The 57,671-nt window shown below is 37.6% G+C and carries 45 protein-coding genes and 1 riboswitch (2 of these 46 running past the window's edge); of the genes, 22 read left to right on the top strand and 23 right to left on the bottom strand.

Annotated features, from left to right (window positions below):
* The 5 genes from EDF66_RS10380 to EDF66_RS10360 form a co-directional block, all read right to left on the bottom strand.
* Window positions 1–138: the 5' portion of an aldose epimerase family protein gene (locus tag EDF66_RS10380; RefSeq protein WP_132842460.1), read on the bottom strand. The gene continues 1,005 nt to the left of window position 1, outside the view; only the first 138 of its 1,143 coding nucleotides appear in the window; its start codon is at window positions 136–138; its stop codon lies off the left edge, out of view.
* Between the two features lie 37 nt (window positions 139–175).
* Window positions 176–1,876, bottom strand: a complete 1,701-nt coding sequence (locus EDF66_RS10375) for a sodium:solute symporter family transporter (protein WP_132842459.1) — start codon at window positions 1,874–1,876, stop codon at window positions 176–178.
* Window positions 1,877–1,935: 59 nt separating this feature from the next.
* Window positions 1,936–3,438 (bottom strand): L-arabinose isomerase, encoded by a 1,503-nt coding sequence (gene araA / locus EDF66_RS10370; protein ID WP_132842457.1) that lies wholly within the window; start codon window positions 3,436–3,438, stop codon window positions 1,936–1,938.
* Window positions 3,439–3,514: 76 nt separating this feature from the next.
* A complete protein-coding gene (locus EDF66_RS10365; protein WP_132842456.1) occupies window positions 3,515–4,213 on the bottom strand; it encodes an L-ribulose-5-phosphate 4-epimerase in 699 nt (232 codons plus the stop codon).
* A gap of 72 nt (window positions 4,214–4,285) precedes the next feature.
* Window positions 4,286–5,959, bottom strand: a complete 1,674-nt coding sequence (locus tag EDF66_RS10360; protein WP_132842455.1) for a ribulokinase — start codon at window positions 5,957–5,959, stop codon at window positions 4,286–4,288.
* Between the two features lie 309 nt (window positions 5,960–6,268).
* On the opposite strand from EDF66_RS10360, the gene EDF66_RS10355 reads away from it, so the two are divergent.
* Window positions 6,269–6,973 carry an NUDIX hydrolase gene (locus tag EDF66_RS10355; RefSeq protein ID WP_132842453.1) on the top strand — a complete coding sequence of 235 codons (705 nt, stop codon included), beginning with the start codon at window positions 6,269–6,271 and terminating at the stop codon, window positions 6,971–6,973.
* 105 nt (window positions 6,974–7,078) lie between these two features.
* Complete coding sequence (locus EDF66_RS10350) at window positions 7,079–9,448, top strand: glycoside hydrolase family 127 protein (RefSeq protein ID WP_132842452.1); 2,370 nt, start codon at window positions 7,079–7,081, stop codon at window positions 9,446–9,448.
* A 255-nt stretch (window positions 9,449–9,703) separates the two neighbouring features.
* Here the strand turns inward: EDF66_RS10350 and EDF66_RS10345 are convergent, their stop codons facing one another.
* Complete coding sequence (locus EDF66_RS10345) at window positions 9,704–10,843, bottom strand: aldo/keto reductase (protein WP_132842451.1); 1,140 nt, start codon at window positions 10,841–10,843, stop codon at window positions 9,704–9,706.
* A 211-nt stretch (window positions 10,844–11,054) separates the two neighbouring features.
* The gene (locus tag EDF66_RS10340; protein WP_132842450.1) at window positions 11,055–12,035 is read right to left on the bottom strand and encodes an aldo/keto reductase; all 981 of its coding nucleotides are present in this window, start codon (window positions 12,033–12,035) and stop codon (window positions 11,055–11,057) included.
* Window positions 12,036–12,229: 194 nt separating this feature from the next.
* Here EDF66_RS10340 and EDF66_RS10335 point away from each other — a divergent pair, with 194 nt between their 5' ends.
* Entirely contained in the window at window positions 12,230–13,126 is an 897-nt protein-coding gene (locus EDF66_RS10335; protein WP_132842448.1) for a helix-turn-helix domain-containing protein, read from the top strand.
* 153 nt (window positions 13,127–13,279) lie between these two features.
* Here EDF66_RS10335 and EDF66_RS10330 read toward each other — a convergent pair whose 3' ends face one another.
* On the bottom strand, window positions 13,280–17,191 hold the full coding sequence (locus EDF66_RS10330) for a response regulator (RefSeq protein WP_132842447.1): 3,912 nt from the start codon (window positions 17,189–17,191) through the stop codon (window positions 13,280–13,282).
* 308 nt (window positions 17,192–17,499) lie between these two features.
* On the opposite strand from EDF66_RS10330, the gene EDF66_RS10325 reads away from it, so the two are divergent.
* The 3 genes from EDF66_RS10325 to EDF66_RS10315 all read left to right on the top strand — a co-directional run bounded on the left by EDF66_RS10325 (window position 17,500) and on the right by EDF66_RS10315 (window position 20,639).
* Window positions 17,500–18,069: a Crp/Fnr family transcriptional regulator gene (locus tag EDF66_RS10325; RefSeq protein WP_132842446.1), complete on the top strand. Its 570-nt coding sequence runs from the start codon at window positions 17,500–17,502 to the stop codon at window positions 18,067–18,069.
* 79 nt (window positions 18,070–18,148) lie between these two features.
* The gene (locus EDF66_RS10320; RefSeq protein ID WP_132842445.1) at window positions 18,149–19,426 is read left to right on the top strand and encodes an adenylosuccinate synthase; all 1,278 of its coding nucleotides are present in this window, start codon (window positions 18,149–18,151) and stop codon (window positions 19,424–19,426) included.
* A gap of 202 nt (window positions 19,427–19,628) precedes the next feature.
* Complete coding sequence (locus tag EDF66_RS10315; protein WP_132842444.1) at window positions 19,629–20,639, top strand: glycosyltransferase family 4 protein; 1,011 nt, start codon at window positions 19,629–19,631, stop codon at window positions 20,637–20,639.
* 68 nt (window positions 20,640–20,707) lie between these two features.
* On the opposite strand, the gene EDF66_RS10310 is transcribed toward EDF66_RS10315, so the two are convergent.
* Window positions 20,708–21,130 (bottom strand): organic hydroperoxide resistance protein, encoded by a 423-nt coding sequence (locus EDF66_RS10310; protein WP_132842442.1) that lies wholly within the window; start codon window positions 21,128–21,130, stop codon window positions 20,708–20,710.
* A gap of 1,382 nt (window positions 21,131–22,512) precedes the next feature.
* On the opposite strand from EDF66_RS10310, the gene EDF66_RS10305 reads away from it, so the two are divergent.
* The 4 genes from EDF66_RS10305 (at window position 22,513) to EDF66_RS10290 (ending at window position 30,817) form a co-directional block, all read left to right on the top strand.
* The gene (locus EDF66_RS10305) at window positions 22,513–25,971 is read left to right on the top strand and encodes a SusC/RagA family TonB-linked outer membrane protein (RefSeq protein WP_132842441.1); all 3,459 of its coding nucleotides are present in this window, start codon (window positions 22,513–22,515) and stop codon (window positions 25,969–25,971) included.
* A gap of 17 nt (window positions 25,972–25,988) precedes the next feature.
* On the top strand, window positions 25,989–27,797 hold the full coding sequence (locus EDF66_RS10300; protein ID WP_132842440.1) for a RagB/SusD family nutrient uptake outer membrane protein: 1,809 nt from the start codon (window positions 25,989–25,991) through the stop codon (window positions 27,795–27,797).
* A gap of 36 nt (window positions 27,798–27,833) precedes the next feature.
* On the top strand, window positions 27,834–29,270 hold the full coding sequence (locus tag EDF66_RS10295) for a DUF4623 domain-containing protein (protein WP_132842438.1): 1,437 nt from the start codon (window positions 27,834–27,836) through the stop codon (window positions 29,268–29,270).
* 86 nt (window positions 29,271–29,356) lie between these two features.
* Window positions 29,357–30,817 carry a glycoside hydrolase family 10 protein gene (locus EDF66_RS10290; RefSeq protein WP_243656028.1) on the top strand — a complete coding sequence of 487 codons (1,461 nt, stop codon included), beginning with the start codon at window positions 29,357–29,359 and terminating at the stop codon, window positions 30,815–30,817.
* A gap of 409 nt (window positions 30,818–31,226) precedes the next feature.
* On the opposite strand, the gene EDF66_RS10285 is transcribed toward EDF66_RS10290, so the two are convergent.
* Complete coding sequence (locus tag EDF66_RS10285; RefSeq protein ID WP_132842437.1) at window positions 31,227–31,862, bottom strand: DUF4136 domain-containing protein; 636 nt, start codon at window positions 31,860–31,862, stop codon at window positions 31,227–31,229.
* A gap of 464 nt (window positions 31,863–32,326) precedes the next feature.
* On the opposite strand from EDF66_RS10285, the gene EDF66_RS10280 reads away from it, so the two are divergent.
* Window positions 32,327–32,845: a ClbS/DfsB family four-helix bundle protein gene (locus EDF66_RS10280; RefSeq protein ID WP_132842436.1), complete on the top strand. Its 519-nt coding sequence runs from the start codon at window positions 32,327–32,329 to the stop codon at window positions 32,843–32,845.
* A 191-nt stretch (window positions 32,846–33,036) separates the two neighbouring features.
* Here the strand turns inward: EDF66_RS10280 and EDF66_RS10275 are convergent, their stop codons facing one another.
* From EDF66_RS10275 to EDF66_RS10260, 4 genes are all read right to left on the bottom strand, one after another.
* Window positions 33,037–33,954 (bottom strand): sugar phosphate isomerase/epimerase family protein, encoded by a 918-nt coding sequence (locus EDF66_RS10275; protein WP_132842435.1) that lies wholly within the window; start codon window positions 33,952–33,954, stop codon window positions 33,037–33,039.
* Between the two features lie 23 nt (window positions 33,955–33,977).
* Window positions 33,978–34,727 carry a DeoR/GlpR family DNA-binding transcription regulator gene (locus tag EDF66_RS10270; protein ID WP_132842433.1) on the bottom strand — a complete coding sequence of 250 codons (750 nt, stop codon included), beginning with the start codon at window positions 34,725–34,727 and terminating at the stop codon, window positions 33,978–33,980.
* A gap of 132 nt (window positions 34,728–34,859) precedes the next feature.
* Window positions 34,860–35,468 (bottom strand): HAD family hydrolase, encoded by a 609-nt coding sequence (locus EDF66_RS10265; protein WP_132842432.1) that lies wholly within the window; start codon window positions 35,466–35,468, stop codon window positions 34,860–34,862.
* Window positions 35,469–35,479: 11 nt separating this feature from the next.
* Window positions 35,480–35,875, bottom strand: a complete 396-nt coding sequence (locus EDF66_RS10260) for a VOC family protein (RefSeq protein ID WP_243656027.1) — start codon at window positions 35,873–35,875, stop codon at window positions 35,480–35,482.
* A gap of 105 nt (window positions 35,876–35,980) precedes the next feature.
* Between EDF66_RS10260 and EDF66_RS10255 the strand changes: the two genes are divergently transcribed.
* The 3 genes from EDF66_RS10255 (at window position 35,981) to EDF66_RS10245 (ending at window position 38,827) form a co-directional block, all read left to right on the top strand.
* Window positions 35,981–37,147 carry an MFS transporter gene (locus tag EDF66_RS10255; protein WP_132842431.1) on the top strand — a complete coding sequence of 389 codons (1,167 nt, stop codon included), beginning with the start codon at window positions 35,981–35,983 and terminating at the stop codon, window positions 37,145–37,147.
* A gap of 432 nt (window positions 37,148–37,579) precedes the next feature.
* Entirely contained in the window at window positions 37,580–38,146 is a 567-nt protein-coding gene (locus tag EDF66_RS10250) for a DUF1772 domain-containing protein (RefSeq protein WP_206368349.1), read from the top strand.
* A gap of 273 nt (window positions 38,147–38,419) precedes the next feature.
* Window positions 38,420–38,827: a hypothetical protein gene (locus EDF66_RS10245; protein ID WP_021188118.1), complete on the top strand. Its 408-nt coding sequence runs from the start codon at window positions 38,420–38,422 to the stop codon at window positions 38,825–38,827.
* 248 nt (window positions 38,828–39,075) lie between these two features.
* Here EDF66_RS10245 and EDF66_RS10240 read toward each other — a convergent pair whose 3' ends face one another.
* Window positions 39,076–39,909 (bottom strand): class I SAM-dependent methyltransferase, encoded by an 834-nt coding sequence (locus tag EDF66_RS10240; protein WP_132842430.1) that lies wholly within the window; start codon window positions 39,907–39,909, stop codon window positions 39,076–39,078.
* 290 nt (window positions 39,910–40,199) lie between these two features.
* On the opposite strand from EDF66_RS10240, the gene EDF66_RS10235 reads away from it, so the two are divergent.
* From EDF66_RS10235 to EDF66_RS10220, 4 genes are all read left to right on the top strand, one after another.
* A complete protein-coding gene (locus EDF66_RS10235; protein ID WP_132842428.1) occupies window positions 40,200–40,901 on the top strand; it encodes a hypothetical protein in 702 nt (233 codons plus the stop codon).
* Window positions 40,898–41,767, top strand: coding sequence for a hypothetical protein (locus EDF66_RS10230; RefSeq protein ID WP_165902416.1), 870 nt, complete (start codon window positions 40,898–40,900; stop codon window positions 41,765–41,767). Before EDF66_RS10235 ends, EDF66_RS10230 begins: the two co-directional genes overlap by 4 nt.
* 281 nt (window positions 41,768–42,048) lie before the next feature.
* A complete protein-coding gene (locus EDF66_RS10225) occupies window positions 42,049–43,650 on the top strand; it encodes a Na+/H+ antiporter (RefSeq protein WP_132842427.1) in 1,602 nt (533 codons plus the stop codon).
* Window positions 43,651–43,687: 37 nt separating this feature from the next.
* Window positions 43,688–44,218, top strand: coding sequence for a YdeI/OmpD-associated family protein (locus EDF66_RS10220; RefSeq protein WP_132842426.1), 531 nt, complete (start codon window positions 43,688–43,690; stop codon window positions 44,216–44,218).
* Window positions 44,219–44,240: 22 nt separating this feature from the next.
* On the opposite strand, the gene EDF66_RS10215 is transcribed toward EDF66_RS10220, so the two are convergent.
* The 3 genes from EDF66_RS10215 to EDF66_RS10205 all read right to left on the bottom strand — a co-directional run bounded on the left by EDF66_RS10215 (window position 44,241) and on the right by EDF66_RS10205 (window position 46,449).
* Window positions 44,241–44,579, bottom strand: coding sequence for a cupin domain-containing protein (locus EDF66_RS10215; RefSeq protein ID WP_132842425.1), 339 nt, complete (start codon window positions 44,577–44,579; stop codon window positions 44,241–44,243).
* 162 nt (window positions 44,580–44,741) lie between these two features.
* Entirely contained in the window at window positions 44,742–45,515 is a 774-nt protein-coding gene (locus EDF66_RS10210; protein ID WP_132842423.1) for a CPBP family intramembrane glutamic endopeptidase, read from the bottom strand.
* Window positions 45,516–45,588: 73 nt separating this feature from the next.
* Window positions 45,589–46,449, bottom strand: a complete 861-nt coding sequence (locus tag EDF66_RS10205; protein WP_132842422.1) for a LytTR family DNA-binding domain-containing protein — start codon at window positions 46,447–46,449, stop codon at window positions 45,589–45,591.
* A 281-nt stretch (window positions 46,450–46,730) separates the two neighbouring features.
* On the opposite strand from EDF66_RS10205, the gene EDF66_RS10200 reads away from it, so the two are divergent.
* Window positions 46,731–47,675 carry an alpha/beta fold hydrolase gene (locus tag EDF66_RS10200; RefSeq protein WP_132842421.1) on the top strand — a complete coding sequence of 315 codons (945 nt, stop codon included), beginning with the start codon at window positions 46,731–46,733 and terminating at the stop codon, window positions 47,673–47,675.
* 185 nt (window positions 47,676–47,860) lie between these two features.
* Here the strand turns inward: EDF66_RS10200 and EDF66_RS10195 are convergent, their stop codons facing one another.
* From EDF66_RS10195 to thiM, 5 genes are all read right to left on the bottom strand, one after another.
* Window positions 47,861–49,645 carry a DUF4091 domain-containing protein gene (locus tag EDF66_RS10195; RefSeq protein ID WP_132842419.1) on the bottom strand — a complete coding sequence of 595 codons (1,785 nt, stop codon included), beginning with the start codon at window positions 49,643–49,645 and terminating at the stop codon, window positions 47,861–47,863.
* A gap of 179 nt (window positions 49,646–49,824) precedes the next feature.
* The gene (gene tenA / locus EDF66_RS10190) at window positions 49,825–50,475 is read right to left on the bottom strand and encodes a thiaminase II (RefSeq protein WP_132842417.1); all 651 of its coding nucleotides are present in this window, start codon (window positions 50,473–50,475) and stop codon (window positions 49,825–49,827) included.
* A complete protein-coding gene (thiD, locus tag EDF66_RS10185; RefSeq protein ID WP_132842416.1) occupies window positions 50,462–51,295 on the bottom strand; it encodes a bifunctional hydroxymethylpyrimidine kinase/phosphomethylpyrimidine kinase in 834 nt (277 codons plus the stop codon). Before thiD ends, tenA begins: the two co-directional genes overlap by 14 nt.
* A complete protein-coding gene (thiE, locus tag EDF66_RS10180) occupies window positions 51,292–51,930 on the bottom strand; it encodes a thiamine phosphate synthase (protein WP_132842414.1) in 639 nt (212 codons plus the stop codon). The genes thiD and thiE overlap by 4 nt, the downstream gene beginning before the upstream one ends.
* On the bottom strand, window positions 51,930–52,724 hold the full coding sequence (gene thiM, locus EDF66_RS10175; RefSeq protein WP_207898580.1) for a hydroxyethylthiazole kinase: 795 nt from the start codon (window positions 52,722–52,724) through the stop codon (window positions 51,930–51,932). Before thiM ends, thiE begins: the two co-directional genes overlap by 1 nt.
* A gap of 62 nt (window positions 52,725–52,786) precedes the next feature.
* Window positions 52,787–52,880: riboswitch (TPP riboswitch) on the bottom strand.
* Between the two features lie 453 nt (window positions 52,881–53,333).
* On the opposite strand from thiM, the gene EDF66_RS10170 reads away from it, so the two are divergent.
* The 3 genes in view from EDF66_RS10170 to EDF66_RS10160 are tightly spaced (at most 19 nt apart) and all read left to right on the top strand, a layout consistent with a single transcriptional unit that may run on beyond the window.
* Complete coding sequence (locus EDF66_RS10170; RefSeq protein ID WP_132842410.1) at window positions 53,334–54,482, top strand: efflux RND transporter periplasmic adaptor subunit; 1,149 nt, start codon at window positions 53,334–53,336, stop codon at window positions 54,480–54,482.
* A gap of 19 nt (window positions 54,483–54,501) precedes the next feature.
* Window positions 54,502–57,657 carry an efflux RND transporter permease subunit gene (locus EDF66_RS10165; RefSeq protein WP_132842409.1) on the top strand — a complete coding sequence of 1,052 codons (3,156 nt, stop codon included), beginning with the start codon at window positions 54,502–54,504 and terminating at the stop codon, window positions 57,655–57,657.
* A protein-coding gene (locus tag EDF66_RS10160) for an efflux transporter outer membrane subunit (RefSeq protein WP_132842407.1) crosses the window boundary here: on the top strand, window positions 57,657–57,671 show its start. The gene runs 1,398 nt beyond the window's last position; 15 of the gene's 1,413 nt are visible here — the first part of the coding sequence; the start codon lies at window positions 57,657–57,659; its stop codon lies off the right edge, out of view. The genes EDF66_RS10165 and EDF66_RS10160 overlap by 1 nt, the downstream gene beginning before the upstream one ends.

Here is a 57,671-nt window from a genome sequence, read left to right as displayed (position 1 = left end):
TTTACTATCGATAACCGTATCAAAAGACTTATCCACAGAATCTGTCGTTTCATTCGTATGCTGTTTATTCGAGCTCTGTTGGCAACCACAAGCCAATACGGAGGTCAATAAAATACCATTTATAATTTTACTATTCATATTGTTATAATTTACAATTGATTAATCATTATTACATCTACCAAAAACGCACATATATAGCTGTTACTAATAAGAGTGTTACCACGATCAATACCAAAATCGAGGGCTCTACTTTGAACATCTTTTTGTCCAGAACAAATGCTTTTGGATTCTCTTTTGGACCCAATAAACTAACACCGATCATCATGGCCAAGGTAAAAGCAAAAGCTAGTCCCATACAGATCTGAAATGGAATTTCGTAGTTGCCGCTTTTATTGATGTAGGCTGTGTACAGCCAAGTTTCAGGACCAAATACCTTTGTTGCAAACTCATTGAAAAATATCGATAAACCAAATCCCGAAATCAATCCCGTGATTGCACCAGGACCTGTGGTACGTTTCCAGAACATTCCCAATAAGAACATTGCAAATACACCAGGACTAATAAAGCCCGTGTATTTTTGGATGAAAGTGAATCCTCCAGCACCACCAATTCCTAATGTATCATTCCAGGTAAATAGGACAGCCACAAGGATAGAAATGACGATCGTGATTTTACCTACCCATACCATTTTCGATTCCGAAGCACCTGCATTGATGTATTTTTTGTAGATATCCAACGTATAAATAGTCGCAATACTATTTGCTTTACCTGCTAAACCGGCAACGATAGCAGCCGTTAGTGCCGCAAGTGCTAAACCCTTCATGCCATTTGGCAGATGTCCGAGAATGGCAGAATAAGCATTATCAGCATGAAATACCCCTCCTGGAGCCATCTCTTCTTGCAATGCTCCATTTTTATAAAGTACATAAGCTGCTATACCAGGCAACATCACGATTAGCGGCATTAACAGTTTTAATAAGCCTGCAAATAAAATACCCATACGCGCAGTTTTTAGATCCGCTCCCAATGCACGTTGGGTGATGTATTGATTACAGCCCCAGTAATTCAAATTCACAATCCAGATACCTGCCAGGTACATGCCTATTCCGGGCAACATCAAATATTTATTGATCTCCTCTTGTGTCGCGCCGACTCCAGGTTTATCCACGATCATTTCAAAGTGCTTAGGCGAATCTTCCATTAGCTTGTTGAAACCAGCCAATACGTCCTTGCCTAGACCAAAGTGTTCACTCACCAATGTTAATGCAACATAAGTAGTAGCGATACCGCCGATAATCAAGACTACCACTTGGATGACATCGGTAAAACCGATGACACGCATACCACCTAGTGTAATAATCACAGCAAATACAGCCAGTGCCACCATGATCAAGTGAAAACTATCACCCCCACCGGCCATACTCGATATAGCGATTGCGCCGAGGTATAAGATCGACGTTAAGTTGACAAACACATATAAGAAAAGCCAGAAAACAGCCATAATCAGACTGGTCGTTTCATTGTATCGATTGTTTAAAAACTGTGGCATCGTAAAGATTTTATTCTTCAGATAAACAGGTATAAACCACACGGCCACAATAATTAATGCTACAGCAGCAATGAGTTCGTAAGCCGCAACGGCAATACCGACCTCAAATCCGTTACCACTCATGCCAATAAATTGTTCGGCAGATATATTGGATGCAATTAATGATGCCCCAATAGCCCACCAGGTCAATGAACCCTCTGCCAAGAAATAGTCTTTACTGCTATTATTGGCTGCTGTTTTTCTGCTGTAAATCCAGAAGCCATATCCGGCTACAATAATAAAGTAGACGACAAAGATGATGTAATCTACCGTTGCAAATTTATCCATAGTGTTGCGACTTGCTTATGATGAAGTCCCTCTGCAAAAAAACAGAAGGACAATTTCGTTTATTTCTTCATTAAAAAATAGAGTTCATTCCACTTCAATTGGTTTTCCAGATGCGTCAACGTCGTATTTTCATCAATAGCGACATACTCCAGTCCAGCAATACGGGCAAAATCTTCCAGATATTCAGGTGTTAAACTTAAACTGTAAGCAGTATGATGAGCACCACCAGCATAGATCCATGCACTACAAGCAGTTTTCATATCCGGAAGGGGTTTCCATAGAACCCGTGCCACCGGCAATTTAGGCAACTCCTCTTTCACATCAACACCCACCACTTTATTGACGATCAAGCGAAAACGAGTTCCTAAATCAATCAGTGAAGCATTCAAAGCAGGACCACTTAAGCCATCAAACACCAAACGCGCAGGATCGGCCTTACCGCCAATTCCCAACGGATGTACTTCTATTCGAGGCTTATCAGCTGCTAAAGCAGGATCAACTTCAAGCATATGCGAACCTAGTACCATTTCATTCGCAGGATCAAAATGATATGTGTAGTCTTCCATAAATGCTGTAGTACCCGGCAAACCAGCACCCATTACTTTACATGCACGCACTAAAGCTGGTGTTTTCCAATCACCTTCACCAGCAAATCCATATCCTTCTGCCATCAATCGCTGCACGGCTAATCCCGGTAGCTGTACAAGTCCATGCAAATCTTCAAAAGTATCAGTAAAACCTTTGTAGTTTCCCGATACTAAAAACTTCCTTAACCCAAGTTCAATACGGGCAGCTTCAACTAAACTTTGACGCTGCTCCCCACCTTCCACTACATTTGGCGCTAAATCGTAAGTCGCCTCGTAATCCGCTAATAGCATATTGATTTCAGATTCCGTTACCGCATCGACCACAGCAACAAGATCGCCAACGGCATAAGTATTCACTGAAAATCCAAATTCTACCTCTGCAGACACTTTATCACCATCAGTAACCGCCACGTAACGCATATTGTCACCAAAACGAACAAATTTTGCTCCTTGCCAGTCATGCCAAGCAGCTGCTGCACGTACCCACACATTTATGAGTCCAATGACCTCTTCATCCTGCCAGTGACCAGTTACTACTTTTCTACCAATATTCAAACGAGTCACAATATGACCAAATTCACGATCACCATGTGCACTTTGGTTTAGATTCATAAAATCCATGTCCATCGTACTCCAAGGGATATCACGGTTATACTGAGTATGCAAATGAAGTAAAGGTTTCTGTAAAGCCTGCAATCCTCTAATCCACATTTTGGCGGGTGAGAATGTATGCATCCATGTAATCACACCGATACAGTTTGCAGCAGCATTAGCAGCAGTTAAAGTACTGTATATTTCTTCACTATTTTTGACAATGGGTTTGTATACTACCTGTACAGGGATCTCTCTATGTGCCGAAAAGTATTGTGCCACTTCTTCAGCATGTACCGCCACTTGTTTTAGGGTCTCTTCACCATATAAATCCTGGCTCCCAGTAACGAACCAAACTTCCAATTTATTTAAATCGATATTCATAGTTAATAATTTTTGATTGGCTTTAGATCCAATCTCCTTTCAATTTTATTCGTTTATTTTTGATTATTAGGTATTTTTATTCTTGACCATAATACGCAGCACCACCATGCTTACGTTCATAATGTTTTTTGATCAATGCATCCTTTAGACGTGGAGCCTTCGGATTGATCTGCTCCGTAAGCAAAGCCATTTTTGCTACTGTTTCCAAAACAGCGCTGTTGTATACCGATTTATCTCCCGTTTTCCCCCATGTAAAAGGTGCATGGTTACCAACTAAAATCATCTCCACTTCCTTGTAATCGAGCTTATGTTCATTAAAATGATTGATTATCTGAAATCCTGTTTCGTATTCATAATTACCAGCTATCATATCATCTTCCATAGGTGCCGCACAAGGAATATCGGAAGTTAAGTGATCGGCGTGAGTCGTTCCAAAAATGGGAATATCACGCTGGCTCTGTGCCCAAGCAGTGGCATAAGTTGAATGCGTATGTGTAATACCACCCACACCTTCCCAATGCTTATAAAGTACAGCATGTGTTTTCGTATCTGATGATGGCCTCAGCTTACCTTCAACCACACGACCCTCAAAATCAACAACAACCATATGATCCGGTGTTAATTGATCATAAGGCACTCCACTGGGTTTAATGGCAAATACAGCCTTGTCACGATCCGCAACACTTACATTACCAAAAGTAAAAAGTACCAGTCCCAATTGAGGCAACTGCATATTACATTGATAAGCTTCTTCTTTTATAGATGTATATATCATTATTTTAAATTCAAAAAATTAAAAAATCATGAAGAGCGGTAACAATTAGTAAGGCGTTACGACACTTTTCGCTTAGTGTTTAGTTTCTTCGATAAATGTACCGAGCTTAAGGTAGTGCTGGTATCGTTTGGCATAGATGGCGACCATCTCAGCACGAGGTTCGTAAGTTTTTTCGAAACCCTGCCCCATCGCTTCCATAGCATCTTCAACCTTAGCATAAATACCAGCCGCAGTAGCCGCAAACATAGCCGCCCCTATAGCGCAAGTCTGTTCAGATTTATGAATACGGATAGGCATATTCATCACATCAGCCATGGTCTGCATGATATATGGAGATTTTTTTGCTACTCCACCCATACCAATTAATCCCTTGACTGGAATCCCTTGTTCTACAAAACGATCTGCTATACTTTTTGCTCCGAAACAAGTAGCTTCGACAATTGATCGAAAGATACGTACCGCATCTGTACCAAGATGAAGCCCCATTAAAGCGCCTTTTAAAGTTTGATCAGCATCAGGTGTACGACGGCCATTAAACCAATCTATTGCCAATTCAGAAGATGCTGTGACCGGTAATGCTTCAGCCTTTCGACTTAATTCAGGGATTAATTGTGTATCAATAAGGTTCGCGATTTTTGTTTTATCTGCGGCCGAAAAATCGTTTGATTGCGCAATTAAATTAGTAACTGGCCATGATAACACTTGTCTAAACCAAGCATAAGCATCACCAAAAGCCGACTGGCCAGCTTCCATACCCATCATACCCGGGATAATCGAACCATTGACCTGACCACAGATACCCTTTACCAATGTGTTGCCCACCTCATCTTGCGGAGCTACCAACATATCACAGGTAGAAGTTCCCATCACTTTACTTAAATAATACGGTTCGATCTGTCCACCTACAGCACCCATATGGCAATCAAAAGCACCAACACCAACAACTACATCAGTGGAAAGGCCCAGTCGGTCTGCCCATTCTTCCGAGAGCGTTCCAGCAGATTCGGCAGCAGTATACGTTTCGGTAAATAAACGATCAACCATACCATCTAAATACGGATCCAGTTCTGCAAAAAAATGATTCGGTGGAAGACCACCAAAATCAACAGCCCATAAAGATTTATGCCCTGCCGCACAAACACTACGTTTGATATCCTGAGCACTTTTTCCTCCTGTCAATAAGAACGGGATGTAGTCACAGTGCTCCACCCAGGTATATAGTGCCTTGCGAACATCCTGATCATCACGCAGTATATGAAGCAATTTTGCCCAAAACCATTCTGACGAATATATTCCACCAACATATTTTAAGTAATCCGTATCGTATTTTTGTGCATGCGCATTAATTTCCTTCGCTTCTTGAACTGCTGTATGGTCTTTCCAAAGCACAAACATCGCGTTGGGATTGTCTGCAAAACGATCGGACAAAGCGAGCGGTATTCCCTGTTTATCAACAGCTATCGGTGTAGAGCCAGTTGTATCGACAGAAATTGCTTTTACCGCTTTGACAATCTCATCATTATCGGCCTTTTGAAGGCATTCTCGTATCGTTGATTCCAGTCCCTCTATATAGTCTAACGGATGCTGACGAAACTGATTCGTCATCGGATCACAAAATTTACCGCTGCTCCATCTCGGGTAATAGAATACAGCGCTAGAAACTTCTTCGCCATTTGCCGCATCTACTAAAACCGATCGAACGGAATCACTCCCGTAATCTAAGCCGATCACATAAGCTTTATTCATTTATTGATTGATTTGGTTTATAATATTGATTTATAATGAATTACATATTAAAACACGTTCACGAATCCATCATGCGATTCAGCGTCTCTAGTAATTAATGTCAAATTAACATTTATTTTTTTAAATAATGAAATTTTAATTTTTTTTTTCGTTGATTTGTATTGCGATAGAAATAAAATATGACCTTTTTTATCACGCAATCGTATAAAAAAGACAGAAAATATATTATTTTCTTAAACATGTTAGATATTATAACAGATACGAGACATTTTGTATCTTTAATTAATTATAAAACGAGATTAATCAATTATGGATTTTTACAAGAACGAACCAAGCTTATTATTAGCTGTGGACTGTATTATTTTTGGCTTTAATGGCGAATCACTAGAAATTTTGCTGATAAAACGTGGGTTCGAGCCCGAACGAAATAAATGGAGCTTAATGGGAGGATTTGTTCAACCTGATGAAAATCCACAGCAGGCGGCTTCCCGTATCTTAAAAAAACTAACAGGTTTAGAAGATGTCTATATGGAAGACTGCGGTATCTTTGGAGATCCTGACCGTGAAAAATATGGCCGAGTTGTCAGCATCGCACATTTTGCATTGATTGATACCCACCAATATAAGCATATTATTAGTGAGGAGTTTGAAGCGCGCTGGTTTCCGCTCAAAGAACAACCGGAATTGATTTTCGACCACCCTCAGATGATCGAGAAAGCAAAACAAAAATTGCGCATGAAAGCTGCTCTCTACCCCATTCTGTTTGAGCTCTTGCCTGAAAAATTCACCATTCCACAAATTGTTGCACTTTACGAAGGTGTCTATGATACCGAACTGGATACCCGCAATTTTAGTCGTAAGCTCCTGTCTTCAGAACTGATCATTAAACTTAAGGAAAAAGACAAAGAAAATTCGAAAAAAGGAGCCTTCTACTTCCGTTTAAACAAAGATATTTATAAAGAAAAGATCATGTCATTTTTAAGCTACTTACCGAGTTGGTCCCTAAATGGTTAGTCAAATGCGCTCACGTACAAGAGCCATTTTTTTTGCCTAGCTCAATAAATGTATAAATAACATTTAATACTCTATTACAAAATCATTACCTCCACCTGAACTTTTATGAAGCTAAAACTAATCCTTTCCTATGCTACTTACGCGGTTATCTTTACGAGCACACTAGCTGCTCAAACGAAACCTCAAATAAGCTATTTTGAACTGAAAGATGTCCGTTTACTTCCGGGTGAATTCAAACATGCTGAGGATCTAGATTTAACATATTTATTAACACTTGATGCAGATCGTTTACTCGCTCCTTTTCTTCGCGAAGCAGGTTTACCACAAAAAAAAGAATCTTATACCAATTGGGAAAACACAGGATTAGATGGTCATATAGGTGGTCATTACCTTTCCGCTCTAGCACATATGTATGCTTCAACAGATGACATACAAATCAAAAAAAGATTGGATTATATGCTGTCCAATTTGAAAAACTGCCAAGATGCTAATGGTAATGGATACATCGGTGGTGTTCCCGGCGGAAAAACCATCTGGGAGGAAATCAAAAAGGGGAATATCCAAGCCGACGGATTCACGTTGAATGGTAAATGGGTACCTTTATATAATATTCATAAAACCTATGCCGGTTTACGAGATGTCTACCTCCTTACAGGCACTCCAGAAGCTAAGGACATGTTGATCAAAATGACTGATTGGGCTATTGCCCTTGTGCAACAATTGTCTGAGAAGGAGATTCAGGATGTGTTGCGCAGTGAACATGGGGGTCTTAATGAAATCTTTGCAGATGTTGCTGCCATCACACAAAACCCTGCCTATCTAACACTTGCGCGTCAGTTTAGCCATCATGATGTGTTAGATCCATTGATCAAACACCAGGATAAACTAACCGGTCAACATGCCAACACGCAAATCCCAAAAGTACTAGGTTTTAAAAGAATCGCTGATCTTGCGCAGGATGAAACATGGGAAGATGCTGTTCGCTATTTCTGGGAAAGTGTCGTGACGCAACGTTCTATCTCCTTTGGTGGTAATAGTGTTAGTGAACATTTTAATCCTACAGATGATTTCTCGAAGATGGTACACAGTATTGAAGGTCCTGAAACCTGTAATACTTATAATATGCTCCGTTTAACAAAAATGTTATATCAGACCGATCCGCAAGGTCGATATCTGGATTATTACGAAAGAAGTTTATATAACCATATCCTTTCCAGTCAACATCCTGAACATGGAGGTTTTGTCTATTTCACACAAATTCGTCCTGGCCATTACCGGGTCTATTCACAGCCCCATACCAGCATGTGGTGCTGCGTTGGATCGGGAATGGAAAATCATGCCAAATATGGAGAGATGATCTACGCGTACAAGGAGGCTGAGCTTTTTGTCAACCTCTTTATTCCTTCTCGTTTAAACTGGCAAGAACAAGGAGTCGAAATTGTTCAGGAAAATAATTTTCCTGAACAAGCAAATACCACATTATGTATTCATCCGAAAAACCACGCAGCGAACTTTACGTTGCATATCCGCAAACCAGCGTGGTTAAAGAAAGAAGCAGTGGTCAGGATCAATGGAAAAGTACAAAAGACCAATCCTAGAGAAACGGACTTCATCACCATCAAGCGGACATGGAAAAAAGCTGATCGCGTCGAAATTGAGCTCCCTATGGGTATCCATACAGAACAATTGCCTGATCACAGTAACTATTATAGCGTACTCTATGGTCCCATTGTCTTAGGGGCACGTACTGCGACTGAGCCATTACCGGATTTACTGGCCGACGACAGCCGTATGGGGCACGTGGCAAAAGGGGTGCAGATACCTTTACGTGATTTACCGATACTGAGCAGTGAAGCAAGTACCATCCCTAATTTAGTGAAGCCCATCGCATCAAAACCTTTACACTTTTCGTTATCCGGACTTCGACTAGGAAAAGAAGAACTAACCATGGAGCTAGAACCATTTTACAAGATTCACGATAGCCGCTATATCATCTATTGGCCGCAAGCGACGGAACAAGAGCTTGCTGGTACACAGGAAAAAATGCAACGCGATGAACAAGAGAGTCTCCGTTTAAACACCCTAACCATGGATAAAGTTGTCTGCGGGGAGCAACAACCGGAATCTGATCATTTTATTCAACAGCTGAATAGTCATGCAGGTGTATTTGACGATACCCGTTGGCGTGAAGCAGACGGCTGGTTCAGTTATATCTTAAAAAAGCAAGATGGCAAAAATGCAGACATCTATATCAAATATCTAACGGAAGAAGGTCCAAGAACGACAGAAATCATGGTAAACGATGTTATCGTTGGAAAATTAATGCCAGCAACAGCAACATCTGATATCAAAACAGCACGTTTCACATTGACACAGGGTCTAGAAGCAGAAAAACAATTAAACATAAAAATCAAAGGAGCAGACCAGAATAGAAGCCACAAAATTCTTGAAATTCGTATCCTCAAAAATCAATAAAAATTGAGACAATTATGTCTATAACTGGCAATACTTTACCTTGCATGATGATATCCTGAGACTCAATAACCAGTCTCAGGGTTCATATTTTCACTTCTCCTCATCTGCCTTCAAATCAATGATTTTTTCCGTAAGCAATTTCAATACGGAATCTATGGCAATTAGATTAAAATTCCATATCTCCTTTAAAAATAGAAAAGCTCCAAGAATTTCTTCTGGGAGCCTACCAATCAACCAATTATAATGATAACCATCTTACTTCTTTACTTGCTCAGCAGATAACCCTGTTAAGCGGTCGCCGACAATTGTAATCTCATTTAGCTTTGCCGTCAAACTAGTCAAATCTGAAGCGGAAAATGCATAAACTGCAGCCCAAAGATTCTCCTGCAAATGGGCTAATTTAGTTGTCCCTGGAATCGGTACGATAAAAGATTTCTGCGCTAAGAGCCATGACAGTGCCACCTGTGCAACGGTTAATCCACGGAGATCTCCAAATTCTTTAAGAGTGTCAATCAATTTCCAATTCGCAATTACATTTTCAGGTTGATACCGCGGCAATGAAGGCCTGTTATCATTATTAGGATCATATATTGAACGCTCATTTAAGTATCCCGTAATCATCCCACGACTTAGCGGACTATACGGGACAAAACCAATCCCCAATTCTTCACATAGCGGAATCACATCCTTTTCCGGTTCACGTGTAAATAAAGAATATTCACTCTGCAAAGCTGTTAGCGGTTGCACAGCATGGGCTTTTCTTATATTGTCCACATTCGCCTCACTCATTCCAAAATGCCTCACCTTGCCTGTTGCTATGAGATCTTTCACTGCACCAGCGACTTCTTCAATAGGGATATTAGGATCAACACGATGTTGGTACAATAAATCGATGTAATCTGTTTTTAAGCTTTTCAATGAATGTTCGACAACTGCTTTAATACGATCTGGATGACTATCGAGACCTTCAGACGGTTTACCATTTTTAAAACCAAATTTAGTAGCTATGATGATATCCTTACGAAACGGAGCCAATGCCTCCCCAACCAGTTCCTCATTGAACAGAGGACCATACGCTTCTGCTGTATCGTAAAAATTCAATCCCAATTCTGGAGAGCGTCTCAATAAGTCAATCATTGCCTTTCGATCGGGAATAAAACTCCGATGATAGCTCATACCCATGCAGCCTAATCCCAAAGCCGATACTTCAAGACGTTGCTTCCCTCTACCCAAAGTCCTTTTTTCTGATGAAAGATTCATTTTACTTTTGTCACTATGGTTTTCTTTTTCGGATGAACGATTACATCCTACAAGTCCTAAAGAAGAAGTTGCCAATAAGCTCGTTCCGATAAACGCTCCCTTTTTTAAGAAGTCTCTTCGATTATTCTGTTCCATATCATTTAAGTTTATTCTTTACTATTTAAAAAATCCCAAAAGTCGATTCAAGCTCTAAAGAATCCACGTTCTTGTACTTATTCAAAAATCGGCACAAATATGTAGCATTATAGGATACAAATTACTGTTTAACTTACCATTATTACAGATTACATGCTTTAAGGCTCCCATCAGACACTCAACATGTTCTAAGATTACATGAATCATCATCCTATTCTTCCGAGATCGCGAGCAATTCAGCAGATAGACGCTCACCTTGAATGGAGATCCTTGTCAGGGCAACCTCTATTTCGATCAGATCCTCGGCTGTCATCATGACGTTGGGCGCCTGAATATTATCATCAATGTAGTCGAGCTTATCCATTCCCGGGATAGGAACAATAAGACGGTTTTTACTAAGCAACCAAGCTAATGCGAGCTGCACCGTTGATATTCCTTTTTTTAGTGCCAATGCATTTAACATTTTGATTAAAGGCATATTCGCCTGCATCGCTACTTTGGTAAATCTGGGAAAGCTCGCGCGCAGATCAGTTTCAGGATCAAAGGTAGTTTCTGCTGTTATCGTACCGGTCAAAAAACCAGTACCCAAAGGGCCCCACGGCACAAAACCAATTCCCAATTCCTCACAAAGCGGTAGCACATATTGTTCCGGCTCACGTGTCCAGATCGAATACTGGTTTTGAACAGCAGTGACCGGTTGAATAGCGTGTGCCTTTCTGATAGTAGATGCACCCACCTCAGAAAGTCCAAAATGCTTTACCTTCCCCTCCGCAATTAAATCTCCCACCGTACCGGCGACATCTTCAATCGGAACATTCGGATCAACCCGATGTTGATAAAATAAATCAATATAATCTGTCCTTAATCGCTTAAGCGAATCTTCTGCAACTTTACGTATGTGTTCAGGTCGACTGTTCAAGCCACCTTCTTCCGAGATCATACCAAACTTGGTTGCGATAACGACCTCCTTGCGAATAGGGATCAACGCCTCACCCACCAATTCTTCATTTGTAAAAGGTCCGTAAGCCTCCGCTGTATCAAAAAATGTGATTCCTTTCTCAAAAGCTCCACGTATCACACGAACACCTTCCCGTATGCTAACTGCCTTTCCAGTACCAAAACTCAGATTCATACAGCCCATCCCTATTGCTGACACTTCAACTCCGCTATTTCCTAAAACTCGCTTTTTCATTTTCTTTACCCATTTAATTTGTTTAAATTCATTAGCCAATCATCATTTGTTAAATAACAGGACAAAATTCGCTAGGTTCAGTTGATTCTTGCTTATACAGATTACGGCAATGCTTACCATTATTACTGTTAATAGCCTAAGCCTATCCCGACCTATGCTGTAATTGCTTAATATTGAATTATAAAAAAAGAGTTATGGAAGAAATCATCAAAATAGACAGTATTGATGCCTACAATAAAATGCGTGGCATAGAAACCTTGCATCCCTTAATTACAGTAATCGACTTATCGAAAACAAAACCGATGCCTGCACAGACTTTTAACTTTGGTCTTTATGCCATCTTTCTGAAAGAATTAAAATGTGGCGAATTGAAATACGGTCGCAACAATTATGATTTTCAGGAAGGAACATTGGTTTTTATTGCTCCGGGACAAGTATTGGGCGTACAACCTAATATCACAACCTTTCAACCCTCAGGGTGGGCACTCTTATTTCATCCTGACCTGATCAAAGGAACTTCATTGGGAAAGAAAATCCATGAATATAACTTCTTCTCATATGATGTAAACGAGGCTTTACATCTTTCCGAAAAAGAGCGGCATATTGTTTTAGATTGCTTTACCAAAATCCAATATGAAATGGAACAAAGCATTGACAAGCACAGCAGAACATTGATTACATCCAATATTGAATTATTTTTAAACTACTGTACCCGATTCTATGACAGACAGTTTGTAACCAGGGACCATTCCAACAAGGGTATACTGGAAAAATTCGAAGATATATTAAACGCTTATTTTACCGAAGATAAATCTCAAAAGATCGGACTACCGACGGTAGCTTACTGTGCTTCAGAATTGAACCTATCTCCAAATTACTTCGGCGATATCATCAAGAGCGAAACTGGTATTACTGCGCAGGAATATATCCAAACTAAGGTTATCGATTTCGCCAAAGAAAGAATTTTTGATCACGAAAAATCAATCAGTGAAATTGCCTATGAATTAGGTTTCAATTATCCCCAGCATTTCACTCGTCTTTTCAAGCAAAAAGTAGGCATGTCTCCCTCCGAATACCGATCATTAAACTAATCAAACGCACTTCGCCAACAGAAAAACTGTAAGCACTTTCAAAAAGATTTAGAATTGCGATTAAATAATTGAACGATGTATTGATATTAAATAGATTCAATAGAAAAAACTTTTAATATCAATTCGTCGTCTTCCGCTATTAAAATCAACATGTTACTTTTCGTTTAAAAGGTTCTTTATTAACTGTAATCCTATTTCAATTTCTTGCTTTATATCATCCAGCAAATCCAATCCGGGGTTACTGGATGATAGTTCTTTTTCCAGATTAGATGTCAGCATACTCAGTTTTTTAAGCCCCGCAGTAGACGCTGTTCCCCGCAATTTATGGAGGATCACTTTCATTCGTTCAATATCTTCCGATTCCCTGACATTTTCCAATTGAAACCATGCTTGCTTAATCTCTTTGATCACAAGATCTAAGAAAAAAGATTTAAAACTAACGTCATCTCCAATCTGTTCCTGAAGTGCATCCATATCTAGATGATCATCAATCACAGCCTCTTCTTTTTGTTCAAGCACCTGTTTCTGAATAAATTGCTGCAATACAGTGTACAGATCATGTTGCCTTATCGGCTTAGGAAGAAACTCAGACATACCGGCCTCTAAACATTTTTCTCTTTCTCCACGGACATTTCCAGCAGTAATACCAATAATAGGTATAGCAGCATAACCTGTTAATAGCCTTATTTGTTTGGTCGCTTCGATACCATCTACACCAGGCATCTGCACATCCATTAAGATAAGGTCAAACTTTGACTGCAGGCATTTTTCGATTGCATCCCCTCCATTAGTAACCTCTATCAGTTCAGCATTAGGCATAATAGTGGCCATCATACGCAGATTGAGCGCCATATTTACAGAATTGTCATCCGCTAAAAGAACCCTGGCCTGTTGTTGGTAAACCGTTGTTCCACTATCACTATCCTGTCCCAAATGATTAACATCAGCTTTACTTTGCTGTATGGCTTTACGTAAAGTAAGATAAAGTTCGTCGGATCGAATAGGCTTAAGCAAACAATAGGAGCGTTCTTGTTGCCTGAAAGCAGAAATGACCTCATGCTCCTCCGACGATGTATGCAATACAATGAGTGGAATACTTTCCTCCTGTTTATAAAACAATTCCTTTATTTTTTCTATCGTCTCCAATCCGGAGAGAATAGGCATGTGATAATCCATTAAAATAACATCAAACCTTTCACCGCTCATCAGTAATTGTAAAGCCGCCAGACCATTCTCTGCAAGTACTGAATCAACTCCTCTATAAGTCAGCATATGCTGTATAATCGTGCGGTTATTGGCATTGTCATCTACAATAAGAACGCGTTTTAAAGGCAGTTCCTCATCCTCTTCGATGCCACCTTCTTCATAAGCGATCTCCAGATCAAAGTAAAAATCAGATCCTTTATTCAGTTCACTCTCTAGACAAAGTTTACTTCCCATGTATTTCAATAAATTATTGGAAATGGTGAGTCCTAAACCGGTGCCACCATAACGTTTGCTCACAGAGCTGTCTTCTTGGGTAAAGGCATCAAAAATACGTTGCTGTTTTTCTACCGGAATACCGATACCAGTATCGCGAACAGAAAAACGTAATTTAATTTTGCTTTCGTCACTGCTGCGCTTTTCGATCTTAAGTTCGATCTCTCCCTTTTCCGTAAATTTAACGGCATTTCCCAATAGATTGATCAAGATTTGCTTGATGCGTGCCTCATCTACCCAGATAGAAGCAGGTAATCCCTGCTCAATATTTAATAAGAGTTCGACATCTTTTCTTTGAGCTTGGTATAGCACCACATTAATCACCTGATGGGCCAGATCATATACATTGAATTTATCGATATACAATTCTAGTTTTCCAGATTCAATTTTAGAAAAATCAAGAATGTCATTAATGATATTCAACAAACTGCTTCCAGACTCATTGATGTAATTGAGGTACTGTTTCTGTACATCGTTCAAAGGAGTTTTAAGCAGCAGATCCGAAAATCCAATCACACCATTCAAAGGTGTACGGATCTCATGGCTCATATTGGCTAGAAATTCAGATTTTGCTTTACTGGCTAAGTCAGCAAGTTCTTTTGCTTTTTTAAGTTCTAAATTAACAGAAACAGATTCGGTGATATTTTGAGTAAAAATAATAATACCGCCAATACTTCCATCAGACAAATTCCAAGGCCTTACTTCCCAATTAAAGTGCTGTGGATCCGACTGGCCTTCTACATAAATTAATTCATCGACATTCTTATAGGATTTACCCTCAAGAGCATCATAGTAAATATTTTTTCTATTTTCTGGTATATTAGGAAAAACATCAAAAAGATTCTGATCTAGAATATTATCCATGTTTTTATGAAAATCTTCCATCCATTGATGGCTGACGGACACATAACGAAAGTCACGATCAAACATCGCTACAGAAGCCGGAACATAATCCACAAAAGCTCTGAGCATCGCTTCCTTACGTTCCAGTTCCAGATAGAGGTTTTTACTGCTATCAATATTTTGTATAATACCGAAAACACGCTTACATGTTCCGTTATCGAACTCGGGAATTCCTTTAACACGCACCCAAATGATTTCACCTTCTTGCTGTCTCAATCGCAATTCAACATCAAAAGAACAACCATGCTGCGTTGCTTCCTCAAAAATACCGGTTAACTTAACCTGACTGTCTTCATCAAAAAATCCTACGGCATGATCAAAGTTAGGAACAAAATCTTTACCTACTCCATGAATCAATTTTGTTGAATCGGACCAAAAAACCTGATGCAGATCCAGATTAACCTCCCATCCACCGACTTGTGCAACAGTATTCGTCTGCTCCAAAATCTGTTTCGTATGCAGAAGGTCATTTTCAAGCTGTATCCGTTCCGTCATATTGAGTGCCGTACTAACCACATAAGGTTTCCCTTCTGGATCCAGCTCGAGCATGTTATGATAAAGCCAATAGATCTTTTCCTCATCCTTCGACTTTAGAATCATCATACCTGAATCCTCTCCATTTTGAAGAATACGCTTGAGATATTCATCGAAAGCCTGCAGGTGATGTGTAGGTACAAGTTGCTTTAGATTGAGATGCTTTGCTTCCTCCTCAGAATACTTCAAAAGATTACGGCCTTTCTCATTTACAGCAAGAATATTACCTTCCATGTCGTGCATACTCATTAAACCGATGGCATTCTCGAAAAAATTTCGAAACTTGCGTTCAGAAACAGCTAACTTTAATTGTTCCTCCCGTTCAATGGTAACATTTCTCCCAAATCCGAAAATTTCTAACGTTGAAGCATCATATTTGAAGTACCATTCAATCACGACATCACTACCTTCATCATGCGATGTAACTGTCGTATATTGTATGCCTCCAGTAATATTTGCGAGATTTTTCAGACGCTGCTGAAAACCTTCATCATGATTATCCAATAAAGTAAAAAAAGAAGCTCCTAACACCCTAGACTTTTCAATTTTCAGCGCCTCAGAAAATGCAGGATTCAGTTCTTTTATCCGATATTGGTCGTCCAATACGCAGATCATATTATTGGTAATATGAAATACTTCCTCAAAATATCCAGCCTGAACCTTTCTCTTTTTCCCTAAGAGAATTTTGGCTACAGCTTTTCCAAGCTGTCCTAAAGAATCCACTTGCTTAGCAGATAATGACTTAGGTTCAAACCCGATGACACAGATCGTACCAAGTGCATTTCCTTCGTCATCCAATAAAGGTACTCCCGCATAAAAACGGATATTTCCCTCTCTGATCAAAGGATTGGTGGCCGATCTCGGATCCTCAAAAGTATCTTCGATGACGAGCACATCTTTACTCATAATCGTATACTGACATACCGTATTACGTCTTTCAACAGTATCCAGCTCCATACCAACACAGCTCTGGATCCGTTGCGTGTCTTCCTCCATCATGGCAATAAGTGCTGCCGGACAATCTGTTATAAGACAGGCTGCCTGCGCAAACACATCAAGATCAGGGTCTTTCCCCAATCCCAATAGCTCATAAGATTTTAATTGACGGATACGCTCCAATTCATTTTCCGGGACGGGGTATTGCTCCATGCCTTTAAATTATATAGTAAATAGATGTGTTCATTGAGATTGTGAAAATAACAAAAATAGTTCTCCTTTTAAATAAATAACAAACGAAAATCGGCAATAATCTTAAATTACAATATCATAAGCATTTATTCCCTAAATTTTCAGATTTTATGCTTTGCAGAACTCTTATATAGCAAAGTTATAAGATAAAACGATACCGTTAAAGCTATGGAAATTGCATTACTCATGAAGGATCTGAGAATTAAATTTTAGATAAAATCTTGCCAATTGGCAACTTAATATCAATTGTATAATCTTATTTTTGAAGAATGGAAGACTTGATCAATTATCTGCTCAAATTTGGACAACTCAACGAGAATCAATGTGCTTTAATATCAGCTAAAGCACAGCATAGGCAGGTCAATAAAGGAGATTTTTTTTCTGAAGCGGGTAAAGTGGCAAGAGATATAGGCTACGTCACCCAAGGAGTTTTCAGAATCTGTTATTACAATAAAGCAGGAGATAGCTTCACACGCTATTTCGTTTACGAAAATCGCTTCATTGCCGATACAATCAGTTTCATTGATGAGTTGCCTTCAGCAGAATATATCGAAGCCATAACCGACTGTAAACTGCTCGTTTTCTCTAAAAAAGATTTTATGGAGCTAGCGGCCACCATTCCCGGCTGGTCAGACATCTTTTCCAAAATCACCTCTTATGTCCTCGAAAATAAAATGAGAGCAAGCAGCAATATGTTGGTGCAGAATGCACAAACACGCTATTTACATTTCTTAGCGCATTACCCTGGATTAGCCAACCGGATTCCACAACTGATGCTCGCTTCCTACTTAGGCATTACAGCAACATCGCTTAGCCGCATCCGAAAAACCATTAGCTAAAGGTTTTATTGCCAATTGGCAATTGTAGCCTGACCCTTTCTCCCGAACTTTGTCATATTAAATATTTAAACATACGATTATGCAAGTTGATGTATTATTAGGTCTCCAATGGGGCGACGAAGGTAAAGGGAAAATTGTTGATGTGTTAAGTACAGATTATGATCTCATAGCGCGTTTTCAGGGTGGTCCCAATGCAGGTCATACGTTAGAATTTGACGGTAAAAAATTTGTATTAAATACGATTCCTTCCGGCATATTTTTCGATCATACCATGAACCTGATCGGAAATGGAGTTGTTCTGGATCCGATCAGTTTAATCAAAGAACTGGATATGCTTAAAAAAGCCGGCCACGACTTATTGAAAAAAGGTAACCTACTGATTTCAAAAAAAGCACATCTAATCTTACCATCACATCTTTTGCTTGATGTGGCATCCGAACAAAATCTAGACACGAACAAAATAGGATCTACATTAAAGGGTATTGGTCCGGTATATATGGACAAAACAGGACGTAACGGGCTCCGAGTAGGCGATATTTTGCTCCCAGATTTTAAAGAACGATATCAAAAATTGTTAACAAAGCATAAAGCAATGCTTGCTTCATTTTATGAGGTAGAGGTGAATACGATTCAAAATGAAACTGCTTTTTTTGACGCAATCGAACACTTGAAGCATTATCCTCTGGTGGATTCGGAACATCTGGTCAATCAGTATCTTCAGGAAGGGAAAAGGGTTTTAGCCGAAGGTGCACAGGGAAGCTTGCTTGATCTTGATTTCGGATCCTACCCTTTTGTTACCTCATCCAATACCACAACAGCAGGTGCTTGTATAGGTTTAGGGATTGCTCCAAACAAAATCGGTGAGGTGATAGGTATCTTTAAAGCATACAGCACCCGTGTTGGCAGTGGTCCCTTCCCAACAGAGTTGGCCAATGAAACAGGAGAGCAGATCCGTCAAACAGGCAAAGAATTTGGTGCAGTAAGCGGTCGTTCCCGCCGTACTGGATGGGTCGATCTACCTGCACTAAAATATGCCCTAATGCTGAATGGTGTGACTCAATTGGTGATGACAAAGGCAGATGTTCTCAGTGGTTTAGATCACATCTTTGCTTGCACCCATTATCGCCATCATGGTAAAGTGATCGATTATATGCCTTATGAGCTAATTACTCAACAAGCAACTCCTATACTTAAGAAAATAGACGGGTGGCATAAAGATATCAGCACAGTCACCGATGTTTCCGACATTCCACTGAAGCTCAAAGCATATATTAATTTCTTGGAAAAAGAACTTCAAATTCCCATTAAATTTTTATCTGTAGGCCCAGATCGGAAGCAAACTTTGAAGCTTTATTAAGGTTGAAAACACCTGTAAAAATAGGTCATAAATGATAAAAGCGGGTTTCCAACAATTTAGGACACCCGCTTTTTCAAATCAGAGCGATTTGCCCCCCAAAGACATCTTCAGATTGTGCTTTTCAAATCGATCGTATTTATAAATCAAGCTTAAACAAAAACGATTAATAATAACAAAAGCAGGTATCGTATGTTGTAGAGGTATGAAGATTGCAATGCTTGCGCCAATCGCTTGGCGGACACCTCCTGTTCACTACGGTCCATGGGAACAGATTACCTCATTACTTACTGAAGAACTTGTAAAATTAGGTGTAGAAGTCACATTATTTGCGACCGGTAATTCAATTACCAAAGCACGTCTCCAAGCTGTTTGTCTCTTAGGATATGAAGAAGATCGTGACATCAATGCCAAAGTGTGGGAATCGTTGCATATTTCAGAGTGCTTCGAAAATGCGCGCGAATTTGACATTATACACAATCAATTTGATTTCCTTCCCCTTTCCTATTCCAGATTGGTGCAGACACCTGTTGTAAGCACGATCCATGGTTTTTCGTCCCGAAGTATCCTTCCTGTATATAAAAAGCATAATATAGACGGTCATTACGTATCCATCAGCAATGCCGATCGTGCGGAAGAATTGGACTATATTGCTACCGTTTACCACGGAATTGACCTTGGACAGTTTACTTTTAACGACAACCCTCAGGATTATTTATTGTTTTACGGCAGAATCCATCATGATAAGGGAGCTAAAGAAGCTATAGCAATAGCCCAAGCCTTGGGAAAACGTCTAATCATAGCTGGTATTATTCAAGATGAAAATTACTTCAGACAGCATATCCAGCCCCATTTAAAACCCGGTAAAATTGAATATATAGGTTCCGTTGGTCCGGAAAGACGCAATGAATTACTCTCAAATGCCAGCGTATTGTTACACCCTATAAATTTTAAGGAACCCTTTGGTTTATCAGTAGTCGAATCGATGGCATCTGGCACACCAGTTGTTGCCTTTAACAAAGGAAGTATGCCCGAACTAATCGATCATGAACAAGATGGATTTCTCGCTGAAAACATTGACGAGGCCGTAGAAATGGTTAAAAACATCGATTTCATCGACCGAAAAGCATGTCGAAAAAAAGCGGAGAATCACTTTTCGAAGGAAAGAATGTGTCAGAACTATTTAGAAGTATATAGAGAGATTTTAAACAGATAAATGTCACTTAAAACAAATAACCTCCAGCTTCCACTTTAATTTCATATAGCGAGGGCTGGAGGCATATCTTATTGGTTGGAAACACTTATTTTGACCTCGATATTTCCTCTTGTTGCGTTAGAATAAGGACATACTTGATGAGCTTTTTCTGTTAAAGCTTCTGCTTCTTCCAATGAGACTCCCGGGATGTTGGCTTGAAGTTCAGCTGCTAATCCGAAACCACCGTTTTCCAGTTGTCCTATGCTCACTTTTGCCGTAACAGTGGTCTCCCCTGTCCGCACTTTTGACTGTTTGATCACTAAATTCAGTGCACTGTCAAAACACGCTGCATATCCTGCCGCAAACAACATTTCAGGATTGACATAATCATCGTTAGCTCCCCCTAAGGCTTTCGGCATACGCACCTCAAGATTCAACACACTATTTTCACTTTTAACCTGCCCATTTCTACCGCCAGTAGCTGTCGCACCTATTGTATACAAATTTTTCATTGTTATATATTTAAAGTTTAATGCTTTTTTTAATTTGACCGCGTCCCCACCGATAAGCTTTGCATTCCATATCGTTAAAGAATATATTATCCTGTTGTTTAATTACAATACAAACTTAATAAAATTATATTGCGCACAATATAATTTCTGGCAATATATATAGATTTTACCCAATATTGACAAATTTTCACCTAAACTCGCATTGGCCAAATATTTCCTTGCACTTTAAGTGAGTGAGCGGAATCTTGAAAGCTAGCTAATCCTCGTTCACTGCTATTTGAAATAGACCAAACTCTCAACATCTTGTCGCGTTTGTAACAAGTTCTGACTTATTCAGTCCGAGTTTTTAAGATTATTCATCCACTTCCATTAGTTTACAAATTTCATTAAATGAACTCCCGTTACATACAACAAATGTTCAACCAATAGCATATTTCATATATATCGCCCCACTTATTATATATAGGATAAAAACAGCAAAGCCTCCAGGTTTGGAGGCTTTGTAGCACAACAAGTTAATCGTGTGCAATTTTATGAAAGGTTATGTCAATATAATTATAATCATCAGATAAATAAAAAAAAATGTGTTATTTTTTTTTATTTATCTGATGATTATAGCACTGTAAAATCTGAAAACCAGTATTTGACATCGTTCAAGATAACATCATCTTATATAACAGTACACTCTTTAATCTGTGGAGATCATAGTTTTGACCCTGATCTTAAATTATCAAAGCTAGAAAAAGACTACTGGTATTGATATTATTTTATACCGCGATTACCTTACCTAACCACAGTTCAATAGTTTGTTGTGAGCCAGCCTTAAAATACAATGGAAGGACAATCATCACACAAATGACCAGTTGTCCGATTTTAATCTATTTAGAATAGTAACTAATCTAAAAATAAAAGTGGCTATAAATCCCGAAACTAGAACAGAAGTAACAATACCGATTAATGCTATAGTACTTTTCACTATCCAATCAAAAATCGTCTTGACCGACGCTCCAAATATTAGTAACAGTGCCATCAGGAATGAAAAATTTTCTGCTTTTTAAAAACTCTTTTATAAAACAAAATTCATCGTTTCGTCAGGATTTTTAATATTTTTCACATTTTGATAAACTTGACAGTGTCTATTCCAGCTCTTATCTAATGTTTACAGCTTATCATTGAAATTGATTTAGCATTGCTTTTTTATGCGTTAGTTTGTATCATATGTTTTAACAAAGCAGAATAAAAACGCAAAAAAAATTCTTATTTCAATATTTTAAACCTACATTAGCATTTGTTTATGCATGACTAAGTAAAAACCAATTACTTAATCATGCATAACCTAACCAACAAAACGTAATAACCAACTTTAAATTAATATTCCAATTATGAGAAAATCGCTATTGTTCTCAGTTGCTGCAGGTTTAATTAGTTATCCCGATGCTCATGCAATTGGCGTAGCTAAAAATGCCAATCTTGCAGTTACTGCCTCCGAATTTTCAAATAGAATCTTTCAAAATATGGTACAGGGTAAAGTTTTAGGATCTTCAGGTCCCATTGCTGGAGCTACTGTTACTGTTGCCGGCACAAAGAACTCTACAATGACCGATGCCGGAGGAAATTTTAAAATTATAGCACCAATAGGTGTTACTCTCCACATTTCAATTGTCGGTTATAAGGCACAGGACATTAAGGTAACATCAAATACCTTATCCACTACATTAGAAATTAATGAAAGCACTTTGGATGAAGTAGTGGTTGTAGGCTACGGCTCTCAAAAGAAATCTAACCTGACAGGAGCAGTATCCACTGTCAATGTTGAAAAAGTCTTAGGTAGCCGGCCTATCCCTGATGCCGCAAGAGGTTTACAAGGAACCATTCCAGGTTTATCTATTGTAGTCCCATCGGGAGAAGTTGGATCCGATCCAATCATGAAAATCCGTGGTCAGATTGCTTCAATAAATGGATCAAGTAATCCACTGATTTTAGTAGACAATGTCGAAATCCCCAGTATTAATCTGATCAATCCCAATGACATTGAGTCGGTCACTGTACTGAAAGATGCCGCTTCAAGTTCCATTTATGGTGCCAAAGCTGCTTTTGGTGTTGTATTGATCACAACAAAAAAAGGGGCTAGCACAGATTCTAATGTGGTCACTTATTCCAATAATATTTCGCTACAGTCACCATTCAAAGCTATTGAAATAGCAGGAATTGACGGTCTGGAATATACATTAGAGGCGCATGAAAACATGAAAGCAAGTGGTCCAGCAGGTGGATTTTGGCGGTTAAATAGAGAAAGCTTTGAGCGGGTGAAAGAATGGCAACAAAAATATGGCGGTACTGTCGGTAATTATGACCCCGTACTATATGGCCGTGACTGGTACTACGAAAGTGGAGAGAAATATGGATTAAGGCTTTATGATCCGGCCGCTGTGATGATCAAAGACAATGCCTTTTCTCAAATTCATAACCTGAGTCTAAATGGGAAGAGCAATAAAACCACTTATAATTTAAGTGCAGGTTACCTGGGTCAGCAAGGAATGATGAAACCTGCTCCACACGATGATTATACCCGTTTTAATGCCACCTTAAATGTATCTACAAAAGTAAGCGACTTGCTAACGGTGCGGGGTGGAGCCATGTATTCTGACGGAACCAAAAGATATCCTAATTCTGCTACGGGATTCACTTCGGATCCCTGGCTCTATCTGTACAGGTGGAGCCGCTTATTTCCGATCGCTGCCCAACAGGACGGTGTTGATATCAGGGATCCATATTTTGACACTAAAAATGCACATGACGCGTTTAAAATCAATCGCTACCTGAATCTAAACCTGGGTTCGACTTTAAATGTTACAAAAAATTGGGACATTCAAGTGGACTATGCCTACAGCACACAGAATAATTCGGATAAATCTTCCATGCCTACTTCAAAAGGTGCATGGCATTGGTATGCACCGATAGCCAGTGTTGATGCTGAAGGTTGGCCAATATATGTGGATGAAAATGGCGTTGCCACAGATACCGGAGGTATTCCTGCTTACCAGTTTCCAGTAGAGCAATACATCGGAAAAGATCAAACCTATATCTCCAGATCAAATTATTTTTCGAAAAAACATACTTTCAATGCATTCTCTACGTATAGCCTGATTCTAGCAGATAAACATGATTTCAAATTTATGGCTGGAACAAATATTGTCGCAAATTTATGGGAAAGCAGTTATGCAAAACGGACCAATTTAATGAATGAGAAAAATCCGCAATTCAATTTTGCTGTTGGCACGGAGACCTCCGGCGGAGATAAGTACTGGGAATCTCAGGCCGGTTTTTTTGGTCGTTTAAATTATGCATTCGATAACAAATATTTACTTGAAGCAAATTTAAGGTATGATGGGGCTTCAAAATTCCCTACCCATTTACGCTGGCGTTGGTTCCCTTCGTTTTCTGCGGGTTGGGTCATATCAAATGAACGCTTTATGAAACCATTAAAGCCGGTCTTAAGCTTTGCGAAATTCCGAGGTTCCTGGGGAAGCATCGGTGACCAGTCGATCGGTAATTCAATGTATGTGCCGACTATGGCCATAGGGAAAAATAGTTGGCTGAATAGTGCAGGAAATCAATTTTTTCAACTTGGAACACCAGTTGCTATTTCCGATGCAATCATGTGGCAGGATATTGAGCATATCAATCTAGGTGCCGATCTTCGATTTTTCAATAATAAGTTAGGATTGGTTGTGGAGCTGTATCAACGTAGTACAAAAAATATGATCGTACCTGGTGATGCTCTACCAACAACATTTGGAGCCGGAGCTCCACAGGGCAATTATGGAAATTTAAGAACAAGGGGCTGGGAAATAGCCGCAGACTATAGTCATAAATTTCAAAATGGCCTCCGTTTAAATTTTAATGCAAACATCGCTGATGCAATTTCTGTAATCGCCCAGGGCGTTGATCGAAAAGATAAATGGGAAGATAGAAAATTATCCACTAATTATTCAACAGGAAGAAGATATGGGGATATTTATGGTTTTGTAACAGACCGTTTATATCAAAAAGATGATTTTGTCTATGATGATCAAGGAAAATTTATGCAAACCACCATTGTTCGGGACGGATCTGCTAAGGTCACGAATATGCTGGCAGGTAATAACCCTGTGTATCAGACCTATTTTGAAGACGGGAATCAGATCTTACTGATGAGTCCGGGAGATGTGAAATTTGTGGATGTCAACGGCGACGGATACATTGATGCAGGTAAAGGTGTAAATGGCGACATGGGCGACATGGTGGTGATCGGAAATTCGACTCCTCGATATGATTTTGGATTTCGCTTAGGGGCAGAGTACAAGGGTTTTGATCTGTCCTTATTCTTCCAGGGAATCGGTAAAAGAAGTATCTGGGGTGATGGTCAACTCGCTATTCCGGGCTATCATGTTAAAGATGGAGCCATGCCCCAAGCGATCGCAGAAGATTTCTGGAAAGCAGACCGTACGGATGCATTTTATCCACGCGCATGGAATCTTAATGGATCCAATTCGGGATACGTCATGAGACCACAAACACGCTATATGCTGGATATGTCCTACTTCAAAATTAAAAATATAACTTTTGGATACGCCTTATCTCCTTCCGTACTCAAAACGATCCACTTAAAAAATGCCCGTATTTATGTCTCTCTGGAGAATTTTTTCACTTTTGATAATTTAAGAGGTTTACCGATCGATCCGGAAACAATCTCGGGCAACTCGATGCTGCAATCCGGTGGAAATTATAATCTAGGACGTACCGGAGCTGGAAATCCTTCCTTTAAATCCGCATCGATGGGTATTCAGATTGGTTTGTAATAAAAAACGAAAATATCATGAAAATCAACTATAATTTTATTTTAATCATATTAGCGCTATCTTTTTCAGGATGTGCAAAATTTCTGGACAGACCCCAACTAACCAGTGAAAACGATGAAACCGCTTGGAATTCGGAAGATAATGTTCGCTTATACGCGAATAGATATTACACCGATTTCTTTACCGGGTATGGAGTGGGTTTTGATAATACGGGAGCTTTACTCGCCGGATATACCTTTAGTGATGATGTCCTGTTTCAGGGCAATCAATCCAACTTCACACGTTCGGTACCCAATAGTCAGATCTGGAATTATACTACCGTTCGATCAGTTAATATTTTGCTCAACCGAATTGAAAATCGGATGTCCAAAATTTTAAGTACAGAAGCTTTTAATCATTGGAAAGGTATCGGACGATTCTTTAGGGCCATGCGCTATTCGGAGCTGGTCAGCACCTATGGCGATGTTCCTTATTATGGTGATATCGTTAGCGATGTGGACTTTGATAATCTTTATAAAAATCGCACGCCTAGAAATGAAGTCATGGATGCCGTTTATGAGGATCTGAACTTTGCCTTATCGAACGTCAGATTGAATGACGGTGATCAATTCGTAAATCGTTATGTGGTTGCGGGATTTATCTCCCGGCTTGCAATGACAGAAGGGGCCTGGCAGAAATATTACTATAAAAATCAAGATCGTGCTAAGAAATTTTATGAGCTAGCTTTGGAGGCCGCAAACTTTGTTATTTTAAGCGGAAGGTACGATATCGTTACAGATTATAGATCAATCTTTACGTCCAATGATCTAAAGGGGAATAAAGATGTTATTCTCTACAGACATTATGATGCAGCCGTCAATATAAAACATTCAATTGTCTCCATCCATAATTTATCAGAGTCGGTTACCTACGGGCCCACAACATCATTAATTAAATCATACATCTGCAGTAAAGATGGGCTTCCGTGGCAGCAATCGGCTGAAAAAAATGCATCTGATTTTTCGTTGGACAGTTTAATTGCGAAAAGGGATTCTCGGTTTGAAGCCACCTTTCATTATAAAAACACCATAAAAAATAAAGCATCATTCCTATATATAACAAAGTTTTTACCACGTGCGGTGCAGGCTACAGTAGCGACAGGTGGTGCACCTGGCATTGATTATTCGGGTTCAAATAATGTTACCGACGCTCCTGTACTCCGTTATGCCGAGGTTTTATTGAATTGGATTGAGACAAAAGCTGAACTAGCATCCTTGGGTAATGCCGCAGTTGACCAGGCTGACATTGACAGATCCATAAACAAACTGAGAGACCGACCTTTGGCCGCCGAAGCTGAAGCAAGAGGTGTAAAGAAAACTGCTCGTTTACAACTGACCAGTTTACCTGTTGATCCTGCCCGAGACGTTCAGGTTTCGAGTCTGCTCTGGGAGATCAGAAGGGAACGTAGAATGGAACTCACATTTGAAGAATCCCGTTTATCGGATCTAAAACGTTGGTCAAAATTGGAGTATATGGATACGGATATAAACAAAGATCTGCTCTCCGGCGGATGGGTTAATTTTCCTCAGGAGGCACCTGCAGAAATCAAAGCTGGTATTTCTATAGTTAAATTAGACGGTCAGGTTGTGGTATACAACCCTGCAGACGCATCAAGCAGTGCAAAGATGACCGGTTTTTATCGCTATACACTAAACAGTAGCAGACAGCCATTTCTAAATCTATCCAATATTAACCCTTATCTAGCCCCTGTAGGGCGTGTTCAGATGGATGAATATGCAGCAAAGGGATATGTGCTAAAACAAACAGAAGGCTGGCCTCAAAATTAAGATGGCATTTACCTGTAGTTTATTAAAAAGAAAGAGATGAAAGTTATATTTAATATTTCAAAAATAGGGTTCTGGGCAACATGTATCTGCCTCATTTCCCTCAACACCTTGTCTTCATGTAAAGATGATTTCCCGGACAATGTAGAGTCGGATAAAATAACAGTTTTAAAATCAATAAAGATTGTAAATGCGGGCAAATCGGGTAATGAAATTATAGAAGGTGTCGTGAATGAAAACACCAAAACAGTTTCTTTTCCACGGATTGATCCAGAAACAGATCTATCTGCCATTAAATTTGAAGCGGGTATGTCAGATGGAGCCATTTTAGAGCAGGACACCTATGCCCTCCCCTTCAAAGAGGGCGAAAGTGAAAGTACGGTGGTTCTCAAAGTAACCAATAGCCCCAGGTATCGGGAGTATCTAGTCAAAGTACGTTTGAAAATCCCTGTTTATGGTGCCGATTTCACAAAATCAGCTGTTTATGATTATACGAACAATGAGCTGGGCAATCCGATTTATGAAACTTTTACAGGTGCGCTCACACGCGGTACCGGTTTTGATGGCGAGCATGTCCTTATTGTCACTAGACATGCTTCCGGCTCTCATTTATTAAAAGTAAGTGATCTTAAAAAGAATGTCATCAACAGGATCCCCTTGAATATGACTGGAGTGACTCTGGGAACTTTCACCGTTAACGTCGGTGATATCGTTAATGGCCATACCTACATTGCAAATCTATCGGGTGCCAGTGCTGTAAGTCCAATAAAAATCTACCATTGGACAGATCCTGCTGCGGCACCTCAAACAGTGGCAAATATTGATGTCAGCAAAATTAGTGGCGCCGGGGTCCGTCATGGCGATAATATGTCTGTCAATCTGGACAAAAACGGCAATGGCTATATTTTTCTTGGGGACAATGCGGGCACTAAAGTCTTGAGACTGAAAGTTTCCAATTACACCACTGTTGGGGATCCGTTTGTTATTACTGCCGCAGTGAATGTTGGATCATGGAGTTCTTTTAATCAGATCGGTGAAACAGATGATTACCTCTTTACCGGGCACGATGCACCTATCATGGCCGTAAACAGCGGCGGCTCTGTTTCCTATACCCTATCCCGTACCGCAATCCCGGTCAGAAGCTCAGACAGCAGAGTGGTTGAATTTAATGGCGAAAGATATTTGCTCACAACTACAGCGGCACGTACAGGTTCCGAGCCCACTGCGCTCTCCCTGTATAATATTACAAAAGGAAACAATATTGTTGATGCACTGACGGCTTTCGAACAATCTGATCGGAAGGCCGTTTACGATTATCCTTTACTGGGTCCGGTTAATACTTCTCCTGCTACACAAACAGGATGGTCTGTGGTCAAAGATGAAGCAGGTAAGGATAAATCTTTATTGATCTACACGGCGGCCAGTGATGCGGGCTTTGTAATCATTGAGGTCCCGAAAAAAGAACTTGAAGATTAGTTTAAAAAGAACTGTGATCCGGCTCGGTTTACGAGTCGGATCACAGCCATGAACTGATAATGTTAAAATCAACTATAAGCTATTAAATGATGATAAAAAAAAATGTTATATATGCTACCCTGCTGTTGTGCTTTACAGCATTGCTGTTTAGCTGTTCCAAAGATTCGGATCGGACACTTGAACCGATAGAGCCGCCTGTTGAGGAGGGCCCGCTGTTTCCCAGGAAAGAAATGAGAGCCGTCTGGATGACGACAGCTTGGGGTCTGGACTGGCCTCAGAGTGTTTATTCGGAAAGTGCTCAAAAAGCGCAATACATCACTTATCTGAATAAATTCAAAACCTTAAATATCAACACCATTTACTTTCAGGTAAAAGGAATGGGAGATGCCTTTTTCAATTCTGCATACGAACCCTGGAGTGCTGCTATTACTGGAACAAGAGGAAAAGACCCAGGTTACGATGTGCTCAAATTTTTGATTGACGAAGCTCATGCACGTGATATTGAATTCCATGCCTGGATGAACCCTTACCGAATAGGTACGAGAGCTGGTACCACACAGCCCTACCCTACCTTACATGCTACTATTGATCCGGACTGGGTTATCAGTCATGAAAAGATTCAGATCTATAATCCAGCACTACCGGAAGTACGCCAGCGTTTATCGGATATTGTCAAGGAGCTTATTTCAAAATATGATGTTGATGGAATTCACTTCGATGATTACTTTTATCCAGACCCTTCCAGTGCCGGAACAATGGTTTCTGATGAACCGGATTTTGCTTTATACGGTGCCGGAGAGAAGACAATTGGAGATTTTAGAAGAGCTAATGTCGACAAAGCCATCAAAGCGGTCTATGATGTAATTATTCTTACAAAACCAGATGTTGCATTTTCTGTATCACCTGCACCAAGTAATGCCTATAATATGAATACACTCTACGCAAATGTAACCAAATGGTGTCAAGAAGGGTGGGTCGATATTGTTATTCCACAGCTCTATCAGGAAATAGGAAATGCCTCTAACGACTTTAAAACTAATTTAGGCTTTTGGCATCAGTATAATTACAAAGCGGCACTGGTTATCGGTCACGGATTCTATAAATTCGGAGATGCTACTAATCCAGCAGCTTTTCAGTCAACAGCAGAGCTGCAAAAACAAATTGACCTGACAAGAACTCGAAAAAAAGTAGTTGGCAATGCCATGTACAGTGCAAAATATATAATGGACAATCGGATTGGTATAACAGATAAATTAGCAGAAACATATAAGAACCCTGCTGTTCGTCCATTTGTTGGCAGAGCCGTAGCCGCTTTGCCCGGTGAAGCACAAAATGTAAGAATTGAAGGCGGTATACTGAAATGGACCCTATCTGGAGATGTAAAATCTGTAGTTTATTATTTCGAAAATTTAAAAGCAGTAGGAGAAGTTTTAGCGATTACAAAAGATAATAATCATATGATTACTAAAAACGGTTTTTACAGTGTATCCACTTTTAATCAGGATAATCAAGAAAGCAAACCCTCTTCTTTCGTAGAGAAAAAATAAAGCAATATTAAAATTATGTCAAAAATCCCAAAAACACATTTTTCATCATGTGATTTTGGGATTTTTGTTAACATAATATTGAGTTCAATCTGTCATGAATAATTAACTAGCCATCGAGTTGGATTCTTGTTTTTTTTATTGAAAGTATTGATCCTATAATAAGGTTAGAAGTCACCCTAACCATTTTATTTCTCTATCCAATTGCAAATTTATATTTAACATTTCTGCTGGAGTAAAAGGTTTTGATTTCTATCGTGACTGTTCAGGACAAACCTGTGCGTCGATAACAAAATGACCTGCTGATCAAATTTTCAATTTCAAAACAGATTAAAATTTATTGATAAAATAAGTAATTACTCGTATAAGATGATCAAACTTTAAGTATTTCTACGAGTAATATCATTATTTGCTAATTTGAAATTAAATTATCTTTCTTTAACTGCTTGGCCATTGCTTTTTTATAGCCTGCTAGAAAACTATCCAAAGAACCGGGATTATAACTTTCGGACTGGGTCGACCAGACGAGTTTCCCTGTGCTCACATCATATAAATTTGTTTCGATGTAATAAGTTTTCTCTGTAGTATAATAGCCATTGTTATAAAGGTTACCGTACCAAAAATCATAATAACCACCAAATGTTCTATAATAGCCAAAAGTGTTCGCTGGGTAAACTGAAACATTCGGAATGTATCTTGATTCTGACTTAGAATCAATCAAAGCAATGGTCAATATGGCATCACTATTTGTTCCGGCCACTTTCTGCATCGCTAGATCTGAACGCTTGGGTTCCATACTTGCAAGATTGGGCGGGAAGACATCTATACTTTTTACACTGGTCAACCCAAGTGATGTAAGAGATGAAGCGATTTCATCTTCCACCTTCTGACGAGCAGGTACATTGTCTGTCATAACTGCGACAAATATTCTGCTGTACTTCTTCAGATCGACAGATTGATCACGCCAAGATCCTGTAATCATACTGCTGGTGGAACAACTGGACAAGATAAGCACTATTGCGCAAATTTGTAAAATTAACTTTTTCATAATTGTTGTTTTTAATTTCTTTTATACTAAATTTTCAATGCGACAAACACAACATAAACTGGGCTTCTAGAACTAACATATAAAACTTACTCTGAAATAAATATTTCATACTATCCTTTTTCGATACCTATATTTCAATATAAGAACAGAATTTAAGCCTATTTTGTTTAATACTTTTATAACTATTATTAAAATTAATAAAACACTTGTTGCAGGGATAGTATTATGATTATATAATCTGGTTCTAACAGTGCTTCTATGAATCAGTCCAATAAAAATAGATCGATTGAAAATTATCAGAACTGGAAAGAATTAATTTGAGGATATTAATCAGTAGCTTATCAAGAAAACCTTTACTGCTTTCACAGCTAGAATCATCTTAAAAAACTGCCTTCTAAGTGTAGAGTTATAATTTCTTATAAATATTAGATTTTTTTGTAAATTGATTCTCAAGAACACTCCCAATGCCAATTCCTACAACAAAAGAAGAATTACTTCACGCGATTACAGCAAATTACGATAAGTTGTACAGTGAACTTAAAAATATACCAGACGAGCTTAGCGACTTAAAAGAACTTGAGGGTCATGCCAAAGGATCAATGATGAGTGTCAACAATCTTTTAGCTTATCTTATAGGATGGGGACAGCTGGTCCTGAAATGGAACAAAAAGAGAACCGATAACCTACCTGTAGATTTTCCAGAAACCGGTTACAGATGGAATGAGCTAGGCAAATTGGCTCAAAAGTTTTACTCGGACTTTGAAGAGGATAACTTCCAGATCTTGATTCAAAAATTTGACAAAACAGTAAAAGACCTAATATCTTTCGTAGAGAGCAAAAGCAATGAAGAATTATATGCTGAAGCCTGGTATGAGAAATGGACGCTGGGCAGGATGATCCAGTTCAATACCGCTTCCCCCTATACATATGCTAGAGGACGTCTTCGCAAGTGGATCAATAAGCGTCAAGATCAAGAGTTATGAAAAAACTAAAAAACTCTTCTGCTGTAAAATAACATGACACTTAAAATAGGAAGACTCTATCAACAGGGAAGATAAATAGATACAAAACCAAGCGCTCATATAAAATAATACTTTGAATTAAATAATAAAGACAAAGCCTTGTTTCAGTTAAATGAAACAAGGCTTTGTTTATGAAATAATTACAGATAGAATTATTTTTGATATGTTGTTTTTACAAATGGTGCCTTAAGTAGATAATCTATACTTTGTTTTAGTCCAACTTCCAGGTCGGCAGTTGTTTCTTCCAGCTCTACAAATATATTCTCAACACCTGCAATATCGGTATTAGCAAAAATAGCATCAAAACCTACCATACCGCTCTGGCCAATCTCACGGTGATCTTTAATATGCAAAGTAGCATATCTTCCTGGATATTTTTTAAAATAATCTACAGGACTTGCTTTTCCAATGATCGTCCAATATACATCCATTTCAAAAAAAACATTTTCAGGTTTTGTATGTTCGATCATGTAATCAAGCATAACCACTTTTCCTTCTACTTTTTCAAACTCATGGGCATGATTATGATATCCGTACTTAATACCATATTCACGACAAAGCTGACCAATCTCATTGAGATACTGACATTCAGTATCGAGATCTTTTATTGTCTTTGGTAAATCTAACCATGGGGTAACAATATATTTAATGCCCGCAGCTTTGTGTGCTATAATAGTCTCTCTCCACCACCCTAAGGCTTTGGAGAAATCACCGGTCGCTAATTCCTCTTTCGTTAAGGTTCTCGAAGCATGTGAAGAAAGAACTTTCATACCTGCTTTTTCAACATTACTTTTGAAGACCTGCGGTGTGGTATTATAAAACATTCCGTCTTTAAATCCAGCAGACTCAACAGATGTATAACCCATCTTAGCCAATTTTTGTAAAACGGATAAATAATCAGCATTATAAGTGTCCGGCTGAACATGGCTTCCAATCATACTTCTAACAGAATATAACTGTAAACCAATTTCTTTTGTTCTTATTTGTTCTTGCGCCTGTACGTTATTGAAAGTAATACCCATACCTGTCACAGCAAAAAGAAGTGAACAGGTTAAAAATTTAAGTTTCATATATTAAGTTTTATTTTTTTGTCTTAAACCAATGTTATCGGTTGGTGCCTAAATTCGTCTAAGCTCTTATCTGTAGTAGCTAAATTGGTAATCAATACATCGATTTGTTCTACATCACATACTTTAAAAGACTCTGTAACTCTTAAACGATCCTGATTTGCAAGAGCTAAAACTTTCTTTGCCGATGCAAGCATTGCCAATTTAACTTCTGCATCTTCTTTAACGACAGCAGATATACCAAATTTCGAATCAACCCCACATGTCCCCATGAAATAAAGATCTGCAATGTAACTTCTTGCCTCATTACAGGTTGTCTGCCCAACTGTACTTGCTGTTTGTTTATGATATTTTCCCCCCAATAAAATCAATTCAATATTGGGATAGTTTTCTAGAATTGGAATAAGCATGGCATTGCTTGTTATAATTCTAAGCTTAATATCAGTAGGCAGGTAGTTAACAATGGCACATATTGTTGTGCCCCCATCCATAAACAGAGTCATTTCTTCCTTTATAAACTGCTGTGCCTTAAGTGCAATAACATCCTTCTCACTCTTTAAATAGCTGTTTCGATCTTCGAAAGTAAGCGGATTTTTAGAACGTTGAATTGCACCACCACGCACTTTAGATAAAAGACCTATTTTATGCAAATGATCAATATCTCTCCTAACAGTATCTTCGGACACATCGAGCTTTTCTGCTAATACTTCATAGCTGACCATCTCCTCACTTTCGAGTTGATTTAGTATGAATTCAAATCGTTTTTCTTTTAACATAGCTACTACTTACTGATATAAAGATTTGCCAACAGGATTTTCTATTATTTCTAACAGAACTTCATTTGCAATAATATGCATTAAAATTTTAATTCGCAAAAAATTGCAAACCAATTTTTAAATATAATAATGCTACAAAATGCCCTGTATCCCCAATTTTTTCAATTCCACTGTTAATGCTATTGAATTTGTAAAATGTATGGCAACAAATCCAAGTTTTACGGAGGCCTTTATATTTTCGGAGTTATCATCTATAAAAATGCATTCTGTTGCCCGTAAATTATATTTTTCCAACAAAATTTTATAGAGCTTTTCATCGGGTTTAATATACCCTTCTTCACCAGAAACAATAATGCCATCAAAATCTGCAATAAAGTCAAATCTATTTTTAACTAATGGGAACGTTTCGGAAGACCAATTCGTTAAACCATAGACTTCATAATATTTTTTTAACTCCTGTAGAATTGCAACAGTACCAATAATTTCACCTTTTAGCATCTCCGGCCATCTTTTCCAGAATACATCGATTTCGTTTTCAAAGTTGGGGTACTGCTTTTTTAACACATACATTCCTTCTTTAAATGATCTTCCCCTATCTTGTTGCAGATTCCAATCTGTAGAACAGACATTTTCTAAGAACCAATCCATTTGATCAATTTGAGGAAATATATCACGATATACATAGCGAGGATTCCAATCTAAAAGAACGCCCCCAATATCAAAAATTACAGCTTTTATCATTATTTCTATCTTTAAGCCGAAATTTCTAAATAATTTCCCTCCGGATCCAGCACTACACTCTCATAATATCCATCACCTGTAGTACGCGGCTCACTTGCAATAGTAAAACCATCATTTCGGAACCTTTCTGTCAACAGATCAACAGCCTCAGTTCCCCCTATTGAAATAGCAAAATGAGCAATTCCTTTGTTAAAACCTCTTTTTGACGGTTCATCAAGAATATCGGGTCTATTCATAAGTTCTAAGCGCGTAACGCAAGTACCAAACTTAAGAAAATATGATGTGAAGCCATTTTTTAAATTCTTATATTTCTCACTACATTCTAAGTTGAAATAAGTCAGGTAAAAGTTGCGCATTTTTTCCAAGTCATCTACCCAAATTCCAATGTGTTCAATTTTCATGTTCATCTTATTATTGTTTAATTGTTTTGCAAAAATATGCAAATTTATATAAATTTGCATATGTTTGCAAAACAATATGAAGTATTAGAAAATTAATTTAGAAAAATAATAATGATAGAAAATCAAACAAAAAAAGCAAAAAGAGCAACCCAATTCATTTTTTTAGTGTGTGGATTAGCAATTTCAAGCTGGGCACCAATGGTACCATATGTAAAGGAAAGATTGGATATTAACGAGGCCGAATTAGGATTATTACTTTTATTTCTTGGCTTGGGTGCCGTAATTATGATGCCAATAACAGGTCTTTTATCAAAACGCTATGGCAATAAAATTGTGATTCTATGTACAACAGCAATCATTGCTCTTACACTACCTCTATTACTGATTATTTCATCAGCTTCACTAATGGCATTGTGTATATTTATTTTTGGTGCCAGTATTGGCGCCATAGATGTTGCGATGAATTCGCATGGTATACTAGTTCAAAACAAATATAATCGTCCGATTATGTCTTCATTACATGGTCTTTTCAGTTTGGGAGGCCTATTTGGATCCCTTGGCTTAGGATTTTTAATTAAAATGGGATTGATTCCTCAAATAGCAGCAATTTCAATAGCACTCCTGTTGTGTTTAATTGTACTTAGTCAATTCAACTGTTTATTTGATCATGCTACAGAACAAAAATCTCAGATTATACATAAACCAGAAAAACAGCTAGAACACAGTTCAAAAAAACTGATTTTTAATAGAAACGTACTTTTTTTTGGTCTACTATGTTTTGCCAGCTTTCTCTCAGAAGGCGCTATGCTAGACTGGAGTGCTGTATTTTTAAAAGATATCAAAGATATTGATGTCGAATTTACCGGAGCTGGATATGCCACTTTCTCTATTGCTATGGCTAGCATGCGATTAATGGGGGATCGTTTGGTTGAAAAATTAAATACAAAAATAATGGTCATTGGCGGTAGCCTGCTAGCAGCTCTAGGGTTGATAATAGCTATTTATTCAATCTGGATGCCTTTCGTTCTTTTCGGCTTTCTATTGTTAGGAATAGGTTCTGCAAATCTTGTCCCCTTGTTTTTTAGTGAGGCTGGCAGAATACCGACAGTCCCTACATCTGTAAGTATTCCAGCAATAACAACCATGGGGTATGCAGGTCAACTTATGGGGCCTGCTATCTTAGGATTAATTGCTCATCAATTCAATCTTGAAGTCGCATTTTTATTTTCAGCGTCTTTAATGGTATTAATTGCGGTCTTATATTTTTTCCGTAAATAAAAACAAAAATGGTGATACCTGCATGAAATTAACATTGACCTTAGCGTTATTAAAAAACAATATTTTATAGTAATTGTACACTTCTAAATTCTTTGTTAACTGATAAAAAACACTGTCACATTAAAACTAAAAGCTGTAAAAACTGATCGAATAGAGATGTTGTAAAATAGTTTTCTTAACCTAGGTGTAATAAACCAGCTATGGGAACCAAAAAAGAAGACGGTTGTAAACATAAAAATCACGATGCAGTTAAACTCCCAACATAAAGGGGCTAATGAAAGTTAGCCCTTTTAATTATTGATAATAACTCCAGAAGTAAAGTTGCCGATTCGATCTTGAACTGCGCTATGAAGAGACAAATCTCAAATTTTCCTCCAATCTCAGTTGAAAATTAGATGGAATTGCAAATCCAATTTTTGAAATATAATTATTATGGATATATTTAGATATAACTTTCTCAAAATAAAAGTACAAGAAGACACATCTAATCAGAACAAATTTAACTCATTTATGTATGCACAAGAATTATTAGCAGTGACAACAATCCTATCTGGTCTAATGTCGGGTTTCTTTTTTGCATATACATTTTCAGTGAATCTGGGTCTTGCCAAACTAAATAATAAGGAATACCTAACTGCAATGCAAAGTATTAATAAAGAAGTATTAAATTCCATTTTTTATATTAGTTTTTTCGGCACTTTATTTTCACTTATTATATCTTCGATCATGTATTTCGATATTCATTCGCCTAAATTTCTTCTGATATTTTTTTCATGTATAAGTTATGTAATCGGTGTATTCGGCATTACAGCTGTACGGAATGTGCCATTGAATAATAAAATAGAACTATTTGATATCTCAAAAGCATCGGAAGAATCATTACAGAAAATGAGAGTTATCTTTGAAAAGCCTTGGCTGTTTTGGAATAATATAAGGACATTAGCTTCATTCATAGCTTTCGTCTGTCTGGTCATAGCTTTGACTTTCCTAAACGACTGATTTAGATCCGTATAAAAGAGACAATATCCTATCAACAATTACACTATTTATACAGCAATTAGCAAGATCCGCTACTAACTAAAACAGAAATACTAACTGAAGATATTTAATTTTAACACATGACCTTATTACAAACTGTACATTTTTACTCTCCTAATTTTTCAATTGTAAGACTATAATTAATAGACTAATTTTAAATTTACTGCCTTTTTGTAAAAAAAGGAGCTATTTATCATCTACTTAGTGTAATTTTGTAGTTTAAATTATATTAAAATGCCATATCAAACTGTTTTTGTTGAATTTTATGAACACGTAAAATTAAGTATCAATCAAGGAACTTTTGCAAAACTTACCTTGGCCAAAACAATTGGAGATACTGACCTTAAAAATATTTATGTCCGTCTTCATATTTTAGAAACCGGAGGGTATAAACTTGCCTTAACATTGCGATACAAAACAGAAGAAATTGAGAGCTTTCACACTCTTGATGAAGCACTGACAATTTTAAGTTCATACCTTAAAAATCCTTTTATAACTGCTTTGCTTTTCACTACCGAAATGGATCTAACATTTAAAATCAACAAAAAAAATGCAGGAAGTCTTACAGAACAGCCCCCTACATTTAAAAATGCTTCACCAGTAATGTTAGAAATGATTGAAAAAGGGATCGTAAAATTATAATTTGGATCTCCGTGAAAGGATTTAATCCTTACTGCTGGCAAAAGCTATTCATGACTATTTCAAGTAAAGGCCTGAACAATAAATGATATGGAAAATATTATAATAATCAAAATAGCGGAAAAGGTCATAAATTTCGCTTTACAAGCCGAAACAATTTATATAACAACAGGTTAATAGAGTTCTCAAACCTTACTCTCCCGGTATTTGAAAATAGGGTATGTATCACAGCTATTCTTTAAAAGTATATCTTAAAGAATAGCTTCAGAAAATTTGTTACGGTTTTTTTTCTTAGTTGCAACGATAGAATAAATCATCGGTATTTTATTGTCCAAATGCTTAATACGGTATTTTTTAGGTTCAAACTCAATCATGTTATTGAAAACATCATAAGGCGAATAATCGTATTCTTGAAAACCCACTATTTCCATTTCGTGATTAAGCAGACTGCCTACAACCTCACTCATACTATGATTCCAAGTTATATAAGACTGAGAAATAGCGGCACCTTTGTCTGCATAGGTTCCGTTTTCTGTTTCCACAATGGGAGCCACATTAAAATAATTATAACCAATTTTATCGAAATTATCATCAAACATCCAAACAACTGGATGAAACTCAACAAAAATAAATTTTCCTTCTGGCTTCAAAAAATGCGAAATTAATGTTGCCCATTTCTCTAAATCAGGCAACCATGTTATGGTACCATAGCTTGTAAAAACAATATCAAACTGCTTATCTAAATGATTTTCTAAATCGTACAAATCACAGCAAATAAACTGGGCATCTGAATCTGTTTCTAAAGCAATTCTTTTTGCACTTTCAATAGCTTTGTCAGATAAATCAACACCTGTAACTTTCGCACCAAGTCGACCTAATGAAATGGTATCTTGCCCAAAATGACATTGCAGATGTAAAATACTTTTACCTTCAATATCTCGGAGTAATTCTATTTCTATTGGATTTAGTGAGCTTGCTCCTTTTAAAAATCCTTCAAGATTGTAGAACTCTGATTTTAAATGCGTATCAGTTCTATTATTCCATGAATGTTTATTTATTTCAATATAGTTATCTTCAGTTTCCATTTAAGTTTTGTTAAAAAACACAATCATTCATTAAATTATGACTTATGCCCGTTTATAATTTTCCCACCTTGGTTAAGGCTAAATTACAAAAAATTACAGGAACAATGTTGGATTTGATATGGTTAACCAGTTGGTTTCCTACAGATTCTTATCTACAATTTATTTTTCAAAGCTAACTTAGCTTTTACATAAGATGAACAAAAACACAGGCAACAGTAAGTTTTTTTTAGTATTTTATCTAATACACCTTTACTCTTCAGGAATAAGATAAATTAAACTTATTTTTGATTATGAGCATATTTACATACCATTTAGTAAAAACATCCTATTTATCAGCTTTAAAGGCCATTTTATTTCCGCCTAAGCCATTTCATAATTCGGGATTAATTCATATGGAATGTATGACAGCAATGACATTAGGCTCTGCCATCACATCTCCTTCTCGACTTTTTTCTAAACAGGTTGCTGTATTCGCACAGTGGAACGATGAAGCATCGGTTGACCAGTTCTTAATCGAAAACAAATTTGGGAGAGTATTGTCCAAAGGATGGCACACACGATTAATTTTTCTAAGGCAATGGGGGGAAATAACTAAATTCCAGATTCCGGAAGTAACACTTGAACTCGAACCTCTTGATAGCCCCGTTGTAGCAGTAACCTTAGCTCGCATGAAATTATTTGAAATTCCAAGATTTATACGCTGGGGCAAACCCGTAGAAAAACTGGTCCGTGATCATCCCGGCACTACTTTTTCTTTGGCATCGATAAGACACCCGAGAACTGTTTCTACATTTTCAATTTGGAGATCCCAAAAAGAAATGACTGATATGGTTTTAGGGCATAGTAATGTTCATGCTCCGACAAGACATGTCGATGCAATGAAGGAACGAAAACGCAAAGATTTTCACTTTGAATTTACAACTTTGCGATTTAAGCCTTTATCTGAATTTGGTGAATGGAATGGACGTAATAACCTCATACCTCTTCTATGATCAAAATAAGTTTCGCCCATCCGATGCAAAAGATTCAAGATTGGATTACACAACAATGGGTAATTCTATCCGGTCGAAAAATTGACTCAAAAAATGATAACTGGTTAATGGGTCCATTTGGTAATTTGGAAGCAATTGATAAGAACTACATCGATAAACTTGCTAAGCTAGAAAATCTAAGAATTGATACTCCATCCGAAATGCATGGATTGATACCAACAATGAGCCAACTTCATTTTTCTCCGCATGAATACGCCCGATTATCAGCTAAAGTGATTGATTTTTATGAACGAACAGGACATTATGATCTAAATGTTTCAGTAAAATGGAATTCTTTTTTTAAAGTTTTTGGATTTCTGTTAAAAAAATTATTCAGCAATAGGTTAAATCAATTAAATATCCCAATCTATGATATGCATAATTCGGAATCTATTACAAGCGAAATAGTAAGACTTTTGGATGCCAAAACGAACCAAATTAAATATATATTCTGGCTCAGAAAAATTGCATCAACTGGCAAAGGAATATATTCTGGAGCATATGGGATCTGTCAATTGCCAAGTGGCCGGTATTGTGTAAAAGCTATTTTCCCATTACCTCATGGTAATGCCACCGTTATTATGGCTCCTAAAGTTGGCGTAAATGGTGAATTAGTATTAAATTCGTCTGGTCAACGTTTTGGTGATGCAGGTTTTTATTTTTTGCTAAAAGATTCTAAAGGTGAGCATTGGTCAAAATATATCCGTTCATTCCGTGATGAATTAATCATAAGCGAAGCTGATAAACAATTGACTGCAACACAAACGCTAACCTTATGGAATTTAAATGTTTTGAAATTTAATTATGAAATATTTCAAAAACAATAGCCTACTAATTGGCGAAAACAATCTTACTAAATAAAACGTCATTAAAATAGCGAATCAAAGAATTTCATAGTTCTAACATCCTTTATAAAATTCGAATAATTCAGAATTGTAGGTGGTCAACAGGATCAAATAAATCATTAATAGCGGAATCTAGCTCCCGCTTTTATAACAAAATATAAATACAGTTTATTTTTAGGCGTCTAAATAGATACAATAAAACGAAATGTTTTACCTTTATAACCTGGATACAATTGTGCATTAAGAATTATTAAAAAGAACTTATGGTAGAGGAGAATGTCCTATTAGTTTTATCGCTATTTTTTGTCATGGCGATGCTATTTGTAGTAAGTCAAAGGATCAAAATTTCGTATCCCATTTTATTGGTCATTGGAGGTTTAGGCATCTCGCTAATTCCAGGCATGCCCGTGATCAGTATCAATCCTGATTTGGTATTTTTAGTGTTTTTACCTCCACTGCTATTTGAAGCTGCCTGGTACACCAATTGGGATAGTTTGAAGAAATGGCGCAGATCCATTATGAGCTTAGGCTTTGGTTTAGTTTTTTTTACATCTATTGCTATCGCCTACTTTTCCGTAAATATTATTCCGGGGTTTACTTTGGCGTTAGGATTTTTATTGGGCGGTATTATTTCTCCCCCAGACGCTGTCGCTGCGACATCAGTATTAAAAGGTGTCAAGATTCCTAAACGAGGATTAACACTGCTAGAAGGAGAAAGCTTGGTAAACGATGCAGCCTCTCTGACTGTATTTAGGTTTGCCATAGCGGTAATTCTTACTGGCCAATTTGTATTTCAAAAGGCGGCTTCGGAATTTGTCATATTATCAATTATGGGTGTTATCGTAGGTTTAGCAGTAGCTCATATATTATATTTATTTCTACGCTATGTTGCAAAATCTTCAAGTATTTCGACTCCGATCACATTAATCGCCCCATACATCATGTATCTTGTTGCTGAGCATTTTCATTGGTCGGGTGTACTTGCTGTTGTGAGTGGCGGACTGTTTCTATCATTTCGTTCAGGCGATTACTTAAATCATCATACCCGAATTCAAACCAAGGAAGTCTGGGCTACATTAGGTTTCTTACTAAACGGATTCGTATTTATTTTAATTGGCTTAGAATTACCTGTTATTGTAGCAGGACTAGGTCAATATTCACAAGAGGAAGCTATAAATTATGCGCTCATTATTAGCGCTATTGTTATTGTATTACGAATAATACTGGTATATCTTTCAGAATATCTACCTCGCATGCTATCTAAAAAGATCCGATCAAGAGAGAAAAGTCCAGGCTGGAAATTACCCCTTGTCGTAGGTTGGGCAGGTATGAGAGGTGTAGTATCACTAGCTTCAGCATTGGCTATACCATTAACACTAAATAATGGAGATCCATTCCCACACCGTAATTTAATTCTCTTTATCACCTTCGTTGTCATCTTAATTACATTAGTTTTTCAAGGACTGACACTCCCTATTCTCATCAAAATAATAAAGATGGATGATGTGGATGTGGAAGAACCTATAGAGAATCAGATTGACGAGATTCGGGTTCAATTGGCAAAAGATTCCATTGCCTATCTGGATAGCAACTACAGCAAGGAGATGGAAGAATACGAAACAATTGCAAGAATTAAAGAACAATTACAGAGAAGTATCCATGTATCTGAAAATGCTAAACTGGAAGATAGGCGTGCACAGTTGACTGCCGTAAGAAGTCTTTATAATAAAATTATGCTAGAAATAGTTGCCGTTAGAAGAAATGGACTTTACAAATTGCGAGAAGAAAAACACTACGACAGTAGCATTATCAAAGATCTGGAATATACACTTGATTTAGAAGAATCCAGATTAAAACGCAAATAGAAAAACATATTGTTTTCAGTATAATTCAAGATGGGTCATGAGTAGTGAAAATAAAGAATTGCTTTCATTTGAAGCTAAATTAGAAATTATCGGAATAAATCCGTTTGTGTTTTTACCCCAGACGGTTTTATCTGAAATATTAAGAAGAGCCCAAAAGGAAAAAGGAAAGATTCCAGTAAAAGGTCGGGTAAATAATACAGATTATAACCAGACATTGTTAAGATTTAAAGGAGAATGGCGACTCTATATAAATACAACAATGTTAAAAAATTCACCCCAAAGAATCGGTGAACTTTTACAACTGACTATACAGCTCGATACTGCATCAAGAATTATAATTCCGCACCCCAAATTGGTATATGCATTAAAAAACAATCAGGTCGCTGAAAAACGATTCAATGAACTTACCCCATCCTTAAAATTAGAAATTATTAAATATATTTCATTCTTAAAAACTGAAGAAAGTATCAACAGGAATATTGCAAAAGCAATAAATTTTTTAATGGGGCAAGGCCCTTTTATTGGTCGGAAAACCTTAAATATTAAAGGAGACCGAGATGAGATTTAGCAGCATAGTTGATTATCAAATCCTATTTTAGTAGGAAATCTTCACGTGGAGGATTAAAAGAATCGATTAGTTCACCAGCAGATATGCACTCACAACCATGTACTATATTTCCAGGAATGATGCAACTATCCCCTTCTTTCATGACATGTACAACATCACCAATAGTATAATGAAATACGCCCGATTTAACGTATGAAATTTGTGTATGACGATGTTGATGCAATTCGCCCCTAGCGCCTTCATCAAATCGAACCTTAGTGAGCATCATAAATTCATTATGTACCGCAACTTGCCTCTTAACCCCTCCTCCTAAATCTTCCCAATCATTTTCATTTTCAAAGTGAAATAATTCATTTTTCATATGCCAAACTGCTTTTATTATACGTCTTACGCTAAATATAGGAATGATTCGTTCTAAAAAAAAGTTTCTTTGAATATTATTAAAAGTACTGTCAAAGCATAACCCTGATGTTGTAGGTCAAAGACCCTGACAGCACTCCCAAATAATGAAATCACAAACTCTTTATTTTATCCAGCAAGTTTTCTTGGTTATTTCCAAAGGAATCTGTCTATATTTTTTATACAGAACAGTACCTCCAATTGCTATGAAAATGGTTGAAAACCTAAAAACATTGGCATAAACTCCCCCCAAAGCATTGGTATCGACATCAAAAATAAGCCAATACAAATTCATAAAGCAGTGTAAAAAAATTGCCGTCCATAAATTAAACTTCCATTCAGCATAGATCCAGGAAAATAAAACCGAACCTAAACATGTCAACATAAAAATTTGGATCAACTCGCCGATATCATTACCCTGATATAAATGCGCCGATCCAAATAATAATGAACCTAAAAATACAGAAGGAAAAAAACCTAGTTGTGTATACCGGTATAATTGTCCAAAAAGAAAACCACGATAAATCAGTTCTTCAAAAAAAGCAGCGGAGATTGTATTGATAATTATAGTATCAAAAGAAAGTGCCTTGTTCAAGTCAAATTTGAATATAAAACCAATCAACATGGGTAATGTCGCTATTACAGCAAAGGAAATACCCCTAGATACACTGTTGGATAAACCCAATTTTTCAGGAATATGTCGATAATCTTTATGAAGAATCCCGACGGTAATAAATAAAGGTATCAATGTTATCATATATGCCGTAACATGTCCCAAGGCTTTTGAATGCGTCACTGAGAATACACTTTTTAGTATTAAGGCAAAGAAATTGGCATCAATGTAAAAGTAAATTACAAACCCAATAATGAAAACTAAATAAAATCTTAATCTGTCCATAGTTGTTTTTTTATAATTACGAATATAGGCGACTTAAAACACCATGGAAAAACAAAGTGGTCGTTAGCAAATATTAGGGACGAACGGCAAACTCTTTTAAAAGAGGAATAACCGGAGTAATATAATTTCTCGAAACCGTGACCTCCCTATCTATATTTTCTAATGATATTTTATATCCGGCAGTATTCCCTTTAAATTTCGTCACCTTTCTTAAATTAACAATAAAGGAGCGATGCACTTTTTGTATCGTGTCACACTCGACCTGATCCAATAATTTAGTCAAAGAAATCCGGACCATTTCTTTTTTTAGAATACCCTTTTCATAAAAATGCAGGATACAATAATTATCGGCAGCCTCTGCAAGAATAAAATCATCAACATCCATTTCCTGATGAAAATTAGCATAGTCGGAAACAATACATAGTTTCAAATTATCTTCCTCTTCTATACAATTATCTGTTTTTTCAATATGTTGATAGTTCTCTCGCACTTCATTAGATCGATCTTTATTATTGAGGTAAATAAATCGTGCCAAGATATAAATAGATGAAACTGGAATTCCTAATGCCGCAGTGTAAGCAAACATATACAAAAAATTTTCAACAGAGAGCTGCACTTCACTCAAATACAATGAATTATATAAGTATGCAAATATTGAAATCAGAAATAAAATTAAAAAAGCCTTAAATAGTTCCAAACCTATTGTCCATTTCTTTTTCCACTGCAAGGATAAAAGATTGACAGTACAAAATGAAAATGAAGTCATTACTGCGTATGGAAATAATAACAAATATTTATAGGTATGCTCAAACTGGCTAGTTCCAAAAGGCTGATAAATAATCAATAACACATAGAATAAGATGCCTACAAGTGTTGACGTTAAAATAATTTCTTGATGTGATTCACTGTCTGGATAAGCAACATCTAATATCATCGCTATTTTTGTTAAAAATGGTAATAACCAAATATCTAAAAGTTTAATAACACAAACAAATCCAACACTGAGAATTAATTTTTATATATGCTCCTTCATTTCATCATGTCTACAAGTAATAGCGATGATTTACTCCTTCCACAGGATTAATATGGACATTTACCGCTGATTCAATGGTATTTACCGAACACCGCTAGACAAAATGAAATATTTCATTCAAATTCAGCTATAATTAAACCGTTACAAAAAACATATAAGTATCTTACCCTTAATAATCACTTATGAAATTAATCGCTGCTGTTTTCCTCATTACCTTTTTTGCAATATCCTCAGTCTTAGCTCAGGTATCGGAACGAAAATTGGTGTCCATTAACAATAAAAAAATGGCTTATCGTACATTTGGACTTGAAAATAGAAAAATCGGTGAACCGATTGTTGTATTTGAGAGTGGACTTGGTTCTTCTGGAGGAAGTAATGGAAGCTTATTTCCATTTATTCAGAATAATTTTGCAGGTATTGTTTACGATAGAAACGGAATAGGTGAATCTGAATTAGATAGTGCAGTAAAAACCGATGCCGATGTCGTAAAAAGACTTCACGACTTACTGACTACTTTAAAAATAAGCCCACCCTACCTCCTAGTTGGACATTCAATAGGCGGGCCATTTATTCGTTTGTTTGCTTCAAAACACCCTGAAGAAATAGCTGGTTTATTTTTCATAGATCCAACTGATTTTATGCTGACCAAAGAAGAGGATGATGAAGTAAAGTTTAAAACAGGAAGTAAAACAGGATATCAGGAACTTTTGAATATAAACCTTCAAAATATCATTAAAGACCCGTCCACATCGACAGGTTTCCGACATGAAGCAGAGAGAGAACTGAATGAAAGTACGCCACATTTTTTCAAAAATTACACTTCTTTACCACCACTACCTGACATTCCAGTTACCGTAATGATTGCATACAGTAAGCATATCGAACAATACGAAACAAAGATGAATAAAGAGCTAAACTTGGGTATCAACTTAATCCCGTGGTGGAAAGAACTCGATCAACTTCGTATAGAACACTATGCTGAGATGATAAAAAATAACCATAACAGCAAGCTGATCTTACTTCCAAAATACAGTCATGGTATTCATCAACAGGATCCAAAGCTGGTTGCAGAAGCCTTAATATCGATATATAACAGTACCTTACGATCCTCTAAACCCAGTAACTAGATCAAACCATCATCAGCTTATAAATAACGACCTGATCTGACCAAAACAAAAGATCATACATTAGCCATAAGGATAAAATCAAAAAACCGAAAATATAAAAAAAAACCCTCCGAAACTCTTATTCCGGAGGGTTACAAATAATGATTATAGCAGTCGCAAAAACAAGTGCTAATATGAATTTACAATTAGTTCGTTATCTTAATCGATAGCTCATTCAATAGGGCCTTAGCTTCGTTTAGATTTGAATTCCAAACTTTAGTTCTTTCTGCACTATTTAACTTCTGGATCGCCGCTTCGAAACGCTTCAAATCCTCAGTCAATCCCTTCTCCTTAAGCGCTTTCTTGACGATTTGCACTTTTTCATAATCCTGAACACCTTCGAGTGTTCTTTCATAACGGATCGAGCTTCGCCCATTTGGATACACAATATAGGTATCGCCAGCGGGCCAGGTACGGAATCGGGAATCTAAAATTGGGTTTTCTACCCATGAGTTGAATGCCCAATGCAGTAATCCATCAAAATCTGCCGCTTCAGCATACCAGCCCATATAAGCGGATTCTGCAGGATCTGAAAACGTAAATTGATTTGGAAAATTATTGCCACAATACACATAAAAAGTAGTAATCAAACCTCTTTTTTTACGATCTAGCAAATCTTCATGAGAAAAGGGATGATTTGCAGCAATACTAATATCTTTACTGTCAGGATAGCGCTGATACGTTTTCTGATTATCCGCATAAGAAACGCCTAAAGTTGGCGCCACCTTCTTCAAAAGAGATAAAGCACCATCAACTTCTTCTTTTGTGCGTTCATCCATGGCGATGTTTGTAATTCCCAACCAGCCTTTTGAATCCAAATGTTTTACAAGATCCTTTAGGAAAGGGGTCCATAATTCCTCAAATGCGGGTGTACCTGGTTTTGCAACAACATTGACAACTTCATTTTTTGCTACATCGCGATAATGTATTTCATTATTCCATGGGACAATCGAATAAATATTGATCATTTTTTTAATGCCTAGGTCCATCATAAACTGAACCCAACGGTCAAATACTTTATAATCGTAAGCCCAAGTACCATCTGCATTTTTGTTCCAAACAATCATGTCAGCATACGGATCATAAGTCTGCACATTCCATGGATCTTTGTTCATGGTTGCGGTGATCACTTTCTGTCCTGCATCAGCTAACATTTTCATAACAGGTTTCATAGCTTCAAAATGAGCATCACTCCACATTTCTAAACCATGCACACGTGCTACGGCCGACGGATGTTGCCATTGATCCAAATGGAAGACCCAGTCACTTGGCTTAGGCAATATATTTTCTAATACAGTAACTTTTAATGTTAATTGGTCAGTAACCTTGCCTTTGCTTGCGATACTTACTTTAGCCTCATATTCACCTGGGCTAGCATCACTCGGGATCTTCACCGTCAGCCAAACAGGACGTACTTTACTAGCTTCCAGATCGAATGCTGTTAGATCATCTAACATATCTGGTGATAATGAAGAAGCAAAATCCTCTTTCTTCCGATATCCACAGCCAGCGGCAAATTCGTCAGTCATTACATACCGAACGAAACGTGCTGAAGCAACATTTGAAGACATTTTAGCACCCTTTGCACCTTTGAAATCTGATATAGTCACCTTGACATCCGGCGCGGCATCTTTCGTCCATAATAACACTTGTGATGAAACACGTTCGCCACGCCAGCCAACCACTGCATCGCTAGACTTCTTCTCTAAATCAGGAACCAGCGATTTAGGATAACGCTTATCTATTGTTACGAATGAGCTATGTAAGCCTTTTTTAACCGTGGACCAGTCAGACAATGCATCTTTCGTTGGATCCGCCATTTCTTGAAAATTCACCATTTCAAAGGCAGGCGTCTGTGCCTTTACCGTTTGTATACTCCATAACGCTCCGACAAGAAGTGCTGACGCTAAAGTTTTATTCTTAAAGCTCATATTTATATAACTTATTTTTTCAATTCAGATTTACCATAAGGATGTGATTACTTTTTAAACAAGAATATTTAATAAGTAATCACAAAATATATTTTCACAATATGAAGCAAACTAATTAAATTTTAAGATGTATACAAATGCTAAACAAGAACAAACGTTTGCTCATTTTTATCAACACGTTAATTCCAGACCTTTTGATCGTAAGCGGCTTCCCAAAATTGGTACTCCAGTCTAGATGCTAAAACAAATGCTTCACTCATCTTATTACGAATAGCAACAGTCGTATTCGCGGCTACTTGATCACACATAGCAATAGCTTGCCGTACAGAAATAGCAAAATCTTCTCCTCCGTATGTATCAATCCATTTTTGGTAAGGATTGTCAGTTACTTTTTCTTGTCTGGCAATAAACTCCCCCACTTCTTTATATATCCAAAAACAGGGTAAAGTTGCTGCCATCCCAACCTCTATAGGATCTAGCGCTGCTGTACTTTTTAGGTAATGCACATAATGATGGCAAACAGGCTGAATATCACCTTTCTCGGTAACACCAAAATCCTTAAAATAAGAGTCGTGCAAGGCATTTTCCACGACAATTGCATTTTCTCCAAAACGCATATAGGATAGCGCATCTTGAACATCATGTGCTCGAGCACCAATAAGGGCTAATGCTCGACCAAAATGTTCAAGATAAAGCGAATCTTGAGTCATATAAAATTGAAATTTTTCTTTAGGCAAATTTCCTGTCGTAAGTTCCTTTATAAAAGGCATGTCTAATATAGACTGATATTTATCTGAGATACTATTCCAAACCTGTTCAGACCAATTCATATTTAATTTGTTTTTGAGGATTAAAAAAATGATTTAAAGGACCATTGCCCATTCCTAATTGTACATCTGCCCCTTGCTCTATTGCCACAAAAACATAGTTTTGCGCTAAAGAAACTGCTTCAGATATCGTATGCCCCTGTGCCAGATAAGCGGCTATTGCAGATGACAGCGTACACCCGGAACCATGGGTATTCTTTGTTTTAATTTTTTTACTTTTAAATATTTCGGGAGGGCAATTTTTATCAAATAATATAGATTGCAGCGTATCCTGCTCCAGATGCCCCCCCTTTACCAAGACGCGCTCACAACCTAATGCTAGGATACTTTCCCCTGCAACATACATATCTTCTAATGTTTCTACTTTCGCATTGGCCAGTATACCGGCTTCATCCATATTCGGTGTAATTAAATCTGCTAAGGGGAAAAGTAGGTCGATCATTGCTGCAATAGTTTGTTCCTCAATAAGCCGGTGGCCACTAGTAGCAACCATAACAGGATCAAATACAAGGGGTACTTTTTTATATTTCTGAAGCGTCTGCGCAATTGTAATAACCAATTGTGGTGTATGGACCATTCCAATCTTTATGGCATCAGGAAAGACATCGTCCATAATAGATTCAATCTGATCTGCTACAGCTTCAAGTGCTATGGGATAAATCTTTCGGACCCCCATCGTATTTTGCACAGGTAATGCTGTCAATACCGAGGTAGCATAGCATCCTAATGCCGAAAAAGTTTTGATATCCGCTTGTATTCCGGCTCCGCCACTTCCGTCGAAACCTGCGATCGTCAGCGTAGTTGGGTATCGGTATTTTTTCATTTTAAAATTTCATTTTTAAGTTCAAATGCTGCTTTTTCTGGATTTTCACTCCCACATATCGCAGACACTACAGCTAAACAATCGGCACCAGCCTTTATAACACGACGAGCATTTTGTATATGGATATTGCCAATAGCAACCAACGGTTTATCTGTTCGTTGTCGAATATTCACAATACCTTCTAAGCCCCATTCTGTGATGGTATCCTTTTTGGTTTCAGTATTGAATACAGGGCTGATACCCAAGTAATCGGATAATGGAATCTGCTCATTTTTCAACTGTTCAAGATTTTCAATAGAATAACCGACCAGAGGTCTTGGGCTATACCAAGCTTTTCTAATATGACTAGGAGAAATATCATGGTTACCTACATGAATACCAGCCGCACCCAATTCTTGGGCCACTTCAAGATTATCATTGATGATTAAAGGAATCCCATATTTGTCAGTGATCTCTTTCAATTGGCGGGCTTTTGCCAAGTAAAGACGTGTCGTTAGCTCTTTTTCTCGAAGCTGTATAATATCTACACCACCAATAATAGCGCGCTCCGCAACATGAAGATAATTTATTCCACGACAATCCTGCTCTGAAATCACAAGATATAACTGATAAGGAAAAGAAGTATCGAAATCCATTATATGCTAAATTTTAATGTATTCCCAAATTCAGTTTCAGTGATGTTATATAGCTTATCAAGAAGTTTAACCTGCAGACTACCCGGTCCATCACTTTCCTTTTCAGCTAGTTCTCCAGCTACTCCCATGAGAGCCATTGCAGCAGTTACTGCCTCTGTTTTATTGGCGATTACAGCTATAAAGGCTCCAACAATCGCACTTGCAGAACATCCTAACCCGGTTACCTTTGTCATCAAAAGATGTCCATTTTTTAGATGAATCTCCTGACTCCCAGAAATCACAATATCAGTTTCGCCAGAAATACAAACAACGGAACCATATTGTCGATGAAGATCTAATGCGGCTTTAACTGCTTCACCACTTTGAGAAGTACTATCCACTCCTTTCGTCTTTATAAGATTAGATTTGTTTAGTGCAATAATTTCAGATGCATTACCTCTTATGACAGTTGGTTTTTCACGAAGCAATTCTTTTAGAATATGATCGCGATAAGATGTCGCCCCCGCTCCAACAGGATCTAAAATCCAAGGTTTCCCTAATTGAGAAGCAGTATTTGCGGCCAATAACATAGATTCTGACCACACTTCATCTAATGTTCCTATGTTAATAACAAGTGAATCGCTGATAGTGACCATCTCGACTACTTCAGTTTTAGCATGAGCCATAATAGGTGAAGCTCCAACAGCCAATAAGGCATTGGCAGTATTATTCATGACGACAAAATTAGTAATGTTATGTACGAGTGGCGATTGTGCTCTTACTTGTTGGATATGCATCCAAAGTGTTTTCTCCATATTCATTTCATTTAATAAAAGATTGAATGCTTTAGGAAAAAACCACATACAAAACAGCACAGGTGTACTGTATTGCTTTTCCCTACGTCGGTATTAGCCGTGTCAGGTTCAAAGGGACTCTCTCAATTCTTTTTTAGAATACCCCTAAAGCATAACAAAGATATAAAATATAAACATTCATTCCCATCGCATGAACATTGACATTTTGAAATAATAATTATTATGTTGAGTTTATCTATAAAAAATCACATGTCATAATTGTAAAAAAACACAACACATTGATTGTTTTGACATTAAAAACCATTCTGATCACAAAAAATTCCATCAACAGAAAGCAATAAATTACAAAACTGCTGTTACATTAAATAAAAATAATATAGCTGTTGCTCTCGATAATTTTAAATTTAACATCCTAATTTTTACTAGACTTAATTCTAATTTTATCGTATCAAAACAAAAAAAATCGGCTATACTTACCAATTTACATCGTGATGATTCAGTAGATAACTATTTCGGTTCAGAAGCTATTTTCACCAGTTCAGTCAATTATTTCTTTCTTAAACCATCTAATCTTCTGTTATTTGTATTTGAAATTTTAATCATAAAAAAATGGTAAAGCAAGAATTCAAAGCAACAAACAATTTCAATCTATATACAGCCGTATTTGCTTTCGGTTTATTATTTATTTCATGTGGCGGACAAAAACAAGATGGATCGTATGAACAACAGGCTGTTCCTGCTGATTTCATTGAGCTAAAAGAGTCTCCGACTACGATTGTAGAAACTTATCCTGGTACCATAGAGGGAACAGTCAATGTCGATATTAGAGCACAAGTTTCCGGTTACCTAGAAGTGACATATGTGAAGGAAGGACAATATGTACAAAAGGGGCAATCACTTTTTAAAATTAAAAGTGATGTCTTCAATGAGCAGGTGAACAACAGTAAAGCTTCGTTACAGTCAGCACTAGCTGCACAGGCAAATGCACAGATTGAATTAGAAAAAATAAGACCGCTAGTTCAGGGAAAGGTTGTTTCAGACCTGCAGCTAAAAACTGCTCAAGCGCAATATGATGCAGCAAGTGCTCAGGTGGCACAAGCCAAATCAGCAGTAAGCTCTTCACAGTTAAACGCCGCTTTCGCAATTATCAAAGCACCAGTAAGTGGATATATAGGCCGTATTCCGAGTAGGGTCGGAAATTTGGTCACACCCTCTGATGCCAATCCATTGACAAGTCTATCTGAAATCGATCAGGTATTTGTTTACTTCAACCTCAATGAAGCAAAATTTATTGCTTTTATGAATGATAGAAAAACAGATGCCGGAATGAACACGGTAGAGATTATCATGGCCGACGGTAACAAATATAATCAAAAAGGTCAGGTTGAAATTGCAAGTGGTAACATTGATCGTAACACAGGAACGATATCACTAAAAGCGGTATTTTCAAATCCAGATAAAATTTTACGCTCAGGAGGTGCAGCGCGCGTGGTTTTAACTAAAAGTCTGAACAGTGCAATCAAGCTACCTATGGCAGCAGTGAAAGATATTCAAGACAAATTTTTTGTTTATGTCCTCGCTGACAGCAATAAAGTGGCAATGAAACCTATTGAAATAAATGGTAGAACAGGTGCAGATTATATCATCAAATCCGGCGTAAAAGCGGGCGATAAAATAGCCGTAAATAGTATTGACCAATTAACAGAAGGAATTGTAGTTCAACCTAAAGTAATAAGTCAAGACTCATTGAAAAATTAATTTTTAGACGAGTATCAACATGTTAAAAAAGATTATAGATAGACCCGTAATGGCCACCGTTATTTCGGTTGTGCTCTTAATATTGGGCGTTATAGGATTATTAAGACTACCTGTAACAAGATTTCCGGATATATCTCCACCTACCGTAATGGTTTCGGGTAGTTATCCTGGTGGAAACAGTGAGGCCGTGATCCGCTCAGTGGTAACACCACTGGAAGAGCAGATCAATGGTGTGGAAAACATGCAGTATATCAAGTCTACTGCAAGTAATGATGGTTCTTTTTCCATTTCCATTATCTTCAAACAAGGTGTCAATCCTGACCAGGCTGCTGTAAACGTACAAAACAGAGTGCAGCAAGCAACGCCGATACTTCCAGAAGAAGTAATCCGGATGGGGCTTACGACCTCAAAACAACAGAACAGTATGATCATGATCTTCAACGTGTATACGGATGATAATGAAAAATATGATGAGTTGTTTCTTCAAAACTATGTCAACATCAATGTTATACCACAGATTAAACGTGTACCTGGTGTAGGTCAGGCACAGGTTTTTGGTTTAAAGGACTATTCAATGCGTGTTTGGCTCAATCCGCAGAAAATGGCATCTTATGGTTTAGAACCTGCCGATGTAAGTAAGGCCATCGGCACTCAAAGTTTAGAGGTGGCACCCGGTAAATTGGGTGAAGAATCGAATGCGGCACTGGAGTACGTTATGCGTTATAAAGGTAAAAAGAGCCAACCTCATGAATATGAAAATATCGTTGTTAAACGTGATGGTGAGCTTTTGGTACGCTTAAAAGATGTAGCTCGTATAGAATTTGGTTCTCTTAGTTATAGTGGAAATACAACTATGAGCGGTAAAAACTCAGTTACTGTTGCAATTCTGCAGACTACAGGATCTAATGCAAATGATATCGAAATCGGTGTCCGCGATGTATTAAAGAATGCTTCTAAAAACTTTCCTCCTGGCGTAGACTACACCAGTTTGATGAGTACAAAAGAGCGTCTGGACGAAGCAACAGGACAGGTAAAATCTACTTTGATTGAAGCATTTATTTTGGTATTTATTGTCGTATTCTTGTTTTTACAGGACTTTAGATCGACCATCATACCTGCAATTGCTGTACCTGTAGCGATCATAGGAACATTTTTCTTTCTGCTTGCTTTTGGTTTCACAATAAACGTACTGACACTCTTTGCACTTGTACTTGCAATCGGTATCGTCGTCGATGATGCCATCGTGGTCGTCGAGGCAGTCCATAGTAAAATGGAAGGCACAAACATGACCGGAAAAGAGGCAACCCATAGTGCAATGGGTGAGATCACGGGTGCAGTTGTATCGATTACTTTAGTTATGTCTGCGGTATTTATACCGATCGGATTTATGACAGGTTCTGCAGGTATTTTTTATAAGCAGTTTGCCTATACATTGGCGATTGCAATTATTATATCGGCGGTCAATGCGTTAACCCTTACTCCTGCCCTATGTGCCTTATTATTGAAAAATAATCATGCCGATGGTCATCATGGAGAAACAGAAAAGAAAGGATTTGGAAAACGATTCTTTACCGCATTTAATGCTGGATTTGAGAATTTAACAGGTAAATATATCAAAGGATTACGGTTCTTAATTGTTAAAAAGTGGATTGGTGCAGGTTTAGTTGTTCTGATTACTGCACTAGCTGGTTGGATGATGATCAGTACACCAAAAAGCTTTGTTCCGATGGAAGATGATTCATTTATCATCTTCAGTTTAAGTATGCCTCCGGGTACTGCCTTAGATCGGACAACTGCCGCTGCTGCACGTATAGATGATATGTTGGAAAAAGAAGAGTCTGTACAGAATAGTACCATTATTACAGGCTTCAACATTCTATCAAATAGTGCCAGTCCAGCATATGCTATGGGTTTTATCAAGTTGAAAGATAAGAAAGATCGTGGTACGGAGAAAGACATTGATGTGATTTTAGGAAATCTAACAGCAAAGTTTGCAACCGTTAAAGAAGCTACTATAATGGCCTTTAGAAGTCCTCCAATAGACGGATATGGGGTTACAAGCGGTGCCGAAATCGTGTTACAGGATAAAAGTGGAAAATCCCCAGAAAAATTGAAAAAGATGTCCGATGAGGTTATTGGGAAAATTATGCAACAACCGGGGGTGCAATTTGCTTATACAACATTCCGTACGGATTTCCCACAACTTGAACTTGAGGTCGATGAGGATAAAGCACAACAAATGGGTGTCGAAATCAGTAATATGATGAACGTAATCCAGACCTATTTCGCAGGTGATCAGTCCATGAACTTTACACGATTTGGTAAATTCTACCGTGTCAATGTGAAAGCTGATGGAATATTCAGAACAGACGAAAATTCCTTTAATGAAATATTTGTCCGTAATGACCAAAATCAAATGGTTCCTGTGAAATCACTTGTTACTCTACATAAAGCATATGGTCCTGAATCCTTAAGCAGATACAACTTATTTAATGCGTTGACCATTAGTGTAGTGCCCCTACCCGGCGCCAGTAATGGTGAAATCATGGATAATCTAGAAAAAAATGTATTGAGCAAATTGCCTTCAGACTACGGTTACGAATGGACTGGCTTAAGTTTAGAGGAAAAGTCAGCAGGAAATCAGACGTTAGTTATCTTATCGTTGTGTCTCCTATTCGTTTACTTTTTATTAGCGGCACAGTATGAGAGTTACCTTTTACCACTTGCAGTATTGCTATCTATTCCAACAGGTATTATTGGTGCATTTGCATCGATTAAAGCCATCGGATTGGATAATAATATTTATGTACAGGTAGGATTAATTATGCTTGTGGGATTATTAGCTAAAAATGCAATCTTAATCATCGAATTTGCCGTACAACGGCGAGCTGCAGGTTATTCTATTGTAGAGTCTGCCATTGAGGGTGCAAAATCAAGATTACGTCCTATCATCATGACATCTCTAGCTTTTATTGCTGGTATGATTCCATTAATGTTTGCTACGGGCGGATCTGCAATGGGTAATAGATCGATCAGTACGGGCGCCGCAATAGGGATGCTTTCAGGCGTAATATTAGGTGTGTTTGTCATACCGATCCTTTATATTCTTTTTCAATATCTGCAGGAAAAGGTATCGGGTAAAAATAAAAATCAAAAAATTCAAAGTGTTGAATAATGGCATTATCTATA

Source organism: Sphingobacterium sp. JUb20 (assembly GCF_004342035.1).
In the GTDB taxonomy this organism is placed as follows: Bacteria; Bacteroidota; Bacteroidia; order Sphingobacteriales; family Sphingobacteriaceae; genus Sphingobacterium; species Sphingobacterium anhuiense.
The sequence above is the reverse complement of the archived record's forward strand: the minus strand, read 5'-3'. Positions and strand labels throughout refer to the sequence as shown.

What these genes read in the sequence shown, in the direction of transcription:
- EDF66_RS10310 (WP_132842442.1), bottom strand. Translation starts at nt 21,130, where the DNA reads ATGAAAAATTTGTATACAATAGGTGCGACAGCTACTGGCGGTAGAAAT.
- EDF66_RS10315 (WP_132842444.1), top strand. Translation starts at nt 19,629, where the DNA reads ATGAAGATTGCAATGCTTGCGCCAATCGCTTGGCGGACACCTCCTGTT.
- tenA (WP_132842417.1), bottom strand. Translation starts at nt 50,475, where the DNA reads ATGAATTGGTCTGAACAGGTTTGGAATAGTATCTCAGATAAATATCAG.
- EDF66_RS10255 (WP_132842431.1), top strand. Translation starts at nt 35,981, where the DNA reads ATGATAGAAAATCAAACAAAAAAAGCAAAAAGAGCAACCCAATTCATT.
- araA (WP_132842457.1), bottom strand. Translation starts at nt 3,438, where the DNA reads ATGAATATCGATTTAAATAAATTGGAAGTTTGGTTCGTTACTGGGAGC.
- EDF66_RS10290 (WP_243656028.1), top strand. Translation starts at nt 29,357, where the DNA reads ATGATGATAAAAAAAAATGTTATATATGCTACCCTGCTGTTGTGCTTT.
- EDF66_RS10325 (WP_132842446.1), top strand. Translation starts at nt 17,500, where the DNA reads ATGGAAGACTTGATCAATTATCTGCTCAAATTTGGACAACTCAACGAG.
- EDF66_RS10360 (WP_132842455.1), bottom strand. Translation starts at nt 5,959, where the DNA reads ATGAATAAAGCTTATGTGATCGGCTTAGATTACGGGAGTGATTCCGTT.
- EDF66_RS10345 (WP_132842451.1), bottom strand. Translation starts at nt 10,843, where the DNA reads ATGGAACAGAATAATCGAAGAGACTTCTTAAAAAAGGGAGCGTTTATC.
- EDF66_RS10365 (WP_132842456.1), bottom strand. Translation starts at nt 4,213, where the DNA reads ATGATATATACATCTATAAAAGAAGAAGCTTATCAATGTAATATGCAG.
- EDF66_RS10225 (WP_132842427.1), top strand. Translation starts at nt 42,049, where the DNA reads ATGGTAGAGGAGAATGTCCTATTAGTTTTATCGCTATTTTTTGTCATG.
- EDF66_RS10210 (WP_132842423.1), bottom strand. Translation starts at nt 45,515, where the DNA reads ATGGACAGATTAAGATTTTATTTAGTTTTCATTATTGGGTTTGTAATT.
- EDF66_RS10235 (WP_132842428.1), top strand. Translation starts at nt 40,200, where the DNA reads ATGAGCATATTTACATACCATTTAGTAAAAACATCCTATTTATCAGCT.
- EDF66_RS10275 (WP_132842435.1), bottom strand. Translation starts at nt 33,954, where the DNA reads ATGAAACTTAAATTTTTAACCTGTTCACTTCTTTTTGCTGTGACAGGT.
- EDF66_RS10220 (WP_132842426.1), top strand. Translation starts at nt 43,688, where the DNA reads ATGAGTAGTGAAAATAAAGAATTGCTTTCATTTGAAGCTAAATTAGAA.
- EDF66_RS10340 (WP_132842450.1), bottom strand. Translation starts at nt 12,035, where the DNA reads ATGAAAAAGCGAGTTTTAGGAAATAGCGGAGTTGAAGTGTCAGCAATA.
- EDF66_RS10300 (WP_132842440.1), top strand. Translation starts at nt 25,989, where the DNA reads ATGAAAATCAACTATAATTTTATTTTAATCATATTAGCGCTATCTTTT.
- EDF66_RS10285 (WP_132842437.1), bottom strand. Translation starts at nt 31,862, where the DNA reads ATGAAAAAGTTAATTTTACAAATTTGCGCAATAGTGCTTATCTTGTCC.
- EDF66_RS10320 (WP_132842445.1), top strand. Translation starts at nt 18,149, where the DNA reads ATGCAAGTTGATGTATTATTAGGTCTCCAATGGGGCGACGAAGGTAAA.
- EDF66_RS10330 (WP_132842447.1), bottom strand. Translation starts at nt 17,191, where the DNA reads ATGGAGCAATACCCCGTCCCGGAAAATGAATTGGAGCGTATCCGTCAA.
- EDF66_RS10195 (WP_132842419.1), bottom strand. Translation starts at nt 49,645, where the DNA reads ATGAGCTTTAAGAATAAAACTTTAGCGTCAGCACTTCTTGTCGGAGCG.
- EDF66_RS10165 (WP_132842409.1), top strand. Translation starts at nt 54,502, where the DNA reads ATGTTAAAAAAGATTATAGATAGACCCGTAATGGCCACCGTTATTTCG.
- EDF66_RS10305 (WP_132842441.1), top strand. Translation starts at nt 22,513, where the DNA reads ATGAGAAAATCGCTATTGTTCTCAGTTGCTGCAGGTTTAATTAGTTAT.
- EDF66_RS10200 (WP_132842421.1), top strand. Translation starts at nt 46,731, where the DNA reads ATGAAATTAATCGCTGCTGTTTTCCTCATTACCTTTTTTGCAATATCC.
- EDF66_RS10240 (WP_132842430.1), bottom strand. Translation starts at nt 39,909, where the DNA reads ATGGAAACTGAAGATAACTATATTGAAATAAATAAACATTCATGGAAT.
- EDF66_RS10230 (WP_165902416.1), top strand. Translation starts at nt 40,898, where the DNA reads ATGATCAAAATAAGTTTCGCCCATCCGATGCAAAAGATTCAAGATTGG.
- EDF66_RS10265 (WP_132842432.1), bottom strand. Translation starts at nt 35,468, where the DNA reads ATGATAAAAGCTGTAATTTTTGATATTGGGGGCGTTCTTTTAGATTGG.
- EDF66_RS10270 (WP_132842433.1), bottom strand. Translation starts at nt 34,727, where the DNA reads ATGTTAAAAGAAAAACGATTTGAATTCATACTAAATCAACTCGAAAGT.
- EDF66_RS10280 (WP_132842436.1), top strand. Translation starts at nt 32,327, where the DNA reads ATGCCAATTCCTACAACAAAAGAAGAATTACTTCACGCGATTACAGCA.
- EDF66_RS10215 (WP_132842425.1), bottom strand. Translation starts at nt 44,579, where the DNA reads ATGAAAAATGAATTATTTCACTTTGAAAATGAAAATGATTGGGAAGAT.
- EDF66_RS10205 (WP_132842422.1), bottom strand. Translation starts at nt 46,449, where the DNA reads ATGATATTAGATGTTGCTTATCCAGACAGTGAATCACATCAAGAAATT.
- EDF66_RS10350 (WP_132842452.1), top strand. Translation starts at nt 7,079, where the DNA reads ATGAAGCTAAAACTAATCCTTTCCTATGCTACTTACGCGGTTATCTTT.
- thiD (WP_132842416.1), bottom strand. Translation starts at nt 51,295, where the DNA reads ATGAAAAAATACCGATACCCAACTACGCTGACGATCGCAGGTTTCGAC.
- EDF66_RS10170 (WP_132842410.1), top strand. Translation starts at nt 53,334, where the DNA reads ATGGTAAAGCAAGAATTCAAAGCAACAAACAATTTCAATCTATATACA.
- EDF66_RS10250 (WP_206368349.1), top strand. Translation starts at nt 37,580, where the DNA reads ATGGATATATTTAGATATAACTTTCTCAAAATAAAAGTACAAGAAGAC.
- EDF66_RS10335 (WP_132842448.1), top strand. Translation starts at nt 12,230, where the DNA reads ATGGAAGAAATCATCAAAATAGACAGTATTGATGCCTACAATAAAATG.
- EDF66_RS10260 (WP_243656027.1), bottom strand. Translation starts at nt 35,875, where the DNA reads ATGAACATGAAAATTGAACACATTGGAATTTGGGTAGATGACTTGGAA.
- EDF66_RS10295 (WP_132842438.1), top strand. Translation starts at nt 27,834, where the DNA reads ATGAAAGTTATATTTAATATTTCAAAAATAGGGTTCTGGGCAACATGT.
- thiM (WP_207898580.1), bottom strand. Translation starts at nt 52,724, where the DNA reads ATGGAGAAAACACTTTGGATGCATATCCAACAAGTAAGAGCACAATCG.
- EDF66_RS10245 (WP_021188118.1), top strand. Translation starts at nt 38,420, where the DNA reads ATGCCATATCAAACTGTTTTTGTTGAATTTTATGAACACGTAAAATTA.
- EDF66_RS10355 (WP_132842453.1), top strand. Translation starts at nt 6,269, where the DNA reads ATGGATTTTTACAAGAACGAACCAAGCTTATTATTAGCTGTGGACTGT.
- thiE (WP_132842414.1), bottom strand. Translation starts at nt 51,930, where the DNA reads ATGGATTTCGATACTTCTTTTCCTTATCAGTTATATCTTGTGATTTCA.
- EDF66_RS10375 (WP_132842459.1), bottom strand. Translation starts at nt 1,876, where the DNA reads ATGGATAAATTTGCAACGGTAGATTACATCATCTTTGTCGTCTACTTT.